Here is a 57,671-nt window from a genome sequence, read left to right on the forward strand (position 1 = left end):
ATTTTCTTTTTCATCACCAAACACCTCGTTCTCTAGTATAACACACCTTTAGCCATTTCTTTTTGCCACAATTCGTCAAAAAAACCTCCCTATATATAGGGAGGTTTTTTGCCATTTACTACAAGAAACAGACGATTAAGCCTGTACTTTACTTTTCATGAACGTATGAATTCGTTCTAATGCTTTCTCAACTTGCTCAAGAGATGTCGCATACGATAATCGAACGTTATTTGGTGCACCAAATCCTGTACCTGGAACAAGAGCCACCTTTTCTTCTTCTAATAATGCTTTTGCCCACTCATCAACTGTATCATACCCAGCTAACGCTACGGCTTCTTTTACATTTGGGAATAAGTAAAAAGCACCTTGTGGCTTAATGCAAGTGAAACCAGGAATTTGAATTAATTTATCATAAATAATGTTCAATCTTTCTTCAAACGCTTGACGCATTGTTTCTACAGGTTCTTGTGAGCCTGCATACGCAGCAATTGCACCGTATTGAGCAATTGAAGTAGGGTTTGACGTACTATGACTCGCTAAGTTCGTCATCGCTTTAATAAGCTGCTTATTTCCTGCTGCATATCCAATACGCCAACCTGTCATAGAATGTGATTTAGATACACCATTAATAATAAGTGTTTGTTCTTTTAATGCATTAGAAAGCTGGGCAATTGAAGTATATTCCGCGTCACCATAAATTAATTTTTCATAGATCTCATCTGAAACGATTAAGATATCATGCTCTAAACATACTTCTCCAAGCTGTTGTAATTCTTCTTTGCTGTAAATCATCCCTGTTGGATTGCTCGGTGAATTAATAATAACTGCTTTCGTTTTCTCTGTAATTGCCTCACGCAGCTGCTTTGCTGTAATTTTGTACTCATTGCCTTCTAGACCTTCTACATAAACTGGCTTACCACCAGCAAGCTTTACTTGCTCAGGATAACTTACCCAATAAGGAGTTGGGATGATAACTTCATCTCCTTCATCAAGTAACACTTGGAATAATGTATATAATGCATGCTTGGCACCATTACATACAATAATTTCAGATGGATCATACGCAATTCCTTGATCACGAGTAAACTTCTTCGCAATTTCTTGTTTTAACGCTTGTAATCCACCTGTTGGTGTATATTTCGTATGTCCTTCTAACATCGCTTTATGCGCAGCATCCATAATATGTTTTGGCGTATTAAAGTCAGGTTCTCCTGCTCCTAATCCAATTACATCATGACCTTCTGCTTTTAATGCTTGTGCCTTTGCTGTAATTTCTAAAGTTGCAGATGGTGTTAAAGCAGCTACTCGCTTTGCTAATTTCATTTGTAGTTCCCCCTACATCTATTTTTCAATGCTATATCGTCTTAAAAAGTTCCCATCTTTAAATTCAAGATAGTAGTAACTATAACGATTGTCATCATCAATATATGTAACTTCCCATAATGGTATATTATTTTCAAAGCCTAATTTTGCTTTTAAAATTTCTTTCGGCTTACTTTTGGGTTCTTTACTTTCATCTCCGACTTGTTCAATCGTTCTTTGTAAAGCATCTTTTTCAGAAATACCTTCGCTCTTTTTCCTTACTATAGTTTCCCCTTTTTTCTCAGGCACCCAAACGATAAGTTGTTCTCCTTTTTCATCTGTACCTTGTACGACTGTATATGAAGATTTTCCATTATAATAATCAACAGTATTTACCTTTGTAAGCTTTGCCTTTTCTTTCGCAATTTCTACAGACTTTGACTCTTTTGGAATTTTCTTTTCCATCGCTTTATTATAAACATATGCCCCATATATTCCGCTAGCAACGATAACGATAATGATTGTAAAGATCCACTTTTTCATTGTATCACTACGTTCTGTAAATCGTAAATACAGCTATTTCTTTATCTTTTTCGTCTAATGCTAATCCGAACATGAGGTCCTGCTCTTTTAACGTACGATTCAAACCATCAACAATTTTATACAAGTCAGACGAATATTTAATACGCGTCGTTGATAGGACTTCGATTTTCTTATCCATGAAAAAACTCCTCCGTTACACAAAAATTTCTAATTATAGAAGAACGCAATGCGGTTACAATAAGAGTACATTCTTTACAACCCCTGCTTCATCACCCATCTATTATAGCAGGACATGTACAGCAAAAAAAGGTTTCAAATCGAAAAGCAATATATTTTGTATACAAGAAGTAAGAAAAATAAAATTCCTCCTACCCACATTTTTTACGCCTGAAGTTTAAATGTACTTCAGGCGTATTTTTCTTCCAATTTTATTCATTTGACGATTCTTCTAACTGTACTAACAATTCTTCTAACGGTCCTTCATAGAGCGGTACAGTTGGGATTGATTGTAAAAATCGTTTTCCATAGGAAGAACTTGTCAAACGACGATCTAATACAAATACAGTTCCCGTATCTGTATTTGTTCTAATAAGACGACCAAACCCTTGTTTGAAACGCAAGATTGCTTGCGGGAGCGCCAACTTATCGAATACGTCTTCTCCTTGATTTTTTAACCACTCTCCTTTTGCTTCCATCATCGGCTGATGAGGAGGGGTAAAAGGCAGACGGACAATGACAAGACAGCTTAGGGCATCTCCAGGTATATCTATCCCTTCCCAAAAACTACTTGTTCCTAACAAAATCGATTTGTCGAACTCCTGGAATTTGCGGATTAGACGACTTCGGCTCTTATTATTCACACTTTGCGTTAATAATAAATATCCTTCTAATGTCTCATCATTTTTCAAATTCGTATACGTTTCTTTCAACATTTCATACGAAGTGAATAAAACGAGCATTCTACCTTTTGTAGATTTCGCTATTTTCGCAATATGTGCCGATATAGACTCAATATATTCTTCATTACTTGCTTTCTTAATAAAAGGTACATCCGTTGAAACCATTAATTTCATTTGCTCTTCAAAACGGAATGGTGATGGAACCTTTAATGTATTGGGAGCAAAATCATGTAAACCTAGCTCCTCTTTTATATAGTCGAATGAATCATTAACTGTTAACGTTGCTGATGTGAAAATAACACTCTTTTTCTGGGTTAAAAATTCATCAGCAAATCTTTCACCAATATGAACAGGCTGCGCATATAGAACTGTTGAATGAATCGTTCCCTTCGTTTCAGTCTCCATCCATGTCACGTATGAATTTTTTTCTAAAATGAGTAATTGTAAAGATTGTGCCATCTTTCTCAACAACTCAATTAAATGCATAAATTCACCTGTAACGACATGCATCTCCCATTCTAATTTACTTTGCAATATTTCAGCTTGCTTCTCAAGTGTAGTCAATAACTTTCTTACATCATACACAAATCGATTTGTTAACTCGGTAATGCTATCCCATAACTTACCTTTCTCTACTTCCGTGTTATATCGATAAATGAGTGGCATATTGCTCATCCCTTGTTCCTGCTTTGTTTGTTTAAATACGAAAGTCCGTAACATTTGAAATAGTTCATCCGCATCAAATTTCAATTCCTTCAAACTATGACTCACCATACGGAAAGTCGAACGCGATGCTTGCTCTGATTTTTTCATCATTTTATATACTTTAGAAAGTACATCATCTGTTTCTAGCGTACCAAGACGAGATAAAGCTAATTGAAAATACATGCATGAGAACTGTTCACCTAATGTTCTACTCGCCGCTTCCTCGATATGATGAGCTTCATCAAAAATAATATGTTCACATGAAGCAAATAGTGGTTCTTCACTTGAAAAATCTTGAAATAATAACGCATGATTTGTAATAACGATATCTGCAAATAATGCTTTATTCTTTGCTCTTTGATAAAAGCAACGACTATACCAGTTGCTTTGCATCCCGCCTGGACTATGTACATCACTACAAATACGGTTCCAAAGTAACTTGCCGCCCTCAGGAATATTCAATTCATCACGATCGCCAGTTTCCGTTTGCAATAACCACACTAAAATTTTTGCCTTTGTGAGCGCCATATCATAATTTTTCTCTTCCTCTTGCAAAGCATATTCAAATTTGTGTAGACAAAGGTAATGCTTTCTTCCTTTCAGAAGAGCTACTTCAAATGAAAATGGTATTATTTTCTTTAATAAAGGAATTTCTTTTTCTAGTATTTGTTGTTGCAATTGTACAGTTTGTGTACTTATAATGACAGGTTCTTCTTTTTTCTTTGCGAAATAAATACTTGGAAGTAAATATGCAAGCGTCTTCCCCGTACCTGTTCCTGCTTCAATCAGTGAAAACCTAGAATCTCTTAGCGCTGTATATATTTCCTTCATCATAATTTGTTGGCTTTCTCTTTTTTCAAACTTTGGCATATTCAATTCAAGTTTATCGATTGTCTTATGTAAGAAAGCATCAAATTTAGATGAGTATGTTTCACTGAGGCTTAAAGAATAATTCCGCTTTCGAAGCGCAATATTTCGATACACCTCACACTCCTCTGCCTCTTCTTTACCATGCATCATTTTCTTTAAAATATTTTCAGAAAGTACATCAGCTATATCACTTTGGAAAACATCACTTAATTCATAAAGCGATTGTAATGTGACAAGTGGTAACTTTTCAATTTCACTTAAAAATTGTAAAAACAACTCCGCTGTTGCAAGAGCATCACTATCCGCACGATGTGGTTGATCGTGCTCTAGTTCATGCTGCTTAGCTAAATCACGTAATTTATAACTATCAGCTGTCGGCAAAAGAATTTGCGCCAATTCAACTGTATCAATTTTAGGACAATGTACTTCTGTATATCCAGCTTGCCTTAATTCTTCATTTAAAAAATTCCAATCAAAGTGAACGTTATGTGCAACAAAAGCCGCACCTTGTAATAGCTCAACAATCATCGGGGCTACATCTCGAAATAACGGGGCTTGTTTTACAAGATCTTCATCAATCCCAGTTAATTCTGTAATAAATAGGGGAATCTCTCTCTTCGGATTAATAAAAGATGAAAAAATCTCTAATATCTCTCCATCTTCCACTACAACAGCTGCAATTTGGGTGATTTTATCCTTCCCATCCTTCCAGGAGTTCCCTGTCGTCTCTAAATCAACAACGACATAACGCTTACTCATATATGTAACACCTCAATTTCTTACCTATCAAACACAAAAATTATATAATGTTACTATACCACGTTTTACCTCATCTTAATGAAAAGATGCACAAAAAAGCTATCTCCTTAATTAGAGATAGCCTTCCTACTTATAATATCGTGCCAGCTTTTTCAGCACCTAACATTTCAATAATTTGATTATCATCGTCTAATACTGCAATTTTCGGCTCTTGTTTATGAATATTTTCTTCTGCCACTAAACCATAGCAAATAATAATAACTTTATCACCCGGTTGTACAAGCCTTGCAGCTGCACCATTTAAACACACAACACCGCTACCGCGCTCTCCTTTAATAACATATGTCTCTAAGCGAGCTCCATTGTTATTATTTACAATTTGTACTTTTTCATTTTCTACAATATTTACCGCATCCATTAAATCTTCATCAATTGTAATACTACCTACATAATTTAAATTTGCTTCTGTTACAGTTGCACGATGTAACTTCGCTCTCATCATTGTGCGAAACATAGATGCTCCCCCTTATTTCCCCATTAATGTTATATTGTCAATTAATCGTACATTTTCAAACTTAACTGCAATCGCTAAAATGATTCTTCCTTCAATTTTATTTATTGCTTTTAATGAAGGATATGCATATAAGTCAGCATAATCTACAGTGCCTTTTGTATACTTCTCAATATGCTCTTTCACAAGATTCATAATGATTTCCGGATTACGTTCGCCTGCCTCAATTCGTTCTTTCGCTATACATAGACTGCCGTATAAATGAGGAGCCTCTTCACGTTCTTCTAGTGATAAATACACATTACGAGAACTTTTCGCTAATCCATCTTCTTCCCTTACAATATCAACTGGTACGATCGTAACGGGAATATTAAAATCAGTTACGAATCCTTCAATTACAGCTACTTGCTGTGCATCTTTCATACCGAAATAAGCACGCGTTGGCAATGTAATATTAAATAGTTTCATTAGTACAGTCGCAACACCAGCGAAATGACCAGGTCTTTGTTTGCCACATAATACGTCGGTACGCTTCACAACTTCTACTGTTGTCGTTTGTTCTGCTGGATACATCTCTTCTACACTCGGATAAAATAAATAATCAACACCATTTTCTTTTGCTACATTTTCATCTCTATCAATATCACGTGGGTATCGATCTAAATCTTCATTTGGTCCAAATTGTAGTGGATTTACAAATACACTTAAAACTACAATTTCATTTTCTTCCCTTGCCTTACGTAGTAACGTAGCATGCCCTTCGTGTAAATACCCCATCGTTGGAACAAAACCGATACTTTTTCCACTTGCATGCAGTTCGTTTGTAATTTGCTGCATCTCTTGCACTGTAGTTATGATTTTCATTATTGTTTTCCTCCGTATAACGCTAAGCACTCTTCCTCTTTCATTGTAAATGAATGTTTTTCTTCAGGAAATTGCCCTGTCTTTACTTCAGTAACGTATTGCGAAATCCCTCGCACAATCTCCTCTTGAACAGACGTATATTGCTTCACAAATTTCGGAACACGATTTACGCCGTACGAGATAAGATCGTGGTATACAAGAACTTGCCCATCTACTTTTTGTCCTGCTCCAATTCCAATTGTAGGAATTGTTAACTGCTCTGAAATAAGTTCTGCTAATTGCATTGGCACACATTCTAGCACAAGTGCTATCGCACCAGCTTCCTCACATTTCTTTGCATCTTCTATTAATTTTTTTGCACTTTCAGCATCTTTCCCTTGTACTTTATACCCACCTAGCACTCCTACAGATTGAGGAGTTAAACCTAAATGCGCCACAACGGGAATTCCCGCATTCGTTAAGTAGTGAATAGTTGATATAACTTCTCCAGCACCTTCTACCTTTAATGCATGTGCCCCGCTCTCTTGAACAATGCGACGTGCATTAATCATCGTATCTTGCAATGAGACATGATAAGACATAAATGGCATATCAGTTACAATAAACGTCTCTTTCGCTCCGCGGCGTACAGCTTTCGTATGATGAATCATATCCTCTACTGTTACTGGAACTGTTGAATCATACCCAAGTACAACCATTCCTAGAGAATCACCCACCAAAATCATATCGACTTTAGCTTCTTCTGCTAATTTAGCAGATGGATAATCATACGCCGTTAGCATTGTAATCGGCTCACCTTGCTCTTTCATTTTCAAAAAATCTGTTTTTGTTTTCAAAAACTACTCCTCCTTTATGCAGGAGAGAGGAGATGGCCGAAATCATATAAAAAACCCCTCTGGCCATAAAAGGGCAGAAGGGTTGTGTGTTAGTCGGCATTATTCATCCCTCTGTCCCAGTCCATTATTGGATCAAGGCAGAATCCAAATTATTATTTTTTCATACTGCGTAAAATAATGGTGCAGTTCGCTTTGATACTGCCCATATTCGAACTAATTATAGCAAACTCTGAAAAGGAATTGCTACATTTTTTCGAAAAAATAATTTTTTATTCCTATTACGGTATGTGAAATTTATTAGTATCTAAATGACAAAAAGAAGCTCCAAAATAGGAACTTCTTTTACTTAATTTCTATATCAGCAGAATGAATGTGGTGCACTTGTCCTTGATGATCCTCAAGTAACAATACACCATCCTCCGTAATTCCTTTTGCTAGCCCATTAATAGTTTCCTTCATCGTTCGAGCTGTAATTTCTTTTCCGATACTTACTGCGTAACTTTCCCAAAGAATTTTAATAACAGAGAAGCCATTTTTTAAATACTCTTCATACAATTTCTCTAGTTGCAAGAAAATTTGTTGCATAAGTTCCGCACGAACAATCGGCTTACCCGATTCAATTGCTAATGAAGTTGCAATTTGCTGAATTTCCTCATCAAAATGTTCTTGTTTCTGATTTGCATTAATGCCAATTCCCATAATAACAGCATTAATTTTATCTGGATCAGCTTGCATCTCCGTTAATATACCGACAGCTTTTTTACCTTGAATTAAAATATCATTCGGCCACTTAATCCCTACGTTTACACCGGTACATTTTTCAATTGCTTGCGCTACGCTAACAGCTGCTAATAAAGTAAGCTGTGGTGCATGATGAACTGGAATCGAGGGACGCAAAATAATACTCATCCAAATTCCTGTTCCTTTTGGGGAATACCATTTTCTACTTAAACGCCCTCTACCTGCTGTTTGTTCTTCAGCAACGACAATTGTTCCCTCTTCTGCGCCTTCATAAGCAAGTCTCGCTGCAATATGCTGAGTAGACTCAACCGATTCTTCAAAATAAACCGTTCTACCGATACGCTCTGTTTGTAATCCTAATTGAATCTCATTCGCAGTTACTTTATCTGGTTTACTAGCAATTCGGTACCCTAAGCGGCGTACAGCTTCTAGTTCATACCCTTCATTACGAAGGTCCTCCATATGCTTCCATACAGCGGTTCTCGAACAACCAAGTTTGTCACTAAGTATTTGACCAGATACAAATGCACCATCTGCTTCAGAAAAAACTTGTAATAACTGCTTTCTTATAGTAGATTGCATCTTTGTAGCCACTCCCTTATATCCTCTTTCTTATTAACTAAATCTCCTTGTACGATTGCTTCTTCAATATTTTGAAGCATTTCGGCAACCCACGGACCTGGCTTTTTATCTGTCCAGCTTAATAAATCATTACCAGTCACATTCATTTCTTGACGATTTTTTATCGGCAATGCATGAAATAATGATTGTACTTGCTTAACAGACGCACTATTATAACTTTCTATTATCGCTTCATATACTCTTTCCGCCATCTCAGCGATGCGAATCCCAGTTTTATAAAGAAGGATTGTATCCCACTCCTTCTCCTTTCTAGAACGAATTGCTAATAAAACCGCTACGATATCTTTAATCTTTTTATTCGAGAACTTCCATTGACGCAAAAAGACAGATGGATGCTCTTCTCCGATACAATATAGGAAAAATGCCCACGCCTCAACGTCTGTTTCGAAAGAATCCCATTTATACTGCGTAGCTTTCAAGAGTCTTTCTTCTGACATTTGCAAATATGGCAGATGAGAAAATAGCTTAGTTTCTACTAACTCTTGAAGACCATTCACACAATATGTACCGGTCAACAATTTTTCAAATTCAACTGTAATTCTTTCAATCGCTATATGTTCGAGCAAATGCCCATACGTTTCAATTGCTTGTTTCGTCTTTATTTCCAAAGAGAAACCTAACGTACCTACGAACCGAATACCACGCATCATTCGCAGTGCATCTTCTTGAAAACGGTCTGCAGCATCTCCAACCGTTGTAATTTCCTTCAGACGAATCGCTTCTTTCCCAGCAAATAAATCAACCATTTCGCCTTCCTCTGTCATTGCAATTGCATTCATCGTGAAATCACGTCGTTTTAAATCCTCTTCTAATGAACGGACAAATTGAACACTACTAGGTCTTCGAAAATCTTCATATTCGCTTTCTGTTCGAAAAGTAGTTACCTCATACGGTTCACCATTTTCTACAACAATTACAGTTCCATGCTCAAGACCAACCGGAACATGTCTTGGGAAAATAGCCATTACTTCTTCTGGTAAAGCAGATGTTGCGATATCGATATCTCCAATCGGTCTATCGATAATAAGATCGCGTACACTTCCACCAACGAAGTAAGCCTCATGTCCGTGCTGTTTTAACATCTCAATAATTGAACTAGCTTTTTTAAATCTTTCCATTCTTGTCATCCCTTAGTATGTCATAATAAATCGCCTCATACTGTGAAACGATTTTTTCCGAACGAAACTGCTCATATACAGATTTCATCGCTCGCTCTCCCATATTACGGTGAAGTTCTTCATTTTCTAGTAGCTGAATTGCTTGCTTAGCTATTCCGTCTGTATCTCCAACTTCACATATATATCCTGTTTCACCATGTTGAATGACCTCTGGAATGCCCCCAACCCTCGTTCCGATACTAGGCACACCACACGCCATCGCTTCTAATATAACAAGACCAAAACTTTCCTTTTCTGATAAAAGTAGCATTAAATCACTCATCGCAAGAAGCTCTGCAACATTATCTTGCTTTCCTAGGAATAAGACACGTTCCTCAATATGTAAACTTTTCACCAATTGTAAAATAGTACAGAACTCTGGTCCATCACCAACAAGAAGCAATTTCGCATCTACTTCCTTTACAATTTTGGCAAATGACTGCACAACATCCTGTACACGCTTAACCTTTCGGAAATTTGAAATATGAATCAACACTTTTTCATTTTCTCGTATACCATATTCTTTTTTTAATTGAGACATATCACGTTTGAAATAAACACGTTCATCTACAAAATTGTATACCGTCTCAATTTCTTTATCTGGTTTTACAAGTTCATTTGTTTCTTCAATTAACGAATGTGACACAGCTGTAACAACATCAGATTGTTCAATACCAAAGCGAATTAAATTATTTAACGAAGGGTCGGAACCTAACACAGTAATATCCGTTCCATGTAAGGTCGTAACAATTTTAATACGCTCCCCAATCATTTGTTTTGCTAAATATGCACAAATAGCATGAGGGATTGCATAATGCACATGTAAAATATCAAGGTTTTCTCTTTGAGCAACCTCTGCCATTTTACTCGCTAATGCTAAATCGTAAGGTGGATATTGAAAAACAGAATATTGATTTACTGTTACTTCGTGAAAATAAATGTTCGGGTACACTTTATTCAACCGAAATGGTACACCCGATGTAATAAAATGAATTTCATGCCCGCGTTCCGCCAATTGCTTTCCTAACTCTGTCCCAACAACCCCAGAACCACCTACAGAAGGATAACATGTAATACCTATTTTCAATTTCATTTACATCCCCCTATTAAATCAGCATGTAATAAAACCGGTTTCTTACTCATAAATCCTTCGGCATACAGCACTCCAACTTCTTTCCCAAACATCTTCTCCCTAGCGATTACAGTTTCAACGTATCCTTCGGTTAATGGCGTCTTAACACCATCACTCCCTGTTGAAAACTGACTTTCATACGCTTCTAACGCTTCCACCTTTTTAGAAAGGTATTCACTAATATCTATACAAAAATTCGGTTTATGAAAACCATTAATCATATAATTATAAAACGACTCTACACGGTGCGGCGGAAGTTCAGACATATATTTACGAATTCCCGCTGAAAAGATAGCTTCTTCCACAAGTTTCGCGCAATTAGCATGGTCTGGATGACGATCTTCGTAATATGGTGCGAAAATTAGTGCTGGTTTATATGTACGAATAATCTTTACAATTTCACGTATATATTCTTCTTTCATATACAAACCACGATCTGGCATTGCTAAATTAATTCTCGTTTTTACTCCCATAATACGAGCTGCAGCCTTTGCTTCTTCTTTTCTTATTTCTACCGTTCCATTTGAAGAAAGATCAGCTTCTGTTAAATCGCAAATGCCTACTTCATATCCTTGCTTCGTATACTTTGCAATGGTACCTGCCATGCCGATTTCAACATCATCGGCATGAGCACCAAACGCTAATATATGTAATCCACTCATAATTGTTCCCCTCATTTTCTTAACTTTCGGTAATCTAAATCTCCCCGCTCTAATGCATGCATTAGCATTTCAGCACTTGCCATATTTGTTGCTAATGGGATGGCGTATACATCACATAAACGAAGTAACGCATTAACATCTGGTTCATGCGGCTGGGCTGTTAGTGGATCCCGGAAAAAAATCACCATATCCATCTCATTTTTTGCAATCATTGCACCAATTTCTTGATCTCCACCAAGAGGACCGGATTGATATCTTGTTACAACTAAACCAGTTGCCTCCATAATACGAAGTCCTGTCGTTCCTGTTGCAAAAAGTTCATGTTTTTCAAAAATTGGTTTATATGCGTATGCGAACGAAACCATATCATCTTTCTTTTTGTCATGTGCGATTAAGGCAATTTTCATCCGTTGTCTCCCCTTTAGTCGATAATATTTTCTAAACCGTACACAAGATGATCAAGGTTCATTACTGTTTCAATTGATAGTTTTACACCTGACATAAATGATGCACGGTTGAATGAATCATGACGAACTGTTAACATTTGTCCATCTCCGCCGAACATTACTTCTTGGTGTGCAATAAGCCCTGGTAGACGTACGCTATGAATGTGAATACCGTCTACATTTGCACCACGTGCCCCTTCTAATTGTTCCGTTTCATTAGGGTGCCCTTGCTCTTTTGGTACACGATTTTGACGGATTAATTCTACTGTTTTTACAGCTGTACCAGATGGTGCGTCTAATTTTTGATCATGGTGTAATTCAATTACTTCAACATCTTGGAAATACTTCGCTGCCATTTGAGAGAACTTCATCATAAGAACTGCACCAATCGCAAAATTTGGAGCGATAATTGTTCCTACTTCTTTTTCTTTTGCATTTTCTGTTAATTGCTTTAGTTCTTCTTCAGTAAATCCAGTTGTACCAATAACTGATCGAAGTCCACGTTCAACTGCAAGTGTCACATGTTTCTTTCCAATTTCTGGTGTTGTTAAATCTAACAATACATCTGCTTCTACTTCATCTAAACAAGTATGTAAATCCGCGTAAATAGGTGCATCTAGCGCTGGCATTCCCGGTACATCAGAAATTTTTTCTCCACCATGCTTATAATCAATTGCTGCTACTAAATTGAAATGCGCTGTTCTTTCCATAAGAAGGACTGCTTCATATCCCATGCGTCCTCGTGGTCCAGCGATAATTACTTTAATTTCTTTCATGCGTCTTTCTCTCCCTCATCAATACGTGTCCAACGATCTTTATCACGTGTATTAAATTTATTCATTACAATGTTATGCGCTGTTTCTAAATCAATATTTAAACTATTTGCCATACAAAGCATAACAAATAAAACATCTCCAAGCTCTTCCTCAACACTTCGTTCTTTCTCAGTCGTTTTCTTTGGTTTCTCACCATAATAATGATTAACCTCTCTTGCAAGCTCTCCCATTTCTTCAGTTAAACGAGCCATCATTGCAAGCGGACTAAAATAACCTTCTTTAAATTGACCGATATATGCATCTACTTCTTTCTGCATATCTTTCATCGTTTTTGCTTCCATACTAGTCACCTCTTATTCCTTCCTCTTTCATGTTAGCCAATTCATCGCGATTTGACAAATATTATTCCCTCATATCACTATTTACGACTCTTTTTAGGATAGACTATAATAAAGTGAAACTTCTTTTGCGTGATTTTTGCAAAAGATCAGCCTGAACCAATCGGGCTCTTACGGCTGGTTCGAACTTTCTTCACTGTGTTACCCTCTACCAGCCGTTAGAGCGGGGTAAAGTGAAACTTCTTTTGCGTGATTTTTACAAAAGATCAGCCTGAACCAATCGGGTCCCTGCGGCTGGTTCGACCTTTTCTTCTTCGCTTTTCCCTCTACCAGCCGTTGGGACGGGATAAAGTGAAACTTTCTTTTGCATTTTTTCCGCACAATATCAGGCTGAACTAATTAAGCTCTTATACCATTCTCTATTTTTACTATCAACTAGAAATAACTTATTATTATGTTCTATCGTTTAAGAGGAGCAATGCAATCATTACATAATTAGGGGGATTTCTAAATGACATCAAATTTGAAGATTCGAAATATCATTTTTATTTTAATCGGTTCCGCTATTTTTTCTTTCGGTATTGTGAATATCAATATTGAAAATCATCTTGCAGAGGGTGGATTTACCGGCATTACGCTATTATTATATTTTAAATTTTCACTTGATCCTTCCTATACAAACTTAATTTTAAACGTCCCTCTATTTTTCATTGGCTGGAAATTACTCGGCCGAACAACATTTTTATACACATTAATCGGTACATTTAGCGTCTCTTTATTCCTTTGGGTGTTTCAGCGCTACGAGGTTCTCAACTTACATTTAAACTTGCAAAATGATATGACACTGGCTGCTTTATTCGCTGGGGCATTTATCGGCATAGGACTTGGAATTATATTCAAATACGGTGGGACTACTGGCGGTGTTGATATTATCGCAAGGCTAGTTCACAAATATGTTGGCTGGAGTATGGGAAAAACGATGTTTATGTTTGATGCGGTCGTTATCATTATCTCTATTCTTACATATTTATCATATCGCGAGGGCATGTATACGTTAGTTGCTGTTTTTATCGGGGCCAAGGTTATTGATTTCATGCAAGAAGGTGCTTATGCAGCAAAAGGAGCAACTATTATTTCTGATAAAAACGATGAAATTGCTTCAAAAATTTTATCAGAAATGGAGCGCGGAGCAACCTTTTTAAAAGCAGTTGGATCCTATACAAAAATAGAACGTAATGTACTATATTGTGTTGTTGCTAAAAATGAAATCGTAAAATTAAAAAATATCATTATTTCAGTAGATCCACATGCCTTTGTCGCTGTAAGTGATGTACACGATGTTGTTGGTGAAGGATTTACATTAGATGAAAATAAAAAACCGTTACATAATTAAATTCAGCTAGAAAAGCTCTGTAGCTTTTCTAGTTTTTTATTATAAATCTTTTAAGTTTCTCCAAATCCTCATAAATAAGCTCCAACAAACTCCGATTATAGAAAATAGAAGCTGGATGAAAGGTCGGAAAAATATGATATTCTTTTTCTGACCAAATAAATTCTGTACTGCTGCTATCTTTCAATCGCTGCACAGGTTGCTTTAACAATTCTCCATGAACATCCGTAATTTTATTATTTTTACCAACTAAACGCTGTAATGCAATATTACCAAGTGTGACAATAACCGGCTGCTGTATAAATTCCAGTTCATAATCTAGCAAAGGTGCATGGGCAAGTATCTCACCTTGATTCGGTGTTCTATTGTACTTCTTCTGTATTATTTCGCCATTTCGTTCCCTTTTCTCTCTCCATTTATAAGGTCTACTCCGGACCGCACTCGTAATATATACTTCTTCCCTTGTAACGTGAATACGTTCTAAAAATTCCATTAAATGTTTTCCCGCTCTCCCACTAAATGGAATCCCATTATGAATTTCTGTTTCACCAGGTGCTTCTCCAACAAGCATTAATTTCGGGTTTTTAGGGCCCTGTCCACTTAAAAAACCTTCTAATTGGTATATAGCACTACGCTCCTTCACTTGTTTAACTAAATGATATGGATATTCTATGTCCGTCACCTTCTTTCATCATTCCATACTTATCTTTATTTTAACTAGTTCTATACCCCATATTCTCTCTATTATTTCCATTTGTAACATATTATAAGATTCAATCCACAAAACAAAAAAAAGACTATCAAAATTGATAGTCTTTAATCGTCGCTACGCTGCATACCAGTATAAATTAATACGAGACGTAATAATTCAAATACTGCTACAGCAGCTGCTGCTACATATGTTAATGCTGCCGCATTTAATACTTTACGAGCTTGACCGTACTCATCTGTTGATACGATACCAAGTGCTTCAATTTGTTGCATTGCGCGTTTTGATGCATCAAACTCAACTGGTAATGTAACAAGTTGGAAAATAACACCTGCTGCCATTAAAATAATTCCTAGTAACAACAAACCAGACATTTGTGCAAATACACCAATTAGGACAAAAACCCATGACATGTTTGAACCAAAATTAGCAACTGGCACTAACGAATGGCGTACACGCATAAAGTTATAATCTTTCGCATCTTGAATTGCGTGTCCTACTTCATGTGCTGCTACAGCTGTACCAGCAACTGAATGACCATAATAGTTATCTGTCGATAATCTAACCGTCTTTACACGCGGGTCATAATGATCTGACAAATGACCTGGCGTTTCTTCTACGGCTACATTGTACAATCCATTTTCATCTAAAATTTTCCGAGCCACTTCCGCTCCTGTCATACCTGATGTTGAATAAACTTGTGAATACTTGCTATAGGCACTACGTACTTTTGACTGTGCATACAACGGTATGATCAAAATGATCGCGAAGTAAATTAAATAAAACATCATAAACCTCCATTGAAGTTTTAATTATAGTACTTCTCATTCTATTTTTTTCTTCCACCGTTGTCAATAAATAAACCTTACAATCCGTATCTTTATTTATGCGTATTATCTATCTTTAGAATGCAAGTTGCTTCTCCGCTTCTCTCTCTCCCCTTTATACTTTCTCCATCCAACATACGTTAAAGTGAACAAAATAAGTCCTCCAGTAATTGTCATAAACCAAATGAGAGAGGGAGCAATCTCATCTTTTTTTACTGTATGAAATATTTTTTGCAAATCACCTTTAATAATCCCTAGTTGCATTTGTCCACCTTTCGTTTTTAACATAACGTTACGAAATTCATCCAAATAAGATAAATGTGCATTTACACGCTGCGCTTCGTTTTCTGGCAGAGCAATCATTAAACTAGGATAAATAATATTAAATTCATTTAAAAATGTATTTAGCGTCTGTTGGAACTGTCCATCATCTTCTTTTTCCATCGCCTTTTCTACTTGAGAAAAAGCATTCATTATCTTTCTTTCTCTTTCCATCCAAAGTGGCTGATATTTAGATACTTGTGCATCAACAGCAAGTTGTAACGCTAACATATTATCCACTTTAACTTGCCTATCTGAATCTTCCGCGAGAGATTGTTTCGCCTTATCGTATGCTAAAGAAACGACTCTAATTTGTCCCGGAGTTACTTTTGAATTATTTTCATTCTCCTTTGATAGAAATTGCTCTGAGAAATGGTACAGTACTTGTATTGCCTTTTTATCTTCTTTTTTCTTCACTAACTGCAAAGAGTCATCTAGCAATCCAGTTAGTTCACTCCACTCTTCAGCATATATACGTACTGGAAACATTATAATTAGAAATGCTATCAGTCCAATTAATGTTCTCTTCATCCCGGTCCCCCCTATAACTACTAGTACAAAATATGTGGAATTGGACAAGAATAGAACAGAACAAAACCAAAAAATATATTATCTCTATGAAAACAAAAAAATTCTCTTTAAACAGAGAATTTTTTCTTTGAAACCCTTTTCTTTTTCACTAAATATTTATACACACCATAACAAAGCATGCTACCACCTAAAATCAATAATAAAATAATACATGCAGCATGCATAAAGAATTCTTCCGGTAACATTAAAATAACCGGATCTGTTTCAATATCAAACATCCAATAATCATTGCTAAATAAAAGCTTATGAAATAATACGAAACTCTTTTCAAAATTAATAGCAATTGGTAACGTAAGAGCTATTGGAAAAATAATTGTAAGAATCGCTCCGTGAAGTAAAAACTTTTCTTTTTTCTTTTTTAATAAATACGCTCCTCCTAATACAGCAATTACAATCGTTCCATACATTATATATTGAATCTTTACTAAAATATGTTTAACATCTACAAAATGAATGCGTCCATTTGTGGACATATCTAATGTCGGCAATTGTAATGCACCTTCATAAAACGGCGATAAATATGTAATAAGCACATCATAGTTTCTCTTAATTTCATCTTTCGTCATATCCGCTAAATCTGGAATATTTAAAAAATCAATTTCAAAATAATACAACCATTTTCCATATACAACTACCGTTGTCGCGAGAGCGAAAACAGAAAATGCTATGCTATAGGAAACTACTAAAGTGATCAATCGATCCAATATGTTTATACCGCTCTTATTTTTCTTCATTTTCTCCCCCTAAATGTCCTCACCATCATAAAGAAAACTGTTTTCGGTTCTCACGTAAGCAATAATAATATGTAATACACAGTACAGCAATACTTAACCAAAACGTAAAATAACCAATTTTCTCTACAAATAAATGCATAATCCCATATCTCGGCATTTGCCAAAATAAATAATCAATTGCATCATTATGTAATGTCCATATGCCAGCTACAGTGAAGTGCCATTTTTTTATCCGATAAAACGGAGCATATAACATTCCCTGCACTGCCATCGCAAAATGAGATAACATTAACATATATCCCATAAGGCCAATAGGGCCTTTTACATAAATCATAATTGCATTTACAACAACAGCCCAAACACCATATTTTATTAAAGTAACTATCGCTAGCGCTTCTATTAACCCCCAGTTCTTCTTCATCAAGAAAGCAATTAAAACAAAGACAAAAAAGAGAGTCGCCATAGGGCTATCTGGTACAAACGGCCAAAATATAGGTGAGGTTTCTTTTAATTGATTTCCATACCATACGAATCCGTAAATTGTACCTAATATGTTAACAACCAATAAAAATAATAGTACCGAACGTTGCCTTAACATTGCATACAAGTAAGCCAATCTGTATGTCCAACACCTTTCAAACAAAGTAATTCTTTCATCGAACTCTACTCTATTATATAGCAAACTTTCCGTCATCGTAGAGTAGAAAACTGAAACAGATTAAATTTTCTTTAGGGATGGCTTTGCTATCCCTTTTCTGTTTCAGCTTCCCCTCATCAAACCGTACGTGAGGTTTTCCCTCATACAGCTTTCCGATGCTCTTCCTTCTTTAGCTTTCAGTTTGTTCTAGCTTCCTACTTTCACGAGTGTGTATGTTATTTTCTTCATCAAGTCCTTGATACGACCATGTTTCTTTTCTTATCCAGAAAAGGTTAAGCCGTTCTAAGACGTACCAATCTATTTTACCGAGCCACTTCTGTCCAATTGAAGATAGGCTATAATAATTTTTGAATCCTTGTAGAATTCTATTTAAACCTTTCACCATCAAACAGTGCCCAGCTTAGCTGGGAACGCAAAATAAAAAGCTGACTACAGATTTTGTAGTCAGCTTTTCTATTATTTTTTATTATACTTTGCAACGAATTCCGAAAGCTTTTTCAGTTCCTCATCTGTACCTTTAAATACACCTTTAGGCATTGAACCTTTTCCATCTTTCGCAATTTTAGCGATTTCTTCTGGTTTTAAAGTTAAGTTTTGTAAAGCCGGTGCTGCCGCTCCGCCCTGTAAATTGTCACCATGACATGTTAAACAAGTATTTTTTTGCATCAACTTGTAGCCGTCATCATTTTTATCAACTGGTGCTGTTTTTACAATTGCTCCTTGTTTTTTTGCAGCTTCCCAATCGTGGTGTGCTACAGATTCCCAAGTTAAAAAAATAATCGATGCAATTGCTAAAAGCATAAACCCCGTTGCTACAGGACGCTTCAATGGTGCTCTTTCTGGTCCTCGATCTAGAAACGGAGCTAATAGTAACGCTCCAAACGCAATCCCCGGCATAATAAACGCACCAATTACAGTAAATGAGCCTGAAGCATACGAATACTTTAATAACTGATACAAGAATAAGAAATACCAATCTGGAAGTGGTATATATCCTGCATCTGTAGGATCCGCCATTCTCTCAAGCGGTGACGGATGCGCCACTGTTAAACATAAATAACCGACTAAAAAAACTGCACCAACCATCCATTCTTTTAACAAGAAATTCGGCCAAAACGCTTCTGTTTTCCCTGGATATTCAGAATAATCTTTTGGAATATTTGGTTTCCGGGCTACTGGTACCCGAGAATCTCCTACAAACTTCATCCCTTTGCCGCGATGCATAATCTCCCTCCTTTTGTTCTTTCCCCTTTAATTTAGCAATCTCTTATAGCGGACCGGAAATACCTTGTTTGCGAATCATGATGAAGTGGAAGGCCATTAAACCTAGAAGTGCTGCTGGTAAGAAGAAGACGTGAATAGCAAAGAAGCGAGTTAATGTTTGAGCGCCAACGATTTCGGAATGACCAGCGAGTAATGTTTTAATATAAGGACCAATGAGCGGCGTTTGCTCTGCAATTTGAATCCCTACTTTCGTAGCAAATAACGCTTTCATATCCCACGGTAATAAATATCCGGTAAAACCAAGACCTAACATAACAAAGAAAATAAGAACACCAACAATCCAGTTTAACTCACGAGGCTTTTTATACGCACCTTGGAAGAAAACTCTGAGTGTATGTAAAAACATCATTACAATTACGAGACTAGCACCCCAGTGATGCATACCACGAACAATTTGCCCGTAAGCTACTTCATTTTGTAAATAATAAACCGACTCCCAAGCATTTTTAATATCCGGCACATAATACATCGTCAAAAACATTCCGGACAAAATTTGAATTACTGTAACGAAAAAGGTAAGTCCTCCAAAGCAATAGACGAATGCAGAAAAGTGATGTGCCGGGTTAACATGCTCAGGTACTTCATGATCAGCGATATCACGCCATATCGGTGTAATATCTAAACGTTCGTCCACCCAATCATAAATTTTATTTAACATCTACTTTGCACCCCCTCTTGGCTTCGCTTTTCCTAAATACAGCGTTCCATCTTTCACTTTAGACTCGTACACATCAAGCGGAGCAAGAGGCGGTGTGCCTTTAATGTTCATCCCATCTTTTGTGTAACGTCCCCCGTGACATGGGCAAAAGAATTGATTAGGATGTGCTTTGTCCGAATTCCAGTTCACTGTGCAGCCTAAATGTTTACATACTGGAGAAAATGCAACAATGTCTCCGCTTTCATCTTTATGCACCCAAGCAGATTTTGGCTCTTCAGACTTGTACCATCCGTCAACCTGCTTCACCTTAAAATCGAAGCGCTTCGGCTCTGTTGTAATATCCTTTACTTGTCCAACAGCAACCATATCTGTTCCCACTTCTTTTCTTAACACCGGATCAAGCGCAAACCTCGTCATCGGCATTAAAATACCCGCCGCCATAAAGCCTCCTACCCCTGTAAGTGTGTAATTTAAAAACTGTCTTCTTGACACACGATGTTCTTTCTCGCTCACGAAAATTTCCCCCCTCTATCAGAAATTGTCCCCTCGTGAAAAAATTATATAAAAAATAAAAACTAGGACACTATCATGATATAATACCCTCTTGCATAGGTCAATATCATACTACTCATAATAATAAGAACTTTCTGTTTATTATTATTTTATCCATCTTTCTTCCAACATTTCCATAATATTTTTTATGTGTGCACGAATAACTTCCCTTTTCGCTTGGTCACTAAATTGCTCTAATGATAACGATGGAAACCAAAATAAATCACCCTGCACATCTCTCATATCTTCTTTCCATGAAAAGTCACTTGTCACATAGGCAATATGCTTAAAACCTTGCCTTTTTAAATGATCTGTCCATTCTTGCAAACGGTCTTTTTCATTCTTTTGGCTCTCTACCAAATACGTAAATGCGGGCAGTAAAAGCACTCTTCCTTTATACTCCCTTTCCAACTCCATACTCAAAGCCTCAATAAATTCACCTTGCTCTACAACCATTTTCATCTCTTTTGCTGCCGAAATAGACAAAAGGGGTATAATCCCTGTATCTACATACTCCCTCGCTTGCTCAAACTGTTCTACATCTTTTACAATCCATTTCACCTTTTCTCCCCTCCTCCATTCGAAATAACAGAACTTTCACTTTATATATATTAAACCATACTAAAAGAGGTAAAAAAAGAAAAACTACCTATTATTAAGTAGTTTTTCTTAAAAAGTCTGAATTTCGTAAAGATTACATAATCAAAATGAATTCTATAAAATTTTCAACTCTGCTGTTAACCTATGAAATGCTTCCTTATCTTGCTTATCCAAAGCTTCATCAATTTGTTTCAAAAGACGTTCTCTTCTAAATGAGAATACACTTTCTTCTAAAAATCGTTCTGCAAGCAATCGATCTTTTTCATTCACTTCAATATGCTTTGGCAAATATGGGTTTTCTTCTAATACAGCTACATAGTTTGCATTTTGGAACGATGATTTAAAATTAAGCTGAATATAAATATCCTCATCTCGATTCAAACGAATATCATGAAACGATTTTTCTGCATCTGTTGTCATTACATTTTGTTTAAAAAAATGAAACGGTGTGTCTTTCACACAATTTGCTGACATTACTAAGCCACGCGGACAATATTTTGCATGTTCTACGAAGTGGACTTTATGCATTAATTGATCGTGACTCATTAAATAATTCAAAATCCATACACATTCACGCTGTTTCAGTTGGTAATTATTCAAAAACCATTTTACAAAATCCTTCTTCTCGTTTACAGAAACAGGGGTATTCATAGCGATTAAGTCCCTCCTCTGTCTTTCTCTTTTCTTTTTAGATTCAAGAAGCGGCATTCAGTTTCCTTCCAACTTATGAAAAATCCTCTAAATTATATAACAATTCTTCAATATGAATTTGTGTCGGGTCTAGTTGTATTAACTGCGTAAATACTTCTTTCGCCTCTTTTCGCATTCCTTCTTCTAATAAGAAATAACCGTACTCTTCCAAGAAATCTGGATGATTCTTAAAAGAAGTATATGCACTTTCATAGTGTTTTAATGCATCCGAATACATTTCTAATTGTTTTTTTGCAAATGCAAGATCCCAAAGTAGTTGTGTATCTGGTTCTCCACTGTCAATTGCACGCTCTACAACTGCAATTAGCTCTTCGTATTTCTCTTGTTCTTTTAAAATATACGCATATTTTAATATCGCACCTAAATGTCCCGGATCTAGCTCCAGTGCTTTTTGAAGCACTTCTTCTGCCTCCGCTATTTTACCTAATTTCGCCGCAATATTCGCTAATTCTACATAGAAAGGAACAGACAGCTCATCTACTTTAATTCCTTCTTGAAGTGTTTCATAGCTTTCTTGAAGCATGCCTTCTTTTTCATAGCTTTTCGCTAAATACATGTATAACGATGCGTATTCAGGATCTAATTCTTTTAATTCTTGCCAAGCACCAATTGCTCTTTGATATTCTTCTCCTTGGTATAATGTGAAGGCATATCCAAATAATGAGTGAATATCTTTTTGCTCTTCTAACCCCGCTTCATAGTAAGAGATTGCCTCTTCCCAGTTTCCAATAGCACTTAAAGTTTCTGCTAGACGAAGCGCAATGACAACACCACCCATAACTTTATGTTCTGCTAGTAACGATTCATAATAAGTGATCGCCTTTTGCTCTTCACCTTTACTACTATATAATTCTGCTAACCCAAACGTAATAACAGGTTCGTCTGGCATCATTTCTTTCGCCTTTAATAGTTTTTGTTCTGCTACATCATCAAAACCTTGCATTTGGAATAAATCCGCTACAAGTAATAACGATTGAACATATAAATCATCGTTTTCTGGAATATCATGAAGCACTTCAATCGCTTCATCTTCTTTATCTAAATCAATATATAATTCTGCTAAAAATACCGTAAATTCACTTTCTTCCGGATATAGCAAGCGTAAGTCTTCAGTAATTGCTAACGCCTCATCCATAAACCCAAGTGTATGATAGTAACGAGCGATATCATACTTCTCTTCATCATTAGCAACTCGTAGTTGTTCTTTTAATAATTGTAATCCTTTTTCTGCTTCACCGTTTTCAATATAAGAAACAGCCTGTTCAAACTTTTGCATAAACGTCTCCTTTAATTCAAAAAATATTCTCTTCTGTTCATTTATCATAAGCAACTAGGTGTAAGAACGCAACCTTTTGAGTGAGCTACCTCTTCCTATACTTTCTCTCATAGCGCAGCTAATTGTTCGAAAAATTCCGGATACGATACAGCGACCGCATCACTATTCTCTATTTTCACTTCTCCATCTATAATACACGATGCGATTGCAAGCATCATCCCAATACGATGATCGCCGTGACTATTAACAGTATTTCCTTTTAAACTTTGTTTACCATATATAATCATACCATCTGGTGTAGCTTCAATCTTCGCACCTAATTTGCCTAATTCATCTACAACCGTATCGATACGATTTGTTTCTTTTACTTTTAACTCCTCAGCGTTTTTAATAACAGTAATTCCTTCTGCCTGCGTTGCCAATAAAGCAATTACAGGAATTTCATCAATTAATCTTGGAATAAGAGTTCCACCAATTTCTATTCCTTTTAGTTTAGATGTTTCAATCGTAATATCCCCGCACGGTTCAAACTCTTCATTTCTAATATGATCGATAGAAATAAGTGCACCCATCTTTGTTAATACATCTAAAACCCCTGTTCTCGTCGGATTTAAACCAACGTTTTCCAATACAAGCTTACTATTTTGGACAATTGCACCAGCTACTAAGAAAAATGCCGCCGAAGAAATATCTCCTGGAACTTCTATGTCTGCACCTTTAAGTTGTTGTCCACCTTGTAATGAAACAGTCCGTCCATTAACATCTACGGTACAACCGAATGCACGCAACATTCTTTCCGTATGATCACGAGATTGCATAGGCTCTGTTACCGTAGTAATCCCTTCCCCTTGCAAACCCGCAAGTAAAACTGCTGACTTCACTTGTGCGCTTGCTACTGGTGAATGGTAATGCATACCTTTTACCTTACCACCGCGAATAGATAAAGGTGTATATTGTCCGTTTTCTCTACCATCAATTTGAGCATTCATCTTACTAAGCGGGTCTGTAACACGTTTCATAGGACGTTTTCCAATTGATGCATCACCAATTATCGTACTATGGAACGGCGTATTTGCTAAAATCCCAAGCATAAGACGAATAGTCGTCCCTGAATTCCCCACATCTAATACTTCTTTCGGTTCTTGTAAATTATGTAATCCTTTACCGTAAATCGTGACATCGTTACCAAACTGTTCAATCTGGACACCTAGTTTTTGAAAACATGCAATTGTACTTAAACAATCTTCTCCTAATAAAAAATTTGATACTTTCGTCGTCCCTTCCGCTATCGCTCCAAACATAACAGAGCGATGCGAAATAGATTTATCTCCTGGAACAACAATTTTCCCATTCAAACTATTTTTTCGTCCTACTAGTTTCAAACTGTATCCTCCTCACATTTTAAATAAGTTATATGTACAATAGTTCTTCTTATACGTCTACTTCTATTGTAACGTTTTCTTTCTTGAACGTGCAAACAACTCCCCTTATTGCAGTTCAAATGAAAAAGGCTCCTGTAACAGGAGCCTCCACCATTTCTTAAGAATACGTTTCTTCTTTCTTCACTTGTTCTTTTACAAGTTCCGTAAGTAATTCAATAATCTCATCATTTTCTTCTTTTAATCCAACAGTAATACGAATACCATCATGCATACCAAATGCTGCACCAGAACGAACGATATATCCTTTTTTCATTAATCGTTCGAAAGCTTCATTACCAGGTATACCAAGTTTCAAGAAAATAAAATTCGTTTGAGATGGATAGTAGAATACGTTATATTCCTTACAAAATGCATAATATTGATTTAATCCTCCGGCATTTTTCTTCACACACTCTTGTAAAAACTGTTGATCCTCTATTGCCGCTAATGCTACCGCTTGGGCGATAGTTGATGTGTTAAATGGTAGTCTTGCTACCTCTAGCTGCCCAATAAGCTTTGCATCACCAATCGCATATCCAATACGAAAAGCAGCTAATCCATATGCTTTTGAGAATGTGCGTAGCACCATAAGATTTTCGTACTTTTCAAGAAGAGGTAATGTTTGCGGATAATCTTCTGCCCCAGCATATTCATAATATGCTTCGTCCATAATAACGAGCGCTGACTTTGGAACTGATTCTAAAAATGAAAGTAATTTTTGTTTTTCTACATATGTACCTGTCGGATTATTCGGATTACAAACCCATACAATCTTCGTTTTCTCATCTACTTGTTGTAACATTGCATCTAAATCGTGAATGCCATCTTTAAGTGGTACTTCACGAACTTCTGCTCCTTCAATAACAGCATGGTGATGGTATTGCGAGAACGTAGGGTTCGCCATTACAACATTTGTTCCATTATGTAGCAAAGCACGACTAATCATTTGAATGACTTCATCTAGCCCACTACCAAATAAAAGTTGTTCCGCTTTTACACCTAAATGCTCTGCTACTTTCTCACGAAGCTCAAATGCCGCCCCGTCCGGATAGAGTGCATATTGATTAGCTAACGAAGTTAATGCTTCTGTCACACGCGCAGAGCAGCCAAACGGATTTTCATTCGATGCTAGTTTTACAATTTTTGATAATCCGTATTCTCTTTTTACTTCCTCAATATTTTTCCCAGGTACATATGCTCTCAAAGTTAACAATTGCTCTTTTACTCTCACTTTTCTTCCCCCAGTCATTGATATGATTTATAATGTCTTACTGTCATCTTTAATCATAACCGTCACCATTACGAGAATACCTTTAAATATGCATTTCATACCTGTTCTATGACTTTTTACACCATATCCTTTTGAAATGCTTCTAACGCAATATGAACAGCCTCATCTGAAATAGATACGACATTCACTCCCCCATATTCCTGCATAAGCACCATATGAATTGTTCCAGCATTTGCTTTTTTATCTTGTTTCATCAACTGAACGAGACGTTCTACATTCAAGTCACTTGGCATTTTTGGATAACCGTATTTCAAGAACCACTGCTTCATTTCTTCATAAGAAAGATCAACTTTGTACACTTGCTCACTTAAAAACATAGCAAATAGCATGCCAACCGCTACTCCATCACCGTGAGTAATATTCCCATATCCTAACTCTTTTTCAAGAGCATGTCCTAACGTATGCCCAAAATTCAAATGGGCACGTACACCTTTTTCTGTTTCATCTTGCGACACAATATTCGCTTTCACAGGAATCGCCTTCGTTAATATATGAATTAACTTTTCATCACGAAGATCCGTTAACGTTTGCACTTCTTCTTTTAACCAATGATATAGCTCTACATCACCAATAAGAGCATGCTTTATCACTTCTGCATAACCTGATCGCCACTCTTTTTCAGGAAGTGAATGTAAAAATGGCGTATGATATACAACAGCTTCTGGCTGATGAAACGCTCCAATCATATTTTTTCCTAGTGGATGGTTAATTGCTACTTTCCCGCCTACTGCGCTATCGTGAGCTAATAAAGTCGTTGGAACTTGGACAAAGCGAATACCACGCATAAACGACGCGGCAACAAATCCAGCCAAATCTCCAATCATTCCGCCTCCAAGTGCGATGATTAAAGAATTTCTATCTAATTTATTTTCAAGAGCCGAAGTGTGAGCCTCATAGAAATTTTCAAAAGACTTCTCTTTTTCGCCACTCGGTACAACAAACGAAAATACTTTTTGCTCTACTTGCAATGCATCAACAACTGTCTGTAAATGCAGTGATGCAACAGCTTCATCAGAAATGATCATTATGTTAGATACTGCAGGATTCATTTTTTGAATAAGCGTTGTTAAGTGTGACAACGCCTCCCTTCCAACATGTACATCATATTCTTTTGATTTCGTTTGAATATGTATGTTCTCCATTAAAATCCCCTCGCATATTCATTATGTTTCTCAATATTTTCACGTATAAGATCGATACGATCTAATCCAAATTGTTCAATTAAAGCTGTTGCGAGCTCCCAAGCCACAACAGCTTCAGCCACAACGCTAGCTGCTGGCACTGCACAACTATCTGAACGTTCAATACTCGCTGTAAAAGGTTCTTTCGTATCAATATCAACACTTTGAAGCGGTTTATATAATGTCGGTATCGGTTTCATAACACCGCGCACAACAACCGGCATACCAGTTGTCATGCCACCTTCTAATCCACCTGCATTGTTCGTTTGTCTTCTGTACCCTTGCACTTCATCCCAAAGGATTTCATCATGCACTTCACTTCCAGGTCTATGTGCTGCTTCAAAACCAATTCCAATTTCAACACCTTTAAAAGCGTTAATACTCATAATTGCCGCTGCTAATTTTGCATCTAATTTTCTATCATAATGTACATAGCTACCTACTCCAATTGGCATTCCTTCTACAACTACTTCAACAATACCACCGATAGAATCACCATTTGCCTTCGCATCATCAATTGCTTGCATCATCTTTTTACCGGCCTCTTCATCTAAACAACGTACAGGAGATGCTTCTGTAGTACTTTGTAATTCCACAATAGAGTTATATTTAATATTTGCTGCCTGTACACCACCAATCTCGATAACATGTCCCGCTACTTGTATACCTAATTCCGCTAATATTTTTTTTGCAACTGCACCAGCTGCAACACGAACTGTCGTTTCACGTGCTGAAGAACGCTCTAATACATTCCTCATATCTCTATGACCATATTTAATCGCACCATTTAAATCTGCGTGTCCAGGTCTAGGTTTCGTAACTTGCCTTTTCATTTCTTTCTCTTCCTGCTCAGTTAACGGCTCTGCACCCATAACCTTTGTCCAATGTGTAAAATCACGATTTTCAACAACAAGTGCAATCGGTGACCCCATCGTCTTCCCATGCCTAACACCACTTACAATTTGCACTTGGTCTTTCTCAATTTGCATGCGTCTACCGCGTCCATATCCTTTTTGTCTTCTAGCTAATTCTTCATTTATATCATTCGCTACTAAAGATACCCCTGCCGGAACACCTTCTAAAATTGTCGTAAGTTGCGGACCGTGGGATTCACCAGCTGTAATATATCGCATACGTTATTCCTCTTTTCGCATATGTATTTATCCCGCTAGATAAAGCAGCTATATTATCTTCCATCACTCTTTAAAATACAAAGAAATTATATAGTAAATCGAATGTTTGCTTTCCCTACTTGTAATTGTTCGATTATTTTCATAATAGTAAACCTTTTACTTTACATACCAATATATCATAACAGCCCTAACTTCGTAACTGATCGAAATAAAAAAAGTGCAAGAAGAATACCCCTATTCTTCTCACACTTTTTACTATTATCACATTTATTAAAGCGTTTACAAATTATTTCAAAATAATTAGTAAATCCATTGATTCATTAATTTTGAGTAGTCTACTAATTCTTCTTCCTTAAAGAAAATAGCAATCTCGCGTTCTGCACTTTCTAAAGAATCCGAACCGTGGATAATGTTTTTCGCAACAGTTACACCGAAATCTCCACGAATTGTTCCAGGAGCAGCTTCATGTGGTCGTGTTTTACCCATCATATTGCGTGCTGTATCTACTACACCTTCACCTTGCCATACCATTGCGAATACAGGACCAGATGTAATAAAGTCTACTAATTCACCAAAGAAAGGTCTTTCTTTATGCTCACCGTAGTGTTGTTCAGCAATTTCCGGAGTAACTTGCATTAATTTTGCACCAACTAATTGAAAGCCCTTTTTCTCAAAACGAGCTACAATTTCCCCAATGAAGGCACGTTGTACACCGTCTGGTTTTACCATTAGAAATGTTTTTTCCATAAAAAATCTCTCCACTTCTGAATTATGTATGTAATTGTATATCCCCACACACATATTAACACCCTTATCACAATTGCGCAATAGTTTTGAAATAGAGAGATTATTTTATTTTTTAGACAAAACACTAAAATTTTCGTTTTCCAATATACTTTGCGACATTTTGCAACGCATACTTCGCCTGTCCACGAGGGAGTGGTTTTATTATTTCTAATGCTTTATGTAAATAACGTTCACTAAACGAAAATGCTTTATCAATAGCTTCGCTCGCTTTAATATCATCAATAATTTCTTTCATTTCACTTGCTGTTGTATTTTCATGCACAGATGTAATTTTTTGACGAAGAACTGGATCTTCCATGGCATACAAAACAGGTAATGTAATGTTACCTTGTAATAAATCACCACCAGCAGGCTTTCCAAGCTTCTCTTCTGTCGATACGAAATCTAAAATATCATCAATAATTTGATAAGACATACCAACAAAATATCCGTACCAAAATAGACGATTTACAGTATCACGATTAGCACCAGCAGCAATCGCTCCCAACTGACAACTTGCGGCGATTAACAATGCTGTTTTTCGTTTTATCCTTCTTAAATACGTTCTTAAATTTTGATCATAGTTATACTTATCTTTAATTTGTTCGATTTCACCTTTACAAACTTCTAAAATTGTATGAGACAACGCTTGATGTGCATCTGGAATTTCTATATTTGTTATACATTCAAGAGACTTCGCAAACAAGTAGTCTCCTGTATACATTGCAATACGATCTCCCCATTTCGCATTCACTGTTGCGCTACCGCGTCGTAAAAACGCAGCATCAATGACATCATCGTGAACAAGCGAAGCCATATGAATTAGTTCTAATGCAACCGCAACATGCTTAATTGCATCTAACTTATAATCCCCAAATTTCCCTGCAAGCAAAACAAAAACAGGGCGAATCCGCTTCCCACCTGCTTCAATAAGCTGTAATGCCGCTTCTTCTACTAACGGCTGCTCAGAAGCAACTGTCTTCTTCAATTCTTTTTCTATAACATTAATATCCGATCGTAAAAAAGAGTACATAAGTTGTAACTTCATATTGTTCACCTTAACCTAAAACGTCTTTTTTCTATTTTCTATTTTGATTCTGGTTTAATACCTAAATGCATAGCTGCTACACCAAAAGTAAATGGTTTCACTTGCACATTCTTAAGCCCAGCTTCTTCAAACATACGTGCTAACTCTTTCATCCCTGGGAATGTACTAGCAGATTCCTGAAGCCATGAATATTCTTTATAACTTTTCGCAAACATCTTTCCAAATAACGGCATGATATATTTAAAGTATAAGACATATCCTTGACGAAAACCTATCATCGTTGGTTGAGATGTTTCCAGGCAAATTACTTTTCCACCAGGCTTTACTACACGCGTCATTTCTTTTAATACTTGCATGTAATCCGGAACGTTACGTAACCCAAAACCAATCGTTACATAATCAAACGTATTATCTTCATAAGGAAGTTCCATTGCATTTCCATGCATAAGTTCTACTTGCTTTAATTCTAAAGCTTCTACCTTTTGTTTACCGACAGCTAGCATATTTTCGCTAAAGTCTAAACCGTAAACCTTCCCATCTTCACCTACAGCTCCCGCTAGTGCAATTGTCCAATCTGCCGTCCCGCAGCATACGTCAAGTGCCTTACCCCCGGGTTTCACATCCATAATTCGCATCGTTTCTTTGCGCCATGCCTTATGCCTTTGAAAACTAATTACAGAATTCATCACATCGTATTTATCAGAAATTTTCTCAAATACGTCATGTACTCTTTCTTCTTTTGATTGTTGCATGCTCGTACCTTCTTCCAATGTAAAGTTGCTTATGTCCTTGATTTATCTCTTAACATAGAAATTATCTCATTAACTTCTGTATGATTCTCTAAAAAATTTTCTTCTTGCTTTCTCATTTCCATAAGCCATTCATTAATAACTGTTTCCAAATTTTTATCATCATCCAATGAGATTTTTTGGACTGCTTGAAAAACAGGTGAATTTTGTTTATCAGCATACAATTGACACTCTTTTTGAAGACGATTTTTTCCTAACACATAAGTTATATATGGTTTCCAATTAGATAACTGAAAATGATCACATGTTTTTTGCAAAAGCGCAGATTCAATTATTACTACACTTTCCATTATGTCTTGAATCGTCACATGTGCTTTTTGATACAGCATAATTTTATGTTCATTAATCTCCTTAATTCCTTCAGCAAGTGCACGAATTAAGATAATATCACAATTCATTGACAATAAGTAATAGTATAGACCACTATAATAATCCCCTGCAAGAACTGTCAATTGACGACGCTTATGGAATCCACTCGTCTCTTCGTTTGCTTTATTTGATACTTTTTCATGTGTATCAAGAGCAATTTGTACAAGCATAATCGTTACGACATAATGATCAATTTGTTCTTTATGTATATTTGCACTTTTTAATGCACCGTATAACAGCGCTATTTTTTCTTCATCAATAAATGGTTCTTCAATATAGTTTATAAAATAAGGATGGCGTAATTTCTCCATCAATTTCTCTTTAATACCCGCATACCCTCCGTAGATGTCACACACAAAAAATCACCCTTGTTTTCTAATTCATAAAATTTATTATAACACATACATTCTATTTTCTATAATCAAAACTTGGCTACTTCTGCCAAACTGCCACCGAATAAAGCCTCAACTTTTATTCATACAAGTTATCTTCGTCTCTAACAACTACAAACATTCATTTACACAAAAGGCAGAAGTAATTTTCAACCTTTATATTCTTGCTCTTTAACATTAAAACTATATCATTTTTTTGTATATAAAAAAAAGAAAAGCAGTTTCCCGCTCTTCTTTAATTCGTCTTAATAAACGATAAAATTTCACTACGTGCTGCTGCATCATTTTCTAACACGCCGCGCACTGCAGTCGTTACTGTTTTCGCACCAGGCTTTTTCACACCACGCATCGTCATACACATATGCTCTGCTTCTACTACTACCATTACACCATGCGGCTCTAGTACTTCCATAATAGAGTTAGCTACTGTTGATGTAATACGTTCTTGTAGTTGCGGACGACGCGCAATTGTGTCTACAGTACGAGCTAATTTACTTAGTCCCGTTACTTTTCCACCTTGCGGAATATATGCAACGTGAGCAACTCCATAAAACGGAACAAGATGATGCTCACACATCGAATAGAATGGTATATCTTTTACTAGCACAAGCTCTTCGTGGTCTTCTCCGAATACTTTGTGTAAATGCTCTTTCGGATCCTCATGCATTCCTGAGAATACTTCTGCGTACATTTTCGCAACACGTTTCGGTGTATCAAGTACTCCCTCGCGATTTGGGTCATCTCCGATTGCCTCTAAAATAAGACGTACTGCATGTTCAATTTGTTCTAAATTAACTTTTGCCATCCGCTAGCCCTCCCGAAAAACCTAAAAGTGATACGAACACATTCTAGCATATTTATGTTTTTAAAAGCAAAAAGAAGAGTTTCCAAAAAGGAAACTCTTCTTCCCTGTTAATATGTAAGGATTATTTAACCGCATCTTTTAACGCTTTACCAGGTTTGAATGCAGGTACTTTACTTGCAGCGATTTCAATCTCCTCACCTGTTTGTGGGTTACGACCTTTACGAGCCGCACGCTCACGAACTTCGAAGTTACCGAATCCGATTAGTTGTACTTTATCACCTTGTTTTAAAGCTTCTAAGATAGAATCAAAAACAGCGTCCACTGCTTTTGTTGCGTCCTTTTTAGAAAGGGAACTTGCTTCTGCAACAGCATTGATTAAATCTGTCTTGTTCATGCCATTCACCTCCTCCCAAAGATAAGACTGTATAATGATCATAAAATGAGTCTTACTTTCATTTGTAGGCAATTTTTACAAATTCTATACTACAAAGATGTAGATAAATCATTATCAACGCCTATATTATACGATTCTCCTTTATAATTCAATATTTTTAAGGAAATTGTTACTCTAAAAATGTGAAATTCTGATGAAACTTGACAATTTACAACAAAATATTAGATAATGACTGTTTATTTTTCTATTACGTACTCAAAAAGAAAAAAATCCCTCTGCAATTAGAGGGATTTTTTTCTTATAATATAATCGCAATTAATCCGCCAGATCCTTCATTAATAATTCTTTCTAGCGTTTCTTTTAATTTATAACGAGCGTTTTCTGGCATTAGAGATAACTTCGCTTGAATTCCTTCTCTAACAATAGAGCTAAGAGAGCGCCCAAATATATCAGAATTCCAAATTGATAGCGGGTCATCTTCAAAATCTTGCATCAAGTAACGAACTAGTTCTTCACTTTGTTTTTCAGTACCGATAATTGGTTCAAATGTTGATTCTACATCCACTTTAATCATATGAATAGACGGCGCAACCGCTTTTAATTTAACACCGAACCTTGAGCCATGACGAATAATTTCCGGTTCATCTAAGCTCATATCAGCTAATGCAGGCGCTGCTACTCCATATCCGGTTTGTTTTACCATCCGCAGGGCATCCGCCACTTGGTCATACTCTGTTTTCGCATGAGATAAATCGAGCATAAGCTTTAATAAATGATCTTTCCCTCGAATCTCTACTCCTACTACTTCTTTTAAAATTTGATCATACAATTCATCTGGCGCATATAAATCAATCTCTGCCACACCTTGCCCCATATCGATGCCAGCTAGACTTGCTCGATCAATAAATTCATATTGACTAAACTGCCAAACGACACGGTCCACATCACGAAGACGTTTTATATCCTTTACAGTCTCTTGAACCGCTTCCTGATAACTTTGACGTAACCAATGCCCTTCATTTAGCACCATTACCCAGCTCGGAAGGTTTACATTCACTTCTAAAACCGGGAACTCGAATAATGCTTCTCGCAGTACGTTATACACATCTGTTTCTCTTAAACTCTCTACACTCATCGCAATTACTGGGATATCATATTCTTCTGATAAACTTTGACGTAACTGCTCCGTATCTGGATGGTATGGCTGTACAGTATTGATAATCATAATGAAAGGCTTTCCTACTTCTTTTAACTCATTTACAACGCGTTCTTCTGCCTCTATATAATCTCTTCTTGGAATTTCACCAATTGTTCCATCTGTTGTAATAACGACGCCAATTGTTGAATGCTCTTGAATTACTTTACGTGTTCCGATTTCTGCAGCTTCATGGAATGGAATAGGCTCTTCATACCAAGGAGTATTAATCATGCGCGGACCATTCTCATCTTCATAGCCTTTTGCTCCTGGAACCGTATATCCAACACAATCTACTAATCGAATATTCACTTCAAGACCTTCATCTACTTCGATAGAAACCGCTTGGTTTGGAACAAACTTCGGTTCCGTCGTCATTATTGTACGACCAGCAGCACTTTGAGGCAGTTCATCCTGCGCTCTTTGACGGTCTGACTCATTTTCAATATTGGGAATAACAACAAGTTCCATAAATTTTTTAATAAATGTTGATTTCCCTGTTCGAACAGCTCCTACAACTCCAAAATAAATATCACCGCCTGTGCGTTCCGCAATATCTTTAAAAATATCTACCTTTTCCAAGTGATTCCCTCCCTCAATATTTTTGGGAATAATTCCACGTTTATAGTCAACTAATACCTTCTCTAATGTTGCCTATAATATCTGATATAATATAATGGTATTCTAGAAGTTCGGACAATATATCATATAATTTTGTCCAATTTCATATGACTATTTAAAAATACCTTTTGTTTGCATCGCAAGTTGTATAACATAAAAAACCTTTCTTCTAGAACTTATTCACTAAAAGAAAGGTTCATGACTTATGATTTCAAAAAAATTGGTTCTCCATTTTTTACTGTGTACGGCAAAGAATATGCAGGAACAAACGGGGAATCCTTCGATAGTATACTCCGGATATCTTCACCTTCTTTAAATTGTCCTTCATTTTTTTTCAACGCTTCATATAAGTCGATTCTATAATCAACAAACAATTCTCCTTTTTCATTAATTACAAGAGGGAGACCTTTTCCTGAGTACGGACTTGTCACTTGTGGTACATCTTTATATCCTAGTTTTTTGAAGTCTAATTCATAAACACCATCTGTGATCACTTTTTTAAAAGGTGGATATTGATGTTCATCACGATACATTCTTAGCTTCAATGCCACTTCTTGAATTTGTTCCGCCATTCTCACATCAATTAACTTTACTGTCGGATTTTTTTCAACATCTATTAATACATATTGATATACTCCACCACTTTCATACGCATTCCCTGGTGCCTCTTGTATGTACCTTGGAGCAATTTTTTGAAAATCAATTGGATACTTCTGATAAATCGGCGTACTCATATCACGCGTCTTAATTGGTAATAAACCATCCGTTTGCTCCTTATATGTATTAATGGCTTTTTGTACAACTTGCAACTGGTCTTCATAAGGAATAGCACTTTGTTTCATATTTTCTCTTGGATACATACACCCTGTTAAAATGCTCATGCAACAAAATATTAAAATAATATGGATTTTTTTCACTGACAATCACCTTTTCATGCTAGTATGGACTGTTGCTTTTGTAACATTTACCGACTACACATCCTTTATTGCTCAATAGGGCCACTAAATACAACAAGGAAAATAACAATTCCCGATACAATCATGAGGGTGTACGCTACTAAAGCTGTAATCCCTTTCAAAAATTTATTCTTCATTTTATGCCTACTCAATAAAATAAAACTTACTGCAAGAAACATAAATCCAATTGCCCCTAAAGCAAACCACATTTTCATAAGCCCTTCCGACATATATACACCCCTTTACTTTCAATCTATTTTTATACTATTTTAACAAATTAAAATCTTTAAACAAATAAAAATCATCATTTTTCCGTGAATTGATGATTTTTATTTAAAATAATAAAACCGAAGCACGAAATGATGCGCTTCGGTTGACCAAATATGCCCTTAACAGCTCTATTCCCATTCTTTCATAACTATCATATGCATTCTCTAAACTCTTTGTTTCTCATAATTTATTTTTTAAACATTTTACTTAACGAACCAAAATCCGCCGGCATATTATTGTTAATAATCGCTTTTACAATTTGATCCTCTTGCTCTTTCGGCACTTCGCGTCCTGCCATTAGAGCAACTTGATGAATCAATTGGCGAAGCACTGTCTCATCACGTAAGTTCGCATTTTGAACAGACGACGCTAATTTAAAAATATCTTCTTTGTTCACTTTCGCTTCTTTTTCAATGTTATTAAAAATGTTGTTATCCATTCTTTTCACCCTCTCCTCAAGTTACTCTTCATCCTATGCAGAGATGAAAAATTGGTGAAAAGACCCATAAAAAATAAAAAACGGTAGAAGTACGAAATGTACTTCTACCGTTTTCTTTATAACAAATCAGGTATCGCTTCAACTTCATGTTTTCGAACACGTCCCATCAATGAGCCTACTGCATCTTTCACATTATTCCCATTGAACAGCACGTCATATAAAGCAGCTGTAATCGGCATTTCAACTTCCATTTTCTCTGCCAATTCATGAGCAGCTTTCGTTGTTCTTACACCTTCTACAACCATACCCATACTTTCTAGCACTTCTTCTAAAGAGTGCCCTTTTCCAAGCATATTTCCAGCGCGCCAATTTCGGCTATGCACACTTGTACAAGTTACAATTAAGTCTCCCATACCAGTTAGACCAGCAAACGTTAACGGATTTCCGCCCATTTTTCTTCCTAAACGAGCAATCTCTGTTAAACCACGTGTCATTAATGCCGCTTTCGCATTATCACCTAATCCAAGCCCGTCAGATATCCCCGCAGCTAGTGCAATAATATTTTTTAAAGCACCACCAAGTTCAACTCCAACGATATCTGGGTTTGTATATACACGGAAATAGCTATTCATAAACAAATCTTGTACTCCCTCAGCCGCTTCCATACGCTTTGCTGCAGACGTAACAGTTGTCGCTTGACGCAATCCAACTTCTTCAGCGTGACTCGGCCCAGATAGTACAACAACATCCTTAATCAAGCTCTCTGGAATTTCTTCCTCAATCACTTCCGAAATACGTTTTGACGTACCTGGTTCGATTCCTTTACTTGCATGAATCCAAGTAATTGGCTCTGTAACAATTTCTTTCATCTCTTGCAATACGTCTCGGTACGCTTTCGTCGGTACTACTAGCAGTACTGTATTTACATCTACTAATGCTTCTTCTAAAGAAGAGTAGGCTACGATTGTGCTTGGCAATGTAATCCCTGGAAGATATCTACTGTTCTCACGCTTCGTATTAATTTCATTCATGAGTTCAGGACGGTTTCCCCAAATACGTACATCATGCCCATTGTCAGCTAATACCATCGCTAACGCTGTTCCCCAGCTACCTGCTCCTATTACTGTGATTTTTGTCATAAAATCACATCCTCTCCATTAGTCTCTTGCTCTAGCGATAATGTGAATCGGCGTTCCTACAAAACCGAACGCTTCACGTAAACGGTTCTTTAAGAAGCGCTCATATGAAAAGTGCATTAATTCTGTATCGTTTACAAATATAACAAATGTTGGTGGTTTTACCGCAACTTGTGTCGCATAGAAGATTTTCAGACGGCTACCATTATGTGTCGGCGTTGGATTCATCGCTACCGCATCCATAATTACATCATTTAATACATTCGTTTGTACACGGATGCTATGGCTTTCATTTACCTCATTGATAACCGGTAATAACGTTTGTGTACGCTTTTTCGTTTTCGCAGATAAGAATACAATCGGTGCATACTCTAAAAATTGGAAATGAGCACGGATGTTTTCTTCAAATGCTTTCATTGTTTTTTCATCTTTTTTCACTGCATCCCATTTGTTTACAACGATAATAACAGCTCGTCCTGAATCATGAGCATATCCAGCGATTTTTTTATCTTGCTCAATAATTCCTTCTTCTCCGTCTAAAACGACTAAAACAACGTCAGAACGTTCAATCGCTCTAAGTGCACGAAGTACACTATACTTTTCTGTACTTTCGTATACTTTCCCTTTTTTACGCATACCAGCTGTATCGATGATTACATAATCTTGATCATCTTTACTATATGGTGTATCAACAGCATCACGTGTCGTTCCCGCTATATTACTTACAATTACACGTTCTTGACCAAGAAGTGCATTTACAAGTGATGATTTCCCTACGTTTGGACGTCCAATTAAAGAGAAACGGATTGTTTCATCGTCATACGCTTCTTCTTCAATCTTTGGAAAATGATTTGCAGCTTCATCTAACAAATCACCAAGTCCTAAACCGTGTGTACCTGAAATCGGGAATGGCTCGCCAAATCCTAATGCATAAAAATCATAAATATCACTACGCATGTCTGGATTATCAACCTTATTTACCGCAAGTACAATTGGTTTTTTAGAACGGTATAAAATTTTAGCAACTTCTTCATCTGCTGCAGTTACACCATCGCGACCATTCGTCATAAAAATGATAACATCTGCTTCATCAATCGCTACTTCCGCCTGTTGACGAATTTGTGTCAAGAACGGCTCGTCTCCAATATCAATTCCACCTGTATCAATAATGTTAAACTCATGATTTAACCATTCTCCCGCACTATAAATACGGTCTCGCGTTATACCTGGTATATCTTCTACGATTGAAACTCTTTCTCCAACAATTCTATTGAAAATAGTAGATTTCCCTACGTTCGGGCGGCCTACTATCGCTATTACTGGTTTCGGCATATACTTTCATCCTTTCAACTTGCTTCTGTTTATTATGTAAAAAACCCTTCTTTGTGCAAGAAGGGATTTGCATTCCAGAATATTTCTCAACGTATCAAAACACCTCACATTATACCACACGTTACTAATGTTTCACAATAATATATACATTATCTTGTAAGCGATGTGCAATACCATCTAAAATAGCCTCTAAATTATTTGCAACAAATTCCAGTTCCTCTGTCGACTCGCAAATAAATAAAGGGGCACCACCTGCAAATTTCTCTGGCGTTGTTGTAATGACTGCGAGAATAACACTTTCTAACATCATCTCTTATCTCCCCTTCCTTTCGGAGCTTCTGATGACATATGAACAGCACTCTCTAATGTTGGTACATTTCCGATTACCCCTATCGCTTTTTCTGCATCTTGATCTTGCGGCAGAACAAAAATCCCAACTCTCCCATCCTCTAAATCACGCTTCGCTAACGGTACAAGTGCCGGCGTTCCAGAATCTCTATATATTCCTAAAGCAACCGAAACATCATGTAAAATAGCTTGCCGTTGTCCTAAGTTTGAGATTGTAACCATCGCATCTATCGATTTCGGTTTTAAAATAAATCCCATTCCATATTTCATAATTTCTTCTTGCCTTGCTGGCAATCCAATATTCATAATGTAAATATTATCAATATAAAGTCCCGCTCCTTCAAAACGAAGTGGAACGTGCTCTATTTCTACAAGGTCATGAAGTCTTTTACCTGACATTAATTTTTTCGCAATGAAAAAACTTACTATACCAGTAATTACCCCGGCAATCCATGAATCGAATCCTATATACGCAAACGTTGTTACAAACGACGTTAACATCGCCAAGTAGTTACGACTTTCAAATACTAATGCAATTCCTTCAATGTATGTATTACCACGTGGTACGAGCTCATATCCATCTAATTGTTGAAGCGTATTTCTTTCCATATTGCGCACATCACGAAATTGCGTCGCTGCTAACGTAAGAAATGTAATTGCAGAGAAATCTTTTTTCAAAACAGACGGAATCGCAATTGCTCCTAAGGCAGCCGCAATTAATCCCATCGCGATATGAATAATTTTCCCGTGAAGCCTCGTCGGATATTGCCTCGTATCGGTACGAAGCATTAACAACCTAGTTATTGTACCTGCAATTACGCCACATAAAATAGCTGGTGTATATTCAGTCATGTATTACCCTCGCCTTTCTTTTACGTGTTTTCCTCTTAAATTGCTCCATATATACCGATGCCTTTGTAATCCAAAGTAAAATCGCCATAAATAAAGTGGAAACAGCAGCAACATCTAAAAAAGCTAAACTGCCGTATTCATAAGGAAAATGTAATTTACGAAAAATCAGCGTCACCAATAATTCTCCTTGTAACATCCCTATATATAAGGAGCATAATCGTAATATGCGATCCCCGTGCAATAAAACCGATGCATACACAAGTGCACCACTTAACAGCAACAACCTATCAACCACAATCCAAATTGGATCATATACTTCTAACAAATGAAAGCTTGTATATAACATTGCAATAATAAGTGCCGAAAGTAAGGTATATAATTTTTTCCAAATAGAATATAACGCGATACCTACAAAAGAAATAATACAAAGCAAAAGGGCATTTACCGATATTGTGAAAGAAGCAATCGTCACATTTAACGGAGAACAAATAATAAAAATTAATATACAAGCACTTATCTTCCAACGAATAGATTCCTTTTTCATAAAAAAGGTCACGACAATCCACCCTATCCAAGCAACAAAATAAAAAGTACTCCCATCCATCATCTCACCTCCTATGATTTCCATTATGGGAACTTTTTATGAAAGTTAATCCTCCTTTTCTTTGTGCATAGTTTTTCTCATAACAGCAAAACTTTTAATAAGGAGGTGTAACTCACAATGGGTAAAGATCGCCAAGAACGAAAGCTAAGAGAATCACGCCGCGTTGAATCTGATCGCGACCAATCACTTCAATATCCCGGTGCAACAAGTCTTGATACACCGGAGCAAGCTCGAAAGCAGAATCAGCATTAAATAAAGTGAAACTTCAGTGGGGATTATTAGCCCACACCAATCAAGCTGCCCTCAAATAGGCAATACAAAAAGACGGTTTCGATATTGTACGAAACCGTCTTTTTACACAATTATTTTATTTATTTCTACTCGTAATATAATTCTTTTGTTTTCGCATTATAAACCCTATCACTCAACGAGGCATCACTCGTAACTACACCTGTTGGTTTTTTAGAATATGTAATAACATAATACGTATGTAGAGAAGGATCTTTACTCTTTACCTCTACACGTACATAATCCATCTCTCCTATCTCATTTAACTTTCGCTCAACCTCTTTTTTCGCACCTACAATATCTTCTTTTTCTCCTTTAATTTCCCTACTCACAATGGTATTTCCTTGATCAGAAAGTAATACTACTTCAGCATTACTTAAACTCGCTTCATTTGGTATATTAAAATAATAAATTACATACGAATCTTCCGATGGATTTTTGTCTTCTCCTAATTCCCTTGGCAAAATTAGTGCTTCTATTCCACTTCCTGCATTCACCGTTGGATTCCTATACAATTTATTCCCGACTGCGATTGCAATATTCGCCGTTTTAATTGCTGATTGCGCTGTTGTTGAACTAGAATCTCCTTCTCTTACATTTGAAGTTAATGAAATTTCAACCTTTTTATTATATCCAGAAACCGCTGTATCTTCTCTTATATTTCGTGCATGGATGTTAAAATATTCACTATTATATGTAATGCGTCCTATTGAATTTTTACTATTTGAAGATACATTATCTCCTTTTTTATTAACATCCTCATCCCCAAAATTATCGTAAATTTTCCCTTGTTTCTTTTGACTCTTAAATAGCAATCTCTTATCTTGTTTTATCGCTAACCAGCTATATAGAGAGGAATACTTTCTTACTTTTGCCATGTTTCTCTCCACAAACATGGCAAAAGTGAGAATCCTCCAATAATTCAGCAACATATTTTCTACATTTCTTCATTTTTATAACCCCTTTTTTTTCAATTTTAGCTTTTCTGTATGATATTTATATATAATTTTATCATAATGTAAACTCTCTTTTTTTTCCATTTATAGAATTATATAGAATGATAACTTCTCGCCTTCCCTCTTCATTTTACGAAAATAAAACGCAAAAAAATCAACCGGATGGTTGATTTTTTATCGCCTACTATAATGTGCAGTGTCAATCCCTCGCTGCGCTAACCAATGGTACGTTTCACCTTTTACAACAAGAGGTACAGATTGTAACTCTTCTATCGTCTTCACGCCAAGAGCTGTCATAATAAATTTTAAATCTGTATGTAAAAGATCAATTTCATCCACTAAATTCTCAACACCATCTTGCATTAAAATACGTAAAAAGTATCCAGCAAACGCAGTTGTATTAGCCCCTAATGCGATTGCCTTCGCCACGTCAAGTGCTGTTTGTATACCCCCAGATGCAATAAAAGAGAGGTTATTATTTGTAGAGGTTGCTTCAATAATCGAGGTAGCTGTTTGTATGCCCCAGTTATTAAAATAAGAAAGCATTCGCTGTCTTCTTTCATTTTCAACAGCAGCAAAATTCGTACCACCTTGTCCGCCAATATCAATTGCTGTTATACCTATATTCGCTAACTGTTGTACTGTTTCCTTACTCATTCCAAAACCGACTTCTTTTACGATGACAGGTACTTTACTTTTTAAAACTATCTTCTCAATCCGCTGAAGTACACCAGTAAAATCACGGTCTCCTTCTGGCATCGTTAACTCCTGTATGACATTTAAATGAATTTGCAGTGCATTCGCCTCAATCATATCAACGGCACGCTCTGCCTGTTCGACAGTTGCCTCACTTCCTAAGTTTGCGAAAAAAATCCCATTCGGATTTACTTTCCTAACAACTTTATACGAAGCCGCTTCACTTTCATCTTTTAAAGCTGCCATTTGCGAACCTACAGCCATAGCAAGGTTATGATGTTTCGCTACATATGCTAATTGCTCATTAATATGTAATGTTTGCTCTCCTCCACCACCAGTCATCGCATTGATAAAAATCGGCGAACTTAGTGAAAGTTCGCCGATTTTTGTTTCACATGTTATAGTGTCATAACTTGAATTTGGCAAGCTTTGATGCACAAAATCAATATCATGAAAGCCATGCGTACGAGACTGACCAGTAGAAAGAGCATATTCAATATGATCTAATTTACGTTTTGCCCTTACCACTTGTACCCCTCTTTATTTCTTTAATTTTTTCAGTTGTTCACCAATAATATCACTTAACTGGAAAGTAGCCGAATCAGTATTTGGCTCATATTGGCTATAATCTTCTGTTACATTATTTTCTTCAAGCGTTTCTTTTATGCTTAAAGAAATACGTTTTTCTGCTACATGGACTTCAAGTACTTTCACTTTTACTTCTTGTCCCATTTCCAATACTTCATTTGGATTTTTCACGTGACGATTTGCAATTTGAGATACATGTACAAGCCCTTCAACACCGGGTAAAATTTCAACAAACGCACCGAATGTAACAAGGCGTTTTACTACTCCCTCACGAATATCTCCAGCTTTTATTTCGCCAGCAACATTTTCCCAAGGTCCTGGCTGAGCTGCTTTAATTGATAAAGAAATACGTTGCGTATCAGCATCAACAGATAACACTTTTACCTTTACCTTTTGACCTTGCTCTAATACCTCAGAAGGTTGCTCTACACGTTCGTGTGAAATTTGTGAAATGTGAACTAAACCGTCCACACCACCAACGTTAACGAAAGCACCAAAATCCGTTAATCGTTGTACTGTTCCTTCAACAATGTCCCCTTCTTTTAACGAAGAGATTGCTTCTTTTTTCTTAGAATCTAGTTCTAGTTCTACTACCGCTTTATGTGAAAGAATAACACGATTTTTTTCACGATCTAATTCAACAATTTTCACCGCTAATGTTTTTCCTTTATAGTCAGCAAAGTCTTCTACATAATGTACTTCTACAAGTGAAGCTGGGATAAAACCACGAACACCAAGGTCCACAACTAACCCACCATTCACGATATCTTTTACAGTAACATCAAATACATGACCAGAATTAAATTTTTCTTGTAATTCTACCCACGCTTTTTCTGCGTCAACAGCTCTCTTAGATAAAACAAGATCATCATCTTCTAATTTAATAATTTTCAATTCAAGTGTTTGATCTAATTCTACAACATCGCTTGCTTTTTCAATATGAACGTTAGCTAATTCACTAATCGGAATTACGCCATCTGTTTTGTATCCAACATTTACAAGAACTTGTTTCTCTTCAACTTTCGTTACAGAACCTGTAACAACGTCACCAACTTGTAATTCTTTTGAATTCATAACTTCTTCATTCATTTTCTCTACCATGGAAATACCTCCCTACAGAATTGACAAAGCATTTTTATGTATATACGAAATGAAAACAAATGTTTTCATTTGCATGTTTAAGAATTTATCATCACATATTCTGTTTCAATACAGTTCACAAGAAACTATATTAAATCTATATAAATAGTATACAGCAAAATCATCTTGAAGAAAGTATGATTTGAAATATAATAGCGAATATATTCTGACAGTTTTTTTCCTCTGTAACTAACTTCTTACAAATTAGCCCATTTGTCAAGAAAAGAGACTTATAATTCACTTATCCTTTACATTTCAAAAAAAAAAGAAAGAGGATAGTCCTCTTTCTTTATTTCGCAAATACTCCTGAAACAATACCCATAATTTTTTGGACAACTTCTTCAATTGATAAAGAAGTTGTATCTAATTCCAATGCATCATCAGCTTTTTTCAAAGGAGAAACTTCGCGTTCTGAATCTAATTTATCACGCCTAGCAATTTCTTCTCTTAACTGCTCTAAATTAGAATTGAAACCTTTATTCATATTTTCTAAATGTCTTCTTTCCGCTCTTTCTTCTACAGAAGCAAGCATAAAGATTTTCACTTCAGCATCCGGTAGTACATGTGTACCAATATCACGGCCATCCATTACTACGCCGCCTTTTTTAGCTAATCCTTGTTGACGACGTACCATTTCTTCACGAACAAGACGATGCTTTGCTACAATAGATACACGATTCGTCACATCTGGCGTACGAATCACTTCAGAAACATCTTGTCCATTTAAAAATACAAGTTGTGTATTTTCCCCTTGCTGAAATTCAATATTTACATTTTTTACAACTTCCATTAACTTTTCTTCATTTTCAATATCCACTTTTTGTTCAAGGGCTGCATATGTAATAGTACGGTACATTGCGCCTGTATCAATGTAAACATATGAAAGTTTTTTTGCAACAACTTTTGCCACTGTACTTTTCCCAGCAGCCGCTGGACCATCTATAGCAATCGAAATTCGTTTATCCATTGTAACACCTCATTTTTCACTTATAAAACAAAACGAAAAGCAGGTATTTTCCCCCTGCTTCTTCTCATTTGCCTCACGTCATTAAATCCTCAATAATTGTAGCATAATCCATCATAGAAGAAAATGAAAACTACTTATTCACCTGTAAGATTTCCGCCTTATTTTTCGTGACGACACCTTCGTAATAAACAATTTTCGATAAATATTTCACTGAAGATTTATGTATAAAAAGCAGTTGGACGACAGAAAGAAAAATAAATTGAATCAGTAATATACGAATTATAATTTTCTCCACTTTTTTCAAAAAAAACTCACTCCTTCCCTCTCTACACTTACACATCCACTCTCATAAATTTCCATAAACAAAACCTAACCTAATAACCACTTACCGGAGCACACTTAAGGTAATTTATTTTATTGTCATTTTCTAAGCATACTTTTATACATTTTCATTGTCGAATTTACTCAAAACATGTTATGTTCTAAATGTATTTTTCAACTTGAAAGGGGTATAAGCATTGAAAAGAATCCTAGTTTTACACACAGGTGGAACAATTGCAATGGAGGAAGATAAAGAAACTGGGGTCGTACAACCAGGTAAAAAGAATCCTCTTTTAAAATTCATTCCTGATTTAGAAGGCGATGTTGATTTAATTGTCGAAGATGTGTTCCATCTTCCATCTCCTCACATGACTCCTAGCGAAATGCTACAATTGCAAGTCATCATTGACGAAAGAGTAAAACAAGACGATATTCACGGCGTAGTCATCACGCATGGTACCGATACATTAGAAGAGACAGCTTATTTTCTTGATTTAACAGTTCAAGCAACTATCCCAATCGTTGTGACAGGGGCAATGCGTTCTAGTAATGAATTAGGTGCCGATGGTCTATATAATTTCTTATCAGCTGTAAAAGTTGCTAGTAGTAATGAAGCTGCTGAAAAAGGCGTTCTAGTCGTATTAAATGACGAAATACATTGTGCTACAAATGTAACAAAAACGCACACAAGTAATGTCGCGACATTCCAAAGTCCACAGTACGGACCAATTGGCATGGTAACAAAACGTGGTGTTGTTTTCCATCATGCTTTAGTGCATCACGAAACATGCACAGTACGACAGATTTCTAAAAACGTTGTCGTTCTAAAAGCATACGCAGGTATGGATGATACATTATTATCAGCAATCGAAACACTACCAGTAGACGGAATTGTTATTGAAGCACTTGGACAAGGTAATTTACCTCCAAGAACACTTCCTAGTCTAGGGCGATTAATAGAAAAAGGCATTCCAATTGTATTAGTTTCACGCTGCTTTAACGGTATCGTTCAAGACGTATACTCTTATGAAGGTGGCGGAAAACAATTAAAAGATATGGGCATTGTTTTCACCTACGGTTTAAACGCTCAAAAGGCGCGAATTAAATTACTAGTCGCACTAGAAAACACAAACTCTCACGAAACAATCCAACATATGTTTATGCACGATTAAAAAAGAAGCTGTCGAAGATTTCGACAGCTTCTTTTTATTCTTCTCTTGATGCAATGGTTTGCGCAATCGCATCTCCATGGAATCTACCGTTCTCGATAAATATTTCATTTGCGTTATTCCCCGCAGCAATTACACCTGCAATAAAAATATTTTCAGCGTTTGTTTCCATACTACCCTCTATATAAATCGGGCGCCCTGTTTCTTCATCAATCCGAACTCCCATTTTTGTTAAGAAGCTGTGGTCTGGATGGTAACCCGTCATAGCAAATACAAAATCGTTTTGAATTGTATTTGCCTCACCATCTACTGTATACGTCAACGTATGCTCAGTAATTTCTTTTACATGCGCATGGAAATGCATTTGAATTGTCCCATTTCGTACTAACGCCTCAAATTCCGGCAAAATCCACGGCTTAATACTTGGCGAGTATTCCCCACCACGGTATAGAACTGTTACACGTGCACCCGATTTAACAAGCTCTAACGCTGCATCTATACTTGAATTTTTACCACCTATTACAACGACATCTCGATCAAAATAAGGGTGTCCTTCTTTGAAATAATGAGCTACTTTCTCAAGTTTCTCACCAGGTACATTCATATAATTCGGATTATCATAATATCCAGTTGCGACAACAATGTATTTCGCAACATATATTTCTTTGTTTCCGTCACGCTTCGTCGTTTCAACTTTAAAAACATCACCATCTTTTTGAACTTGTTCCACTCGTTCAAATGCATTTACACGTATAGATTTACGCTTTACTACTTCACGATAATACGCAAGCGCCTGATTACGAAATGGCTTACGATTTTCTGTAATAAAAGCAACTTCACCAATTTCTAATTTTTCACTAGAGGAGAAAAATGTTTGATGAGTTGGATAATTATAAATTGCATTTACAATGTTTCCTTTTTCGATTACTAACGGATTTAACCCCACTTTTTGCAACGAAATCGCCGCTGCTAATCCGCATGGACCGCCTCCGATAATAATAACTGTTTCTTTTTGCATACTTAGTTCACTCCTAGTCTTCTACCTCTGCTCTATTTATATAAACAAGAAAAAACCTACTTACAGCAGTAGGCATCTATCTTTATTGTATTCATTTTTCATATATTTGTCATCTAAACGAAACATACATCCGATAGACATCTGCTAAAAACTGCTGAAATTTAATTCCTTGTTGCCCTAATACATTCTCAGGATCGATTTTCCGAGTAGGATCCAACGTTTTGTGTGACACAATAGCCTTTTTAGGATTTAAACCGAAATTTTGACATAAATAAGCGTGATACCACGTAAAACGAGTATACGCCTCCCAAAAGTTTACGTCGCCACCATAGCAAAGTTCAACCCCAATTGCAGCCTTATTCGCATCATAACCGAATAACTCATTATCCGTTGGCACATTGTATCGAACATGGTACGCAACTTCATTTATAGGGACAATTTCTAATATTGTTTTATCATCAATAAATGTATGCGCTGAAGCTTTCGGTTGTATTTCATTAAAGTAATCCCGATTTCCTATCGCATTGCTACCAGGGTTCCCCGTGTCATGACTTACAATAAATCTTACTTTTGAAAGAGGAATTCCTGGTCGTGAATTTCCATACCCAATATAGTTACGCTCTATAGGGAACATCGCCATTACTACCAACTCCCGCTCTAAAAAATTACCTTACTTCCTTATATATGTATTCGGTGGCAATGTCCTTATGGCATATTTCTTATGCGAAGAGAACATCGAAAATATTTGATGTGAATACCATAAATAATACAATACTTACAGCCACTCCGTAAAAACCGTAAAACCAAATACAATCTTCTTTCGTATCTAAACCGAAAAATTTATTTACCGATTGTAATAATGTGCCACGCTTGCTTTGTTTGTTTCGTAATACTTCCACTCGTTCTACAACATCTGCTGGCATCATAAATCTTTGGTCTACTGTCATTTTCATCATTTATCTCTCCTTAAAATCATTTCCGTTTTGCTTATCTAAGGAAAGTATAGCACGTTTGTTCGTGCAGAACAAGCGTTCTTTTTTATTTTTATTCTATTTTTCACCAAACCAAGTAATAATTGTGAATATAAACGCGATAATTGGTCCAACTACAACTGCACCAAATATTAAAAACAATAATCCTTCGCCGAACACCCGAACGACACTTGTTTTTCGGGCTCTCTTAGCTCTTGCAAGTTCACCCTCTAACACCTTAACCTTTTCTTCTAATTGGTCTACTCGTTCCATTATTTCATTCCCCATATACAGCACCTCATTTAATACTTCAACAAAAAAACGCGATTCCCTCGAAAGGAAATCACGTTTTCTCAAAACATTATATATTATACCCAACCTCTGAAGCGACTAGCCTCAGCCATTTTACGAACACCAATCATGTATGCAGCTAAGCGCATGTTCACTTTACGAACTTGTGATGTTTCATAAATTGAATCGAATGATTTTACCATTACTTTTTCTAAACGTTGTTCTACTTCTTCCTCAGTCCAGTAGTAACCTTGGTTATTTTGTACCCACTCAAAGTAAGATACCGTAACGCCACCAGCACTTGCTAATACGTCTGGAACAAGTAAGATACCACGATCTGTTAAGATTTTTGTTGCTTCTAATGTAGTTGGACCATTTGCAGCTTCAACCACAATTTTCGCTTTAATCTTATCAGCATTTTCTTCTGTAATTTGGTTCTCAATTGCAGCAGGAACTAAAATGTCGCAATCAAGTTCTAACAGTTCTGTATTTGAAATTGTATTATTAAATAGTTTTGTTACAGTACCGAAGCTATCGCGACGATCTAGTAAGTAGTCAATATCTAATCCATTCGGATCATGTAATGCACCGTAAGCATCTGAAATTGCAATTACTTTCGCGCCTGCATCATGCATAAATTTAGCTAAGAAGCTACCCGCATTACCAAATCCTTGAACAACAACGCGTGCACCTTTAATATCAATGTCACGTTTTTTCGCAGCTTCACGAATACAAATTGTTACACCTTTTGCAGTCGCTGTTTCACGTCCGTGTGATCCACCTAATACAAGTGGTTTACCTGTAATAAATCCTGGTGAATTAAATTCATCGATACGGCTATACTCATCCATCATCCATGCCATAATTTGTGAGTTTGTAAATACATCTGGAGCCGGAATATCTTTTGTCGGACCAACAATTTGGCTAATTGCTCGTACATAACCGCGGCTTAATCTTTCTAATTCACGGAAAGACATCTCACGTGGGTCACAAATGATTCCACCTTTACCTCCACCATATGGTAAATCAACAATACCACATTTTAAACTCATCCAAATAGAAAGTGCTTTCACTTCATTTTCTGTTACGTTTGGATGGAAGCGAATTCCACCTTTCGTTGGACCAACAGCATCATTATGTTGTGCACGATATCCTGTAAATATTTTAACAGTCCCGTCATCCATACGAACTGGAATTTTCACTGTCATCATACGAATTGGTTCTTTCAATAATTCATATACTTCGTTTGGATAACCCAATTTTTCTAATGCTTCATTAATTACAATTTGTGTTGAATTTAACAATTCAAAATGTTGTTCCCCTTGTTGTTGTGTTTTCGTTTGAGTTCCCTTTTCGGCTACCATAGTAAGTAAACCCCCTGTAATTTCACTTGTTTAGTAAACCTTCATTGCCTAGTATACACCGTTAAATTTGGAATGCAATAGAAAACGCTAACAAATATATACAAACTATTTTGTATTGCAAGCGTTTTCACTATTATTATAGTCCTTTTATTGCTTTTAGAAAAGTAAAATACTTAAATATTTAAATATTTTTTATTTTCATCAAAATACATTCGATAAAACCATTATTTCATCAAGAAATACTGATTACATTTTAACATACAGATCGGCTAGTCTTGTTACCTACACTTCGTTTTATAGATTTTAGATTTTCAGCTGAATAAAAATAAAACCTCAAGCTACGTTACATTAGCTGAGGTTTTGTTTTTTCACAAAGTAATTGTATATTTGTTCAATCGCTTGAGAATCCATTAATTCTTTACCATATTCCATTACGCGGTAAATTGTTGCTGTTGACGGATTACCGTACTCCGCTAAAATAGCTATAAAATCCGCCTTCAATAATTGAAATTGCTCTTCTTCTTCTATCCAAAGATAAAAACGATCATCCCACGTATACAACTTCCCATCAGTTACACCAAGGTTATATAAGCGATTTGACAAATTGATTACATCATCTAATGTAGCAAACTCGTAAAGTATATGTTCACTTTCATCAAGAGTCACTTGCATTTCAATAAACTCGTCACGGAACTCATCTTCTGTGTCCACTTCGTGATTTTCTTTTGTTACAATTACAACCATACCTTGAGCTTGTAGAGAAAATACTTCAACAGCAATCGGTCCATCCGCTTCAAACCCTAATTCTGTATTTGCTTCTTGCATCATATCACGGAATAGTTGCTGTACTTTCGGTGCATTTCTCCACAAATCTTCTTTCGTTAATCCTCGTTCAGATAAATCATCAAATGTTAGGAAAATTTTAATCTTATTATAATTTAAACGTTCCAGTCTCATCTCATACCCTCCCTACGTAACCATTGCATCTAATTTTTATTATATGAAATAGAAAATAGATGGTTCTTTTCGAACGACTATTCCGACATCTTTAACCATCCATCCCATTCTTCTTTCGTGTTACCAATTAGGATATTTTGAAGATTTAATTGATCTCCAATGCCTTTTCTTCCTATAAAACCACCAGAGATGTTTTCATTTTTTTCTTGCAACAAGTCAATAAACTCTACTGCCTCTTCAAGTTCTCGTTCATCATCAAAAGATATAAACAAATATTTAGGTTGTAATTGTTCAATAGCTAGTAAAATACCTTCTTCATCTAAACTTGTCCCCATATACATTGTTTGATATCCTTTTAGTCGTAAATACGTCGCGAAAATAAATCCTTTTAATATATTATTTTCTAAAACGAAAACTTTGTTAACGGAAGAATACACCGACGCATTATGATAGATCATTCCTAAACGTGTTTGTAAGAATGATACAACATATTTGAATTGCGACATTGTAATCTCATTATTACTTTTTAAAGTTAACAACTTGTTTGCCACTTGAAGAATGATGCTTGCAACAACCTTTTCCGTTGAATATATACTAAAAACCTCGTTTAATAATGCAGAAATTGTAATTTCATCAAATTCTAACAAAGCTTGTAGTATATCGTCCACTAAAACAACTTCTGTATCAGCAATTTTTTCTTTTTGAACGTTGTTCTGCAACCGATTCCCTTCTAATAACTGAACTGCTTGTCCAATCATCATCCCCTCAGAAACTTTGTTCATTAACCATTTCAAAATATGAATATGCTCTTCTGTATATAAACGATGCCCCGCACGATTTCTCTTTGGGGCAATAATATGATAGCGTCTTTCCCATGCGCGAAGTGTACTCGGTTGAATTCCGAGTATATTTGAGACAGCTTTTATATTATATTTTCCATTTGAATTCGGCATTATTTCCCTCCGCATAACGTAATGATATGTGTTTGGGAAGGTGCCCGAAAACGAAGAGGGAACAATGTTGTTCCATACCCATTACTAACAAAGAGAGTCGTATTAGAATGCTTATATACGCCACCCTTTAAATACTTTTCAGATGGAAACAACCGAATCTGGCCTCCATGTGTATGTCCACTTAATACGAGCGAAATTTGTTCATTACCAGACATTTTCTTTATTATATCTGGGTTGTGACTAATTAAAATGCGAAAACCTTCTTCTTTACAATCAGACAACGCTAAATCTAAACGATCTCGTTCTAATCCAACATCATCGATACCGAGTAAGCAAATTTTCTCTCCTAATTCAGACTCAAATACAACTCTTGTATTATCTAATACCTTCACATTATTTTCTATTAATAAAGCATCTAATTCGTGATATTCAATTTCATAGTCATTATTTCCCCATACAAAATATACAGGGGCTATTTCTCTTAACTTTTGAATATTTAAAGAGATTTGCGATAAAGGTACTCCTTTTTCAGCTAAATCACCGCCAATAATTACGATATCTGCTTTTCCTTTCACTCGTTCAATTAGCGAGCTAGAAATGATCCTTCTATGAATATCCGAAATAAAAAAAACTTTAACTTTTTGAAAACTTTCCGGAAATTCTTCGAACACTAAAGTATGTTCCAACACTGTATTACGCATCGCTTCTTTATACATTCCAAAAAGACATACAAAACCAATGCATATGAGAGTACATAATAATATAATCCATGACATATATTTTTTACTCTCCCTCCTCGTAAAGTATAGTCCTTAATTTTATGTGGAGCTATATATCACTCATTTAGCTAGCTCTCATACTTCGTGGACTTATCTTTTATAGGAATTTTCAATTCTTGTCCTACCTTCACTTCGTCTTCTTGTAAATCATTATACTTTTTTATTATTTCTATCCCATCTTCATCTGAGAAATATTGCTTCGCTATACTTTCTAAAGTTTCTCCATCTTTCACAACATGAGTTGCTACTTTCTCAGACTGCTTCTTTGATTCAGTCTTAGCGGAATCAAAGAAAATTACTTCAAACGCACTTTTCTCAGCATTATTACTATCACTTTTTACCTGTATATACTTATCCGTATACCATAGGATACTAATAGGTAACAATATGAACAAAAATGTTAACACTCGGACGAAAATGTGATTCATTTTAAACTTTGGTTTGTTCTCTTTATTTCTATGAATTTCACTACGCGGCGGTAAACTTTCATCTTCTTCCACTTGCTCAACTTCTAACTCCTCTTCAAAATCAGGAATTCGTTTTCTCATGTTGTTCACCACCACCTTCCATTTATTTTCTTAATTGGAGCCCCATTATAAAATCAACAAGAAAGTGTGCAAAGATTGTTATAAACAAATTTCCTGTCCACTCGAATACATAACCAAAAACAAAACTAATAAAGCAGACGAAACAAAACAAAAAAGGCTTCGTTATATACCGAATATGTAACACAGCAAAAATTAAACTCGCTATTACAATTCCGAAATGAGTCTGCACTACACCTCTAAATAAAAACTCTTCCGCAAAGCCAATAATAAACGTGATAACAAGTAAATGCATGACAGAAATCCCTTGAAACATTCTATCGTTAATGCCACCATCATCAAACCAAGATTCTGGAAACACTCGCATTGCAACATAATCTAATATCACAATACAAATCGCTAACAAGCTACCTATTAAAAGTATAGAAACCGGTTCCCATTTCCATAAACTATAAACTTCTCTTTTATCTTGAAATAATATATATGCTAGTAAACAACCGATACCAATAATGATTAGTTGTGTTATGTAGAGATTCAGTCTTATTTCTCTCGGACTCATATCTTCAACATTATGCCTTTGAATGTTCATCATTCCTCCATCTTTCTTAGGCCGAAAAGCTTTTGTAACTCTGTTTCCCAATTATAGTCGAAAACTAACTGTTGCGCTCGTCTTTTTTTATAATCCGTTTTTGTAATACCACAGTAATCACAACAGTTTTCTATCTCTTTTTCTTTTCTATAACCGAATTGTTGTAATAAATATTCACGTCTACATCCTTGAACTTGTATCCATGACTTCATATTTTCTAACTCACTATATTTATTACGCATTCTCACTTCCACTTCCGCTATTAATCTGTGCATTATTTCATCTGACAAGCTCTCTAGCATGAGATTCCGCTGTTGTATGATTCCAAGATGTTCGAGATGATAACGTGTAAAGCGCCAATACTGTTCATTAAATCTTGCTGCATTATAACAAATTTCTTCTACATCTTCTAATGGTAATACTTTCGTTTGAAATATTCTTTCTTGTAGTAACGAAAATAAAAATTGTATTTGCGATTTACTTGGTAATTCATCTTCAATGATTGAAATTGGCAAATCGTGATCCAATGGACTACATAATAAAATGGCTATACTCAATTCTCCATCTCTTCCGGCTCTTCCAATTTCTTGTAAATAGGAAGCTACATTTGTCGGATATTGAAAATGAATAATATATCTTGTATTCGCCTTATTTACCCCCATCCCAAAAGCACTTGTACATATTACAATTTGCAACTGGTCATTCATAAACTGTTGTTGAATTAACATACGCTCTTCATGTTCCATACCACCATGATAAAAAGCTACACCTGTAATTCCTTTTCCTCTTAAATACTCGGTTAAACGCTCTGTCCAGGCCCTACTTGAACAATAAACAATACCAGGCCCTTGCAAATACATTACATGCTCAAAAAGCGCCTCTTTTTTTTCTTCTATTGTTTCCACAAATTGCACTTCCATCGCAATATTTGGACGATCAATTGAGTACACATGCTCAGCAATATTTTTTAGATTTAAACTTTCCGCTATATCTCGCAATACATCCTTTGTCGCAGTTGCTGTTAATGCTAGTACTGTCGGAGATCCGATACTCTCAATTACTTTATCTAATTTTTTATAATCTGGCCGAAAATCATAGCCCCATTGTGAAATACAATGCGCTTCATCTACGACAAATAATGAAATATGAATTTTTTTCAATTCTCTTATTAGAAGTTCCGACTGCAACATCTCTGGTGATACGAAAACAAATTTATAAAAAGATAGCTTTTTCATTGCTTCTCTTTTTTCAATTAACGTCCGAAAACTATTCAATGCAATAACTCGATTTTTCACGACATACTTTAATTGCGTAACTTGGTCTTCCATTAAAGATAATAATGGTGATACAACAAGCACCGTACCCTCTTGCAGAAGCCCCGGAAGTTGATAACACATTGACTTTCCCCTTCCAGTCGGAAGCATTGCTACAACATCTTTTCCTTCCAATAAGTCCGTAATAACTCCTTTTTGCCCCGGACGAAATTCAGAATATCCAAACCACTTATATAAATATTCCTCAAGCTTCATTTATACCCTCCATCCGTGCCAATACAAGACGTACTTCAAAATAAGAGATTTCCTCTCCAACCGCTTGCTTCAACACACGCAATTTACGTGTTTGTAATGCTTCAATTACTTTTGTTACTTTTTCCATTTTTTCTTTTTCCATAAACATTTCAATAGAAAATTCTTTTTCTCGTAAAGCAATTTCTACAAAATGGTCTTCTATCGTGGCAACCTTCAAATTCCGAATTGTTGCTATTTCTTCTAAAGAGCGTCCTTGTCTCCAAAGATTATATGTTTTTTTCGTTGATAAACTAAATAAATCAGCTTTCTCATTTGGATAAGATATAATTTCAGCTAATAATGGAAACTCATTTTCTTTATTGCGAACTTCTTGAATAAGGAAATGAATTGTACCCCAAAATAAAAAATACACTCGAAATATATCTTGTTTCGTAATTTCCGCTAATTGTTGTAAAGTACACCCAATACGTTTATAACCAGTTAACCGATATATTACGATTGTCGCCTCTACTGGATTATTTTTTTGTAAAAGAGTATGCATTTCCTTCCATAATCTTTTAGCCAATTCACTTCTCATATACGGTATTCCAGTGAGAAAACGTTTCACCCACATCATTATTTCTGTATCCTGTTGAATTGGAATAAATTTCGTATTCGCCTGTTGTAAATTCGAAATAGTTTGAACGATCAATGATAATCTCTTCCAAAACGTTTCACCTATTTCACCATAGTGTAAACCATTTAAATATGTCGGAAAGGCAAAGTCACCTTCCCATTTGTTTAATTGCACGTTACCAGCAGTCGTTAACACATATGTATTATCATGTATACCTTGAACTAAATCCGTTTGTAACAACTTTGCAACTTCTTGATCATAATCAGCTCTATTTAATGACTTATAAATCCCAAACAAAAAAGAAATTTGAAACATATTCCCATCTTGTAATGTTTGCGACGATCTCTTTCCTTTTAATAAATAATAAATCGAAGAAACGGTTCTTTCACCATTCAATTGTTTTAAACAATATAATAAAGTATATTGTAGCTGCATTACCGCTTCCACCTCTCAGTCTAACTTCATTCCTTTTTCAATACGATTGCACATTAACTGCTATTCATTTAACTTATCATATTCACACTACATGCTTGTATATATTCTATTGTATCAAACGAAATAACATTTAAGTATTTTGAAAATCTTATGAAATAATTCAAAAATAAGTTGACACTCTAATTGATAAGCATTATCATTATAATTTTATGTTGAAAAGTTTTTAAAACCGTTTTACAATAAGATTATAATTTTTTGGCGAACTTTTCACATACATATTATCAGGAGGGAAAAAATATGGCAAAATATACAATCGTTGACAAAGATACTTGTATTGCATGCGGTGCTTGTGGTGCTGCTGCACCAGACATTTATGACTATGATGATGAAGGCATTGCATTTGTAACATTAGACGATAACCAAGGTATCGTTGAAATTCCAGATGTATTAATTGAAGATATGATGGATGCATTCGAAGGTTGTCCAACTGACTCAATTAAAGTTGCTGACGAATCATTTGATGGCGACTCTTTAAAATTCGAATAGTCTTTTATTAACTTCAAAAAATCCCCCTCATACTTATGAGGGGGATTTTTTGCACTCTTTTTCATTCTCACTAACAA

The 57,671-nt window shown here is 36.0% G+C and carries 67 protein-coding genes (1 of these 67 only partly in view); 4 read left to right on the top strand and 63 right to left on the bottom strand.

Annotation, left to right across the window (positions count from 1 at the left end; translation table 11 throughout):
• The 15 genes from dnaD to CQ058_RS06020 form a co-directional block, all read right to left on the bottom strand.
• Nucleotides 1–14 carry the 5' portion of a DNA replication protein DnaD gene (dnaD, locus tag CQ058_RS05945; RefSeq protein ID WP_000728546.1) on the bottom strand. It extends 694 nt beyond the left edge of the window, so the window shows 14 of its 708 coding nt (coding positions 1–14); its start codon is at nucleotides 12–14; its stop codon lies beyond the left edge, outside the window.
• A gap of 121 nt (nucleotides 15–135) precedes the next feature.
• Entirely contained in the window at nucleotides 136–1,323 is a 1,188-nt protein-coding gene (aspB, locus tag CQ058_RS05950; protein WP_002193190.1) for an aspartate transaminase AspB, read from the bottom strand.
• A gap of 18 nt (nucleotides 1,324–1,341) precedes the next feature.
• Nucleotides 1,342–1,845, bottom strand: a complete 504-nt coding sequence (locus CQ058_RS05955) for a cell wall elongation regulator TseB-like domain-containing protein (protein ID WP_002030789.1) — start codon at nucleotides 1,843–1,845, stop codon at nucleotides 1,342–1,344.
• A 7-nt stretch (nucleotides 1,846–1,852) separates the two neighbouring features.
• Nucleotides 1,853–2,023, bottom strand: a complete 171-nt coding sequence (locus CQ058_RS05960; RefSeq protein WP_002166065.1) for a YpmA family protein — start codon at nucleotides 2,021–2,023, stop codon at nucleotides 1,853–1,855.
• Between the two features lie 250 nt (nucleotides 2,024–2,273).
• Nucleotides 2,274–5,078, bottom strand: coding sequence for an ATP-dependent DNA helicase DinG (gene dinG / locus CQ058_RS05965; RefSeq protein WP_002193192.1), 2,805 nt, complete (start codon nucleotides 5,076–5,078; stop codon nucleotides 2,274–2,276).
• A 130-nt stretch (nucleotides 5,079–5,208) separates the two neighbouring features.
• Nucleotides 5,209–5,592, bottom strand: coding sequence for an aspartate 1-decarboxylase (gene panD, locus CQ058_RS05970; protein ID WP_000490176.1), 384 nt, complete (start codon nucleotides 5,590–5,592; stop codon nucleotides 5,209–5,211).
• A gap of 12 nt (nucleotides 5,593–5,604) precedes the next feature.
• Nucleotides 5,605–6,453: a pantoate--beta-alanine ligase gene (gene panC / locus CQ058_RS05975; protein WP_002086591.1), complete on the bottom strand. Its 849-nt coding sequence runs from the start codon at nucleotides 6,451–6,453 to the stop codon at nucleotides 5,605–5,607.
• Entirely contained in the window at nucleotides 6,453–7,289 is an 837-nt protein-coding gene (panB, locus tag CQ058_RS05980; RefSeq protein ID WP_002011854.1) for a 3-methyl-2-oxobutanoate hydroxymethyltransferase, read from the bottom strand. Before panB ends, panC begins: the two co-directional genes overlap by 1 nt.
• A 342-nt stretch (nucleotides 7,290–7,631) precedes the next feature.
• Nucleotides 7,632–8,612 carry a biotin--[acetyl-CoA-carboxylase] ligase gene (locus CQ058_RS05990; protein WP_002086594.1) on the bottom strand — a complete coding sequence of 327 codons (981 nt, stop codon included), beginning with the start codon at nucleotides 8,610–8,612 and terminating at the stop codon, nucleotides 7,632–7,634.
• Nucleotides 8,597–9,790: a CCA tRNA nucleotidyltransferase gene (locus CQ058_RS05995; RefSeq protein ID WP_002193193.1), complete on the bottom strand. Its 1,194-nt coding sequence runs from the start codon at nucleotides 9,788–9,790 to the stop codon at nucleotides 8,597–8,599. Before CQ058_RS05995 ends, CQ058_RS05990 begins: the two co-directional genes overlap by 16 nt.
• Nucleotides 9,777–10,922, bottom strand: coding sequence for an N-acetyl-alpha-D-glucosaminyl L-malate synthase BshA (bshA, locus tag CQ058_RS06000; protein WP_002086596.1), 1,146 nt, complete (start codon nucleotides 10,920–10,922; stop codon nucleotides 9,777–9,779). Before bshA ends, CQ058_RS05995 begins: the two co-directional genes overlap by 14 nt.
• Nucleotides 10,919–11,623, bottom strand: a complete 705-nt coding sequence (bshB1, locus tag CQ058_RS06005; protein ID WP_002193194.1) for a bacillithiol biosynthesis deacetylase BshB1 — start codon at nucleotides 11,621–11,623, stop codon at nucleotides 10,919–10,921. Before bshB1 ends, bshA begins: the two co-directional genes overlap by 4 nt.
• A gap of 11 nt (nucleotides 11,624–11,634) precedes the next feature.
• Nucleotides 11,635–12,030, bottom strand: a complete 396-nt coding sequence (gene mgsA / locus CQ058_RS06010; protein ID WP_000684753.1) for a methylglyoxal synthase — start codon at nucleotides 12,028–12,030, stop codon at nucleotides 11,635–11,637.
• A gap of 14 nt (nucleotides 12,031–12,044) precedes the next feature.
• Nucleotides 12,045–12,845, bottom strand: coding sequence for a dihydrodipicolinate reductase (gene dapB / locus CQ058_RS06015; RefSeq protein WP_002188996.1), 801 nt, complete (start codon nucleotides 12,843–12,845; stop codon nucleotides 12,045–12,047).
• Nucleotides 12,842–13,186, bottom strand: coding sequence for a nucleotide pyrophosphohydrolase (locus tag CQ058_RS06020; protein ID WP_002193195.1), 345 nt, complete (start codon nucleotides 13,184–13,186; stop codon nucleotides 12,842–12,844). Before CQ058_RS06020 ends, dapB begins: the two co-directional genes overlap by 4 nt.
• 508 nt (nucleotides 13,187–13,694) lie before the next feature.
• Between CQ058_RS06020 and CQ058_RS06025 the strand changes: the two genes are divergently transcribed.
• A complete protein-coding gene (locus CQ058_RS06025; protein ID WP_002193196.1) occupies nucleotides 13,695–14,576 on the top strand; it encodes a YitT family protein in 882 nt (293 codons plus the stop codon).
• Nucleotides 14,577–14,604: 28 nt separating this feature from the next.
• On the opposite strand, the gene CQ058_RS06030 is transcribed toward CQ058_RS06025, so the two are convergent.
• The 31 genes from CQ058_RS06030 to CQ058_RS06185 form a co-directional block, all read right to left on the bottom strand.
• Nucleotides 14,605–15,255: a uracil-DNA glycosylase gene (locus CQ058_RS06030; RefSeq protein ID WP_002188995.1), complete on the bottom strand. Its 651-nt coding sequence runs from the start codon at nucleotides 15,253–15,255 to the stop codon at nucleotides 14,605–14,607.
• 134 nt (nucleotides 15,256–15,389) lie between these two features.
• On the bottom strand, nucleotides 15,390–16,070 hold the full coding sequence (locus tag CQ058_RS06035; protein WP_002086606.1) for a zinc metallopeptidase: 681 nt from the start codon (nucleotides 16,068–16,070) through the stop codon (nucleotides 15,390–15,392).
• A 105-nt stretch (nucleotides 16,071–16,175) separates the two neighbouring features.
• Complete coding sequence (gene ypjB, locus CQ058_RS06040) at nucleotides 16,176–16,961, bottom strand: sporulation protein YpjB (protein WP_002188994.1); 786 nt, start codon at nucleotides 16,959–16,961, stop codon at nucleotides 16,176–16,178.
• Nucleotides 16,962–17,068: 107 nt separating this feature from the next.
• The gene (gene lit / locus CQ058_RS06045) at nucleotides 17,069–17,755 is read right to left on the bottom strand and encodes a lipoprotein intramolecular transacylase Lit (RefSeq protein ID WP_002193197.1); all 687 of its coding nucleotides are present in this window, start codon (nucleotides 17,753–17,755) and stop codon (nucleotides 17,069–17,071) included.
• Between the two features lie 25 nt (nucleotides 17,756–17,780).
• Complete coding sequence (gene lhaT / locus CQ058_RS06050) at nucleotides 17,781–18,371, bottom strand: lipoprotein heptaprenylglyceryl N-acetyltransferase LhaT (RefSeq protein WP_002193198.1); 591 nt, start codon at nucleotides 18,369–18,371, stop codon at nucleotides 17,781–17,783.
• Between the two features lie 211 nt (nucleotides 18,372–18,582).
• On the bottom strand, nucleotides 18,583–18,801 hold the full coding sequence (locus CQ058_RS06055; protein ID WP_308729285.1) for a group II intron maturase-specific domain-containing protein: 219 nt from the start codon (nucleotides 18,799–18,801) through the stop codon (nucleotides 18,583–18,585).
• Nucleotides 18,802–18,869: 68 nt separating this feature from the next.
• Nucleotides 18,870–19,637: a menaquinol-cytochrome c reductase cytochrome b/c subunit gene (gene qcrC / locus CQ058_RS06065; protein ID WP_002011836.1), complete on the bottom strand. Its 768-nt coding sequence runs from the start codon at nucleotides 19,635–19,637 to the stop codon at nucleotides 18,870–18,872.
• A gap of 43 nt (nucleotides 19,638–19,680) precedes the next feature.
• On the bottom strand, nucleotides 19,681–20,355 hold the full coding sequence (qcrB, locus tag CQ058_RS06070; RefSeq protein WP_000932700.1) for a menaquinol-cytochrome c reductase cytochrome b subunit: 675 nt from the start codon (nucleotides 20,353–20,355) through the stop codon (nucleotides 19,681–19,683).
• Entirely contained in the window at nucleotides 20,356–20,868 is a 513-nt protein-coding gene (gene qcrA / locus CQ058_RS06075) for a menaquinol-cytochrome c reductase iron-sulfur subunit (protein ID WP_002030772.1), read from the bottom strand. It abuts the gene before it with no gap.
• Between the two features lie 144 nt (nucleotides 20,869–21,012).
• Nucleotides 21,013–21,468 carry a YpiF family protein gene (locus CQ058_RS06080; protein WP_002030770.1) on the bottom strand — a complete coding sequence of 152 codons (456 nt, stop codon included), beginning with the start codon at nucleotides 21,466–21,468 and terminating at the stop codon, nucleotides 21,013–21,015.
• A 153-nt stretch (nucleotides 21,469–21,621) separates the two neighbouring features.
• Complete coding sequence (locus CQ058_RS06085) at nucleotides 21,622–22,158, bottom strand: ReoY family proteolytic degradation factor (RefSeq protein ID WP_002086615.1); 537 nt, start codon at nucleotides 22,156–22,158, stop codon at nucleotides 21,622–21,624.
• Nucleotides 22,159–22,231: 73 nt separating this feature from the next.
• Nucleotides 22,232–23,494 carry a tetratricopeptide repeat protein gene (locus tag CQ058_RS06090; RefSeq protein ID WP_002086616.1) on the bottom strand — a complete coding sequence of 421 codons (1,263 nt, stop codon included), beginning with the start codon at nucleotides 23,492–23,494 and terminating at the stop codon, nucleotides 22,232–22,234.
• A gap of 107 nt (nucleotides 23,495–23,601) precedes the next feature.
• Nucleotides 23,602–24,876, bottom strand: a complete 1,275-nt coding sequence (aroA, locus tag CQ058_RS06095; RefSeq protein WP_002086617.1) for a 3-phosphoshikimate 1-carboxyvinyltransferase — start codon at nucleotides 24,874–24,876, stop codon at nucleotides 23,602–23,604.
• Between the two features lie 157 nt (nucleotides 24,877–25,033).
• Nucleotides 25,034–26,146: a histidinol-phosphate transaminase gene (hisC, locus tag CQ058_RS06100; RefSeq protein ID WP_002188988.1), complete on the bottom strand. Its 1,113-nt coding sequence runs from the start codon at nucleotides 26,144–26,146 to the stop codon at nucleotides 25,034–25,036.
• 116 nt (nucleotides 26,147–26,262) lie between these two features.
• Entirely contained in the window at nucleotides 26,263–27,348 is a 1,086-nt protein-coding gene (aroB, locus tag CQ058_RS06105) for a 3-dehydroquinate synthase (RefSeq protein WP_002193199.1), read from the bottom strand.
• Nucleotides 27,348–28,520, bottom strand: a complete 1,173-nt coding sequence (gene aroC / locus CQ058_RS06110) for a chorismate synthase (protein WP_002126430.1) — start codon at nucleotides 28,518–28,520, stop codon at nucleotides 27,348–27,350. Before aroC ends, aroB begins: the two co-directional genes overlap by 1 nt.
• Before the next feature lie 300 nt (nucleotides 28,521–28,820).
• Nucleotides 28,821–29,267, bottom strand: coding sequence for a nucleoside-diphosphate kinase (gene ndk, locus CQ058_RS06115; protein WP_000415879.1), 447 nt, complete (start codon nucleotides 29,265–29,267; stop codon nucleotides 28,821–28,823).
• Nucleotides 29,268–29,391: 124 nt separating this feature from the next.
• A complete protein-coding gene (gene hepT, locus CQ058_RS06120) occupies nucleotides 29,392–30,354 on the bottom strand; it encodes a heptaprenyl diphosphate synthase component II (protein WP_002011823.1) in 963 nt (320 codons plus the stop codon).
• 38 nt (nucleotides 30,355–30,392) lie between these two features.
• Nucleotides 30,393–31,106: a demethylmenaquinone methyltransferase gene (locus CQ058_RS06125; RefSeq protein WP_002193201.1), complete on the bottom strand. Its 714-nt coding sequence runs from the start codon at nucleotides 31,104–31,106 to the stop codon at nucleotides 30,393–30,395.
• A 29-nt stretch (nucleotides 31,107–31,135) separates the two neighbouring features.
• Nucleotides 31,136–31,888: a heptaprenyl diphosphate synthase component 1 gene (locus CQ058_RS06130; RefSeq protein ID WP_002030763.1), complete on the bottom strand. Its 753-nt coding sequence runs from the start codon at nucleotides 31,886–31,888 to the stop codon at nucleotides 31,136–31,138.
• 271 nt (nucleotides 31,889–32,159) lie between these two features.
• Nucleotides 32,160–32,729, bottom strand: coding sequence for a GTP cyclohydrolase I FolE (folE, locus tag CQ058_RS06135; protein WP_002011819.1), 570 nt, complete (start codon nucleotides 32,727–32,729; stop codon nucleotides 32,160–32,162).
• A 121-nt stretch (nucleotides 32,730–32,850) separates the two neighbouring features.
• On the bottom strand, nucleotides 32,851–33,123 hold the full coding sequence (locus CQ058_RS06140; protein WP_001043860.1) for an HU family DNA-binding protein: 273 nt from the start codon (nucleotides 33,121–33,123) through the stop codon (nucleotides 32,851–32,853).
• A 298-nt stretch (nucleotides 33,124–33,421) separates the two neighbouring features.
• Nucleotides 33,422–34,900 carry a stage IV sporulation protein A gene (gene spoIVA / locus CQ058_RS06145; RefSeq protein WP_000416521.1) on the bottom strand — a complete coding sequence of 493 codons (1,479 nt, stop codon included), beginning with the start codon at nucleotides 34,898–34,900 and terminating at the stop codon, nucleotides 33,422–33,424.
• A gap of 242 nt (nucleotides 34,901–35,142) precedes the next feature.
• On the bottom strand, nucleotides 35,143–35,856 hold the full coding sequence (locus tag CQ058_RS06150; RefSeq protein WP_002126422.1) for a hypothetical protein: 714 nt from the start codon (nucleotides 35,854–35,856) through the stop codon (nucleotides 35,143–35,145).
• Between the two features lie 65 nt (nucleotides 35,857–35,921).
• Entirely contained in the window at nucleotides 35,922–36,125 is a 204-nt protein-coding gene (locus tag CQ058_RS06155; protein ID WP_002011815.1) for a DUF2768 domain-containing protein, read from the bottom strand.
• Between the two features lie 227 nt (nucleotides 36,126–36,352).
• A complete protein-coding gene (locus tag CQ058_RS06160; protein WP_000369753.1) occupies nucleotides 36,353–36,604 on the bottom strand; it encodes a stage VI sporulation protein F in 252 nt (83 codons plus the stop codon).
• A 116-nt stretch (nucleotides 36,605–36,720) separates the two neighbouring features.
• Nucleotides 36,721–37,743: an NAD(P)H-dependent glycerol-3-phosphate dehydrogenase gene (locus CQ058_RS06165; protein WP_002011813.1), complete on the bottom strand. Its 1,023-nt coding sequence runs from the start codon at nucleotides 37,741–37,743 to the stop codon at nucleotides 36,721–36,723.
• 18 nt (nucleotides 37,744–37,761) lie between these two features.
• Nucleotides 37,762–39,072: a ribosome biogenesis GTPase Der gene (der, locus tag CQ058_RS06170; protein ID WP_002011811.1), complete on the bottom strand. Its 1,311-nt coding sequence runs from the start codon at nucleotides 39,070–39,072 to the stop codon at nucleotides 37,762–37,764.
• Nucleotides 39,073–39,196: 124 nt separating this feature from the next.
• Nucleotides 39,197–39,382: a capping complex subunit for YIEGIA gene (locus CQ058_RS06175; RefSeq protein WP_002086624.1), complete on the bottom strand. Its 186-nt coding sequence runs from the start codon at nucleotides 39,380–39,382 to the stop codon at nucleotides 39,197–39,199.
• Nucleotides 39,379–40,272, bottom strand: coding sequence for a YIEGIA family protein (locus CQ058_RS06180; protein ID WP_002086625.1), 894 nt, complete (start codon nucleotides 40,270–40,272; stop codon nucleotides 39,379–39,381). Before CQ058_RS06180 ends, CQ058_RS06175 begins: the two co-directional genes overlap by 4 nt.
• Complete coding sequence (locus tag CQ058_RS06185; RefSeq protein WP_002086626.1) at nucleotides 40,265–40,876, bottom strand: YphA family membrane protein; 612 nt, start codon at nucleotides 40,874–40,876, stop codon at nucleotides 40,265–40,267. Before CQ058_RS06185 ends, CQ058_RS06180 begins: the two co-directional genes overlap by 8 nt.
• Nucleotides 40,877–40,993: 117 nt before the next feature.
• On the opposite strand from CQ058_RS06185, the gene CQ058_RS06190 reads away from it, so the two are divergent.
• Nucleotides 40,994–41,128 carry a YpzI family protein gene (locus CQ058_RS06190; RefSeq protein ID WP_000513901.1) on the top strand — a complete coding sequence of 45 codons (135 nt, stop codon included), beginning with the start codon at nucleotides 40,994–40,996 and terminating at the stop codon, nucleotides 41,126–41,128.
• A gap of 125 nt (nucleotides 41,129–41,253) precedes the next feature.
• On the opposite strand, the gene CQ058_RS06195 is transcribed toward CQ058_RS06190, so the two are convergent.
• From CQ058_RS06195 to CQ058_RS31725, 5 genes are all read right to left on the bottom strand, one after another.
• Nucleotides 41,254–42,042, bottom strand: a complete 789-nt coding sequence (locus tag CQ058_RS06195; protein WP_002193202.1) for a hypothetical protein — start codon at nucleotides 42,040–42,042, stop codon at nucleotides 41,254–41,256.
• A gap of 252 nt (nucleotides 42,043–42,294) precedes the next feature.
• Nucleotides 42,295–43,344: a type 2 isopentenyl-diphosphate Delta-isomerase gene (locus CQ058_RS06205; RefSeq protein ID WP_002011801.1), complete on the bottom strand. Its 1,050-nt coding sequence runs from the start codon at nucleotides 43,342–43,344 to the stop codon at nucleotides 42,295–42,297.
• Between the two features lie 12 nt (nucleotides 43,345–43,356).
• Nucleotides 43,357–44,505 (bottom strand): 30S ribosomal protein S1, encoded by a 1,149-nt coding sequence (gene rpsA, locus CQ058_RS06210; RefSeq protein WP_002193203.1) that lies wholly within the window; start codon nucleotides 44,503–44,505, stop codon nucleotides 43,357–43,359.
• 328 nt (nucleotides 44,506–44,833) lie between these two features.
• Complete coding sequence (cmk, locus tag CQ058_RS06215; protein WP_002193204.1) at nucleotides 44,834–45,511, bottom strand: (d)CMP kinase; 678 nt, start codon at nucleotides 45,509–45,511, stop codon at nucleotides 44,834–44,836.
• 130 nt (nucleotides 45,512–45,641) lie between these two features.
• Nucleotides 45,642–45,815, bottom strand: coding sequence for a DUF5359 family protein (locus CQ058_RS31725; protein WP_002135263.1), 174 nt, complete (start codon nucleotides 45,813–45,815; stop codon nucleotides 45,642–45,644).
• 214 nt (nucleotides 45,816–46,029) lie between these two features.
• On the opposite strand from CQ058_RS31725, the gene ansA reads away from it, so the two are divergent.
• Nucleotides 46,030–47,004 carry an asparaginase gene (gene ansA / locus CQ058_RS06220; protein ID WP_002030754.1) on the top strand — a complete coding sequence of 325 codons (975 nt, stop codon included), beginning with the start codon at nucleotides 46,030–46,032 and terminating at the stop codon, nucleotides 47,002–47,004.
• Nucleotides 47,005–47,038: 34 nt separating this feature from the next.
• Here ansA and CQ058_RS06225 read toward each other — a convergent pair whose 3' ends face one another.
• The 12 genes from CQ058_RS06225 to CQ058_RS06280 all read right to left on the bottom strand — a co-directional run bounded on the left by CQ058_RS06225 (nucleotide 47,039) and on the right by CQ058_RS06280 (nucleotide 57,048).
• On the bottom strand, nucleotides 47,039–48,019 hold the full coding sequence (locus CQ058_RS06225) for a YpdA family putative bacillithiol disulfide reductase (RefSeq protein WP_002030753.1): 981 nt from the start codon (nucleotides 48,017–48,019) through the stop codon (nucleotides 47,039–47,041).
• A 109-nt stretch (nucleotides 48,020–48,128) separates the two neighbouring features.
• Nucleotides 48,129–48,659, bottom strand: coding sequence for a peptidoglycan recognition protein family protein (locus CQ058_RS06230; RefSeq protein WP_002011791.1), 531 nt, complete (start codon nucleotides 48,657–48,659; stop codon nucleotides 48,129–48,131).
• A 79-nt stretch (nucleotides 48,660–48,738) separates the two neighbouring features.
• Entirely contained in the window at nucleotides 48,739–48,975 is a 237-nt protein-coding gene (locus CQ058_RS06235) for a DUF3961 domain-containing protein (RefSeq protein ID WP_002011789.1), read from the bottom strand.
• Between the two features lie 93 nt (nucleotides 48,976–49,068).
• Complete coding sequence (locus tag CQ058_RS06240) at nucleotides 49,069–49,278, bottom strand: hypothetical protein (protein ID WP_002126403.1); 210 nt, start codon at nucleotides 49,276–49,278, stop codon at nucleotides 49,069–49,071.
• A gap of 80 nt (nucleotides 49,279–49,358) precedes the next feature.
• Nucleotides 49,359–50,645 (bottom strand): NAD-specific glutamate dehydrogenase, encoded by a 1,287-nt coding sequence (gene gudB, locus CQ058_RS06245; RefSeq protein WP_000225168.1) that lies wholly within the window; start codon nucleotides 50,643–50,645, stop codon nucleotides 49,359–49,361.
• Nucleotides 50,646–50,993: 348 nt separating this feature from the next.
• Entirely contained in the window at nucleotides 50,994–51,602 is a 609-nt protein-coding gene (locus CQ058_RS06250; RefSeq protein ID WP_002011786.1) for a genetic competence negative regulator, read from the bottom strand.
• A gap of 77 nt (nucleotides 51,603–51,679) precedes the next feature.
• Nucleotides 51,680–52,555 carry a MerR family transcriptional regulator gene (locus CQ058_RS06255; RefSeq protein WP_002193206.1) on the bottom strand — a complete coding sequence of 292 codons (876 nt, stop codon included), beginning with the start codon at nucleotides 52,553–52,555 and terminating at the stop codon, nucleotides 51,680–51,682.
• Entirely contained in the window at nucleotides 52,555–53,331 is a 777-nt protein-coding gene (locus CQ058_RS06260) for a metallophosphoesterase (RefSeq protein ID WP_002188977.1), read from the bottom strand. The genes CQ058_RS06255 and CQ058_RS06260 overlap by 1 nt, the downstream gene beginning before the upstream one ends.
• Nucleotides 53,332–53,402: 71 nt before the next feature.
• Nucleotides 53,403–53,882, bottom strand: a complete 480-nt coding sequence (locus CQ058_RS06265; RefSeq protein ID WP_002030746.1) for a LysM peptidoglycan-binding domain-containing protein — start codon at nucleotides 53,880–53,882, stop codon at nucleotides 53,403–53,405.
• A 22-nt stretch (nucleotides 53,883–53,904) separates the two neighbouring features.
• Nucleotides 53,905–54,468, bottom strand: a complete 564-nt coding sequence (locus CQ058_RS06270) for a CPBP family intramembrane glutamic endopeptidase (RefSeq protein WP_002193207.1) — start codon at nucleotides 54,466–54,468, stop codon at nucleotides 53,905–53,907.
• Complete coding sequence (locus CQ058_RS06275; protein ID WP_002193208.1) at nucleotides 54,468–55,997, bottom strand: RecQ family ATP-dependent DNA helicase; 1,530 nt, start codon at nucleotides 55,995–55,997, stop codon at nucleotides 54,468–54,470. Before CQ058_RS06275 ends, CQ058_RS06270 begins: the two co-directional genes overlap by 1 nt.
• The gene (locus CQ058_RS06280) at nucleotides 55,987–57,048 is read right to left on the bottom strand and encodes a YpbB family protein (RefSeq protein ID WP_002086645.1); all 1,062 of its coding nucleotides are present in this window, start codon (nucleotides 57,046–57,048) and stop codon (nucleotides 55,987–55,989) included. The genes CQ058_RS06275 and CQ058_RS06280 overlap by 11 nt, the downstream gene beginning before the upstream one ends.
• 297 nt (nucleotides 57,049–57,345) lie before the next feature.
• Here CQ058_RS06280 and CQ058_RS06285 point away from each other — a divergent pair, with 297 nt between their 5' ends.
• Nucleotides 57,346–57,594: a ferredoxin gene (locus tag CQ058_RS06285; RefSeq protein ID WP_001151994.1), complete on the top strand. Its 249-nt coding sequence runs from the start codon at nucleotides 57,346–57,348 to the stop codon at nucleotides 57,592–57,594.
• Nucleotides 57,595–57,671: the final 77 nt, after the last annotated feature.

Origin of the sequence: Bacillus sp. MYb56 (assembly GCF_002976445.1) — a bacterium.
Taxonomy (GTDB): Bacteria; Bacillota; Bacilli; order Bacillales; family Bacillaceae_G; genus Bacillus_A; species Bacillus_A mycoides.

Bases quoted from the DNA above. Each gene is read 5' to 3' on its own strand.
- qcrC (WP_002011836.1), bottom strand. From the start codon at position 19,637: ATGCATCGCGGCAAAGGGATGAAGTTTGTAGGAGATTCTCGGGTACCA.
- gudB (WP_000225168.1), bottom strand. From the start codon at position 50,645: ATGGTAGCCGAAAAGGGAACTCAAACGAAAACACAACAACAAGGGGAA.
- CQ058_RS06160 (WP_000369753.1), bottom strand. From the start codon at position 36,604: ATGGATAACAACATTTTTAATAACATTGAAAAAGAAGCGAAAGTGAAC.
- CQ058_RS06285 (WP_001151994.1), top strand. From the start codon at position 57,346: ATGGCAAAATATACAATCGTTGACAAAGATACTTGTATTGCATGCGGT.
- CQ058_RS06180 (WP_002086625.1), bottom strand. From the start codon at position 40,272: ATGACTGAATATACACCAGCTATTTTATGTGGCGTAATTGCAGGTACA.
- qcrB (WP_000932700.1), bottom strand. From the start codon at position 20,355: ATGTTAAATAAAATTTATGATTGGGTGGACGAACGTTTAGATATTACA.
- ypjB (WP_002188994.1), bottom strand. From the start codon at position 16,961: ATGAAGAGAACATTAATTGGACTGATAGCATTTCTAATTATAATGTTT.
- CQ058_RS06185 (WP_002086626.1), bottom strand. From the start codon at position 40,876: ATGGATGGGAGTACTTTTTATTTTGTTGCTTGGATAGGGTGGATTGTC.
- bshA (WP_002086596.1), bottom strand. From the start codon at position 10,922: ATGAAATTGAAAATAGGTATTACATGTTATCCTTCTGTAGGTGGTTCT.
- CQ058_RS06090 (WP_002086616.1), bottom strand. From the start codon at position 23,494: ATGCAAAAGTTTGAACAGGCTGTTTCTTATATTGAAAACGGTGAAGCA.
- CQ058_RS06085 (WP_002086615.1), bottom strand. From the start codon at position 22,158: ATGAATACCCCTGTTTCTGTAAACGAGAAGAAGGATTTTGTAAAATGG.
- CQ058_RS06225 (WP_002030753.1), bottom strand. From the start codon at position 48,019: ATGCAAAAAGAAACAGTTATTATTATCGGAGGCGGTCCATGCGGATTA.
- ndk (WP_000415879.1), bottom strand. From the start codon at position 29,267: ATGGAAAAAACATTTCTAATGGTAAAACCAGACGGTGTACAACGTGCC.
- cmk (WP_002193204.1), bottom strand. From the start codon at position 45,511: ATGGATAAACGAATTTCGATTGCTATAGATGGTCCAGCGGCTGCTGGG.
- CQ058_RS06125 (WP_002193201.1), bottom strand. From the start codon at position 31,106: ATGCAACAATCAAAAGAAGAAAGAGTACATGACGTATTTGAGAAAATT.
- CQ058_RS05995 (WP_002193193.1), bottom strand. From the start codon at position 9,790: ATGGAAAGATTTAAAAAAGCTAGTTCAATTATTGAGATGTTAAAACAG.
- CQ058_RS05955 (WP_002030789.1), bottom strand. From the start codon at position 1,845: ATGAAAAAGTGGATCTTTACAATCATTATCGTTATCGTTGCTAGCGGA.
- bshB1 (WP_002193194.1), bottom strand. From the start codon at position 11,623: ATGAGTGGATTACATATATTAGCGTTTGGTGCTCATGCCGATGATGTT.
- CQ058_RS06250 (WP_002011786.1), bottom strand. From the start codon at position 51,602: ATGAGACTGGAACGTTTAAATTATAATAAGATTAAAATTTTCCTAACA.
- CQ058_RS06035 (WP_002086606.1), bottom strand. From the start codon at position 16,070: ATGTTTTATTTAATTTACTTCGCGATCATTTTGATCATACCGTTGTAT.
- CQ058_RS06175 (WP_002086624.1), bottom strand. From the start codon at position 39,382: ATGATGTTAGAAAGTGTTATTCTCGCAGTCATTACAACAACGCCAGAG.
- CQ058_RS06240 (WP_002126403.1), bottom strand. From the start codon at position 49,278: ATGGGGAATGAAATAATGGAACGAGTAGACCAATTAGAAGAAAAGGTT.
- aspB (WP_002193190.1), bottom strand. From the start codon at position 1,323: ATGAAATTAGCAAAGCGAGTAGCTGCTTTAACACCATCTGCAACTTTA.
- CQ058_RS06275 (WP_002193208.1), bottom strand. From the start codon at position 55,997: ATGAAGCTTGAGGAATATTTATATAAGTGGTTTGGATATTCTGAATTT.
- rpsA (WP_002193203.1), bottom strand. From the start codon at position 44,505: ATGGTAGAGAAAATGAATGAAGAAGTTATGAATTCAAAAGAATTACAA.
- panD (WP_000490176.1), bottom strand. From the start codon at position 5,592: ATGTTTCGCACAATGATGAGAGCGAAGTTACATCGTGCAACTGTAACA.
- CQ058_RS05960 (WP_002166065.1), bottom strand. From the start codon at position 2,023: ATGGATAAGAAAATCGAAGTCCTATCAACGACGCGTATTAAATATTCG.
- CQ058_RS06140 (WP_001043860.1), bottom strand. From the start codon at position 33,123: ATGAACAAGACAGATTTAATCAATGCTGTTGCAGAAGCAAGTTCCCTT.
- aroB (WP_002193199.1), bottom strand. From the start codon at position 27,348: ATGGAGAACATACATATTCAAACGAAATCAAAAGAATATGATGTACAT.
- CQ058_RS06020 (WP_002193195.1), bottom strand. From the start codon at position 13,186: ATGGAAGCAAAAACGATGAAAGATATGCAGAAAGAAGTAGATGCATAT.
- CQ058_RS06195 (WP_002193202.1), bottom strand. From the start codon at position 42,042: ATGGCAAAAGTAAGAAAGTATTCCTCTCTATATAGCTGGTTAGCGATA.
- mgsA (WP_000684753.1), bottom strand. From the start codon at position 12,030: ATGAAAATTGCCTTAATCGCACATGACAAAAAGAAAGATGATATGGTT.
- dapB (WP_002188996.1), bottom strand. From the start codon at position 12,845: ATGAAAGAAATTAAAGTAATTATCGCTGGACCACGAGGACGCATGGGA.
- dinG (WP_002193192.1), bottom strand. From the start codon at position 5,078: ATGAGTAAGCGTTATGTCGTTGTTGATTTAGAGACGACAGGGAACTCC.
- CQ058_RS06165 (WP_002011813.1), bottom strand. From the start codon at position 37,743: ATGACAAAAATCACAGTAATAGGAGCAGGTAGCTGGGGAACAGCGTTA.
- CQ058_RS06190 (WP_000513901.1), top strand. From the start codon at position 40,994: ATGGGTAAAGATCGCCAAGAACGAAAGCTAAGAGAATCACGCCGCGTT.
- CQ058_RS05990 (WP_002086594.1), bottom strand. From the start codon at position 8,612: ATGCAATCTACTATAAGAAAGCAGTTATTACAAGTTTTTTCTGAAGCA.
- CQ058_RS06280 (WP_002086645.1), bottom strand. From the start codon at position 57,048: ATGCAGCTACAATATACTTTATTATATTGTTTAAAACAATTGAATGGT.
- CQ058_RS06255 (WP_002193206.1), bottom strand. From the start codon at position 52,555: ATGCCGAATTCAAATGGAAAATATAATATAAAAGCTGTCTCAAATATA.
- panC (WP_002086591.1), bottom strand. From the start codon at position 6,453: ATGAAAATCATAACTACAGTGCAAGAGATGCAGCAAATTACAAACGAA.
- aroC (WP_002126430.1), bottom strand. From the start codon at position 28,520: ATGCGATATATTACAGCTGGTGAATCCCACGGTCCGCAACTTACGACA.
- CQ058_RS06025 (WP_002193196.1), top strand. From the start codon at position 13,695: ATGACATCAAATTTGAAGATTCGAAATATCATTTTTATTTTAATCGGT.
- CQ058_RS06265 (WP_002030746.1), bottom strand. From the start codon at position 53,882: ATGAGAAAACGAATTCCTGATTTTGAAGAGGAGTTAGAAGTTGAGCAA.
- CQ058_RS06155 (WP_002011815.1), bottom strand. From the start codon at position 36,125: ATGTCGGAAGGGCTTATGAAAATGTGGTTTGCTTTAGGGGCAATTGGA.
- folE (WP_002011819.1), bottom strand. From the start codon at position 32,729: ATGGCAAAAGTTAATTTAGAACAAATTGAACATGCAGTACGTCTTATT.
- CQ058_RS06270 (WP_002193207.1), bottom strand. From the start codon at position 54,468: ATGAACATTCAAAGGCATAATGTTGAAGATATGAGTCCGAGAGAAATA.
- lit (WP_002193197.1), bottom strand. From the start codon at position 17,755: ATGAAGAAAAATAAGAGCGGTATAAACATATTGGATCGATTGATCACT.
- CQ058_RS06235 (WP_002011789.1), bottom strand. From the start codon at position 48,975: ATGATGAAAATGACAGTAGACCAAAGATTTATGATGCCAGCAGATGTT.
- CQ058_RS06230 (WP_002011791.1), bottom strand. From the start codon at position 48,659: ATGGCGATGTTCCCTATAGAGCGTAACTATATTGGGTATGGAAATTCA.
- CQ058_RS06260 (WP_002188977.1), bottom strand. From the start codon at position 53,331: ATGTCATGGATTATATTATTATGTACTCTCATATGCATTGGTTTTGTA.
- der (WP_002011811.1), bottom strand. From the start codon at position 39,072: ATGCCGAAACCAGTAATAGCGATAGTAGGCCGCCCGAACGTAGGGAAA.
- hepT (WP_002011823.1), bottom strand. From the start codon at position 30,354: ATGAAGTTACAACTTATGTACTCTTTTTTACGATCGGATATTAATGTT.